Source organism: Paenibacillus sp. KACC 21273 (assembly GCF_028736095.1).
Lineage (GTDB): Bacteria > Bacillota > Bacilli > Paenibacillales > Paenibacillaceae > Saccharibacillus > Saccharibacillus kyungheensis.
Genome location: NZ_CP117876.1, coordinates 4,470,289 through 4,527,959 on the forward strand (window position 1 = coordinate 4,470,289; position 57,671 = coordinate 4,527,959).

Consider the following 57,671-nt stretch of genomic DNA (forward strand, 5'->3'; position numbering starts at 1 on the left):
CATTGTGTTCTTGTTCTGTACTCATTGTGTTCACCTCAGTCTCATCATAGCATAAGGGATGGTTCAACTCCACGAATACTTTATCTTTTGGTGCTGTCGAATCCTTCATTTATTGCCAGATCCGCTGCATACGAATCAACTGATATTCATCATCAAATACCAATTGATACACATCAGGATTAGACAAAGCTTGCCAGTGTTCAAATTGGATCTGCTCATCATAATATTTAAGCAATAGGGAGATCAAATTACCATGTGAGACCACTGCAATCTGCTTCGCATCAGTACGTATCGCTTTATCAAGTACAGCTATCCCTCGATCCATCGCTTGCCGGCTCGATTCCCCACCGGTATAACACAGATCCAGATCATCAAATGTTAATCTGAGCTTTTCTAACCAATCGGGTAGATTTTCTTGAGACAATACTCGTTCTTGCAGATCAGTATCTGTATGAATGCATAATGATCTTCTACTAGCAAGAGGTTCGATCGTGCGATAAGCTCGTTCATAAGGGCTAGATACAATATAATCGATCGAAAAATCGTTTAAAAAATCAGCTAGATACATCGACTGCCCTTGTCCGAGCGTAGTTAATTGCGCATCAGGTGCTTGCCCTTCTGCCTGACAATGACGAATAAGAAAAATAGACTTCATTGATCACAACTCCCTGATTTTGCTTAATCTTTGCTCTATACCAGTTGTAAATATATATGCATCAAAATCAAGCTGTACATTAGTCGATAGCAATCCCCAAACGTTTCACTAGATCACTCAAATCTTGACCTTTAAGAGCACCTTCAACCAGTGCAGGGAGTAGTGCTGGTGTACAAGCAAAGCTCGGCGTACCATCACGGGTAAATTTTTGTGCTAATTGCTTATCATAAAAAGGCTTACCTTCATCTGATAAAGCTAGCAGACATAATGTTTTGACCCCTGCTTCTTTCAGTTCACGCATACGGCGAATCAGACGTGCCTGACTACCACCTTCATATAGATCAGAGATCAAAATAAACAATGTCTTTTTGGGTTCTTCGATAAATTGTTCACAATAAGCCACAGACTTATCAATATTGGTTCCTCCACCTAGCTGTATCCCGAACAACATATCTACCGGATCATTGTTGCATTGTTCAGTGAGATCAACAACACTGGTATCAAAAGCGACTACTCTTGTATCCAGAGCAGGCATACTAGCAAAAATAGAAGCGGTTACTGAAGCCCAAATAATCGAATCTGCCATAGATCCACTCTGATCAATATCAATAATCACTTTCCATTCGTGACTACGACGTGCTCGATCAAAATAATAAAACTTTTCAGGAATAATCTGACGACGCTCCTGATTATAATGCTTGAGGTTACGTTGAATCGTTCGCTTCCAATCGATTCCGCTTAATGAAGGCAAAGGAGAATGTTGCCTGCGATTTAGCGCTCCTGTGACTGCACGACGCATATCTTGTTCCAATCGTTTGACCAAATCATCCACTACCGATTGAATAAGTAAACGTGCCGTTTCTTTGGTTTTCTCTGGAATTTTGCCTTTGAGTGCCATAAGAGTGCCGACAAGTGTAATATCAGGTTTGACCTGTGCTAACACTTCCGGTTCAAATAATAGCTGTTTCCACCCTTTGCGTTCCATCGCATCATTTTGAATAATAGATACAACATCTTCTGGAAAAAAAGTACGTACATCTCCCAGCCAGCGTGTTAATGTCGGTGAAGAGGGCCCTTTGCCTGCGCCTTTGCCACCATTTCGGTTGTTACCTGACTGCGCTTCCTGACCTGAAGTATCATCATAAATGGCTGCTAATGCTTGATCCATAATCTGTTCTTCTTCTGTCAGTGTTATTCCTTCGATTCCGCTAGAAGTCTGACGTTCTAACTGTTGCTCTGCTTCAGCTCCTAGAATCAATCGCCAACGGGACAATCTTTTCTGTTCATCATGAGTAGGAGTCATAGTCAAAAGTCCTCGAACTCAAAATCATTCAGGTCATCGATCATTTTGGCTTCTTCCTCCTTCAATTCTTCGGTCAGGATTTCAGCAGCTTGTTCGGCATTCACGCCCCATAATTCTCCTAATAACTCAGCAATCATATTTTTTTCTGACGGCGAAAAAGTACTGAAAGCACGTCTTAAAAAGACCAGTGCACGTATAAAATCATCATCTTCTAACGATTCGATATATTGATGTAACTGTTCCCATAAGCTTGCACGCGATAATAACATATAACGATTACGACTGGATAATCCTTCAAACCAACCTGCTCCCAGATCAGCAGGGACACCAGGAGATAATCGGCGTGAGACTTCAGCAGCTAATTGGGTAGAAGATACTTGATTACGCTCAATTAACAGAGAACAAGCAAATCCAGATAATTTAGCATTCAGATCGTCTCGTTCCATCACTTCTGTCAGTTGTTGTAACCACAGCTCATAATCCAATTGCTCGATATGATCAAGTCCAATCGTATGCAGTTCACTGATTGACTTCATCATTTCATGGGCTACATCATCATTACATTGACAACTACTCACCAGAAATAAAGAAGCACGCTTAAATAACTGTTCTAGCAATGGAATTAAAGGTGTTGTATCTATACGACGGATATCACCATACTGAATAATTTTGGATAAGCTTCTCGCCGCCAGCGTAATCTGTATCACATCTTGATTGTCAACAGCTAATTGTTGCAAGGTCTGACGACCATTTTCTAACTGCGAGACCATTCCACTCTCACAAGCAATTAAGATCAGGTCAGAGGCTTCGGCAATCGTAGAACAACGATCTAACTTTTGCTGTAAAACATAAGCCGCCGCAATCTCAACTGTTTCTCCAAGCAAAGTCGATTCTACTACTTGAATTTCTACTTCAGGCGACCATTGTATTACCCAGCGCTCTGCCCATGTAGCTTGATCCTGCCCGGTCTGTTGCTGATGTACAAACTGAATATTTAACAAACGCAAGCGGTGAAATAAAAAGGAACGATGCAGATCCAGAAAAGCCGCTTCTTTAGATTGAACACGTCGATTTTCACGCAAATCAAGCATCAAATCTTGAGCAATCGTTGTTTTGTATTTTGTTAACTTTAATTGATGTAACAAGCGATTAAGATCATCTTGAATCGGAGTCTGACTGACCCCTTCAGCCAATTGCCCGATCGTTGTCCCTACATTAATCTGTGCTAACGACTCGGCAATGACTGTTAGATCACCATGTCCGAGTAATGTCTGCGCTGCATCTTGCAGATCACGTAAGACTGGAATATGACCACCATGCAGAGCAGACAGAGATTGCGCCATCCGTACCGCTTCAATAACTTCCGCAGTCGAACGATGAGTACCTGACTGACGCAATAAGCGAGCCACAGAAGATAAATACAGATGAGGTAATTCTTCCAATGCTCCTCGGTTCATCTGTTGCCACATCATTTCATAATAATGAGGGGCATGGTTGCCAGCACCGTATCCAGACATAGACGACAACTTATAATAAGAATACGGCATCAACGTTAGCTTGGTTGAAGAGACCGGAAGACTCTGTAATTCTTGATCTGTCATCGTATCCGATAGATCACTTAATGCAGCTGCATGATACGCACCACAGACTACCATAATCTCGTGTGGTTGATATCCACTTTCTAGCGCTTGCTTGATCTGTCTGCGCATATACGCTTCACGAATAGCATTATAAGCATATTGATTGGTAAAAGAGTCTTTTTCTTCTGCTTCTGTTAATTGACGCATCTGCTCTGAAAACTGTAATATCGTTTGCCGATACGCATGTTCATTGAGATTATGTTCATAATTCCGTTCCCAATACATATCATAATCATCTTCACCAGCTAATTGCGCGATCCGATCATACAGCGATTCATGTACCGACTCTGGCAATACTTCTGCTTGAGGAACCGTCTGCTCTGGATCTGGTACAGATGGAGATTCTATCTGTTGCTGTCGTTCAAGTCGACGTATATCTTGCAGAGCGATCATGACTGACGAAGGCAAATCAATAAATAACGATTGTGCTTTGTGATCTGCTGCCCATTTCATCGCCTGATATTCAGGAGAATAGGAAGCTAGTGGCCATAGTGCTGTTCGTACAGGCAATTCTTCTGTAAAAGCAAGAATAGCGATCGGTGGCTTTGTTTTGCGCTGTGTAATATGCTGAATCTCTGATGTAGCATCAGAAGGCCCTTCAATCAAAATAATTTTGGGCTTGATCCGATTCAGATCGTCCAATAGATGCTTGGAGCCGCCCGGGGAAAGGTGACGCACTCCGAAAATATGCACACCGATACCAAGCTCAAGCTGGCTACTCACTCGTTCATCTCCTTACAAGCTTGATACAGACCACGCCACTGCTCTCCCCGCTTTTTCATTACATTATCCAGATACTCTTTCCAGACAATCCGATCTTTATCATCGTCTTTGACGATAGCGCCTTGCAATCCTGCGGCTAAATCTTCATCGGTCAATTCACCGCTACCAAAGCTTGCTGCTAAAGCCATACTATTCGTTAATAATGAGATCGCTTCTGCGGTAGAAATAATCCCTGCTGGCGATTTTAATTTATCTTTGCGATCCAGTGTCATTCCACTGCGTAATTCGCGGAATATGGTCACGACTTTGAGCAACGCTTCATCTGCCGGTACAGCGGCTTGAAGATCGTAAGCAGAAGCAATCTCGCCTACACGTTTGCGTACGATATCGATCTCGGTCTCCAGACTAGATGGAGCAGGTAACACAATAATATTAAAACGTCGCTTGAGAGCGGCTGACATTTCATTGACTCCACGATCTCGTGTATTCGCTGTTGCAATAATCGAGAACCCTTTGCGAGCATTCATTTCTTTGCCTAATTCGGGTACCGAGATTGTTTTTTCAGACAAAATCGATATCAATGCATCTTGCACTTCTGAAGCGCAACGCGATATTTCTTCAAATCGAGCTATACCACCCAGTTCCATCGCACGCATAATCGGACTTTGTACCAATGCTTCTGGTGTCGGGCCATTAGCAAGCAACATCGCGTAGTTCCAAGAATAACGTACATGTTCTTCACTGGTTCCAGCTGTTCCCTGTACAACCAGATTAGAATGACCATAGATAGCTGCCGCCAAATTTTCAGATAACCACGACTTGGCTGTTCCTGGTTCACCGATTAACAATAGCGCACGGTCAGTTACTAATGTAGCAATCGCCATTTCGACCAAGCGCCGATTACCGATATATTTAGGTGTAATTGTTACTTTGCCTGCTTTTCCACCTGTAATAAATGTCAGTACAGATTGCGGTGACATTTGCCAGCCTGCCGGAACTTTGCCACTATCATGTTGACGTAACGCTTCTAACTCGTGCGCATACAATAATTCTGCCGACTGTCTCATCGTATCTTGTAAAGATTCAGGTGTACTCATTATTTCATCCCTTTCAATGTGTGGACTACGAACTCTAATTGTTCTGCTGCATACCCTCTAAACTTGGGAATCGTTGCTTCTCGATTTTCTGGTAACAAAGCCTCTAATCGCTCTATATCTTCAACAGGAAATTCTAAAAAAGAATGAATAATATAAGGTTCAAACATATATGAATTGGAATTGCGACGATCGTCGATAGCTTGCCACATCAGTTGACGCTTATCTTCTTTGGAGATACCCAGACGTTCTTCAAGAGCACGTAAAATCAATGTAGCTGTACGATTACGAAACTCTGGATTGTCCTGCAATTTTTGGCGTAAAAATTCTTCTACTCCTGCAACACCAGGGCGAGCCAGAGCCGCTACCAGTTCAACATCATCTTGCTTCATCGCAAATTCCAACCACCGCTTGTCCCATTTTTGTTCTACTTCAGCTAATGGCAAAATCTTTTGCGTATACACATGTTGTTCTTGATACCCTAATGAGACACTTTCATATGCATTTTCGAGTAACATCGGTCTCATCGTCGCTATCACTTTGCCAAGACGTTTTTTGGCTTCTTTATTAATTTTGGCTTTCATTTGAGCTACCATACCGCCAATATAATGATCGTACACTTGTTTTGGAGACAACATCTGTAGCGATAGACGGAAAGCAGATGGCACAAAATCAGCATCTTTTTCAGACACTTCATATAATAATTCCAAATCTTTGGAAGTGCCTACATGTTCGATATAACGAGCCGCATCCCATAATAGATTACGCCAATCTGTAATCTGATGAGAAGCACTCAGATTGTACAAATACGTATAATGTTGCAACATATCCCGATAACTTTGATGAACCGTTTCATTTTGGCTATGCGTCCACATTTTACCGAATAATAGTAAGCGTTCTGCTATCTTTTCGATTGCTTTGTACTCTACAGATTCTTGATGTTCTGACTGAATAACTTGCTCTACATCGCTAGCAAAAACAGTCGCCAACTGTGCTTCCAAATCTGCTGATACCTCTTGATAACGAACAGCCTCTACAACATATTCCAAATCTTTACCTGCTGATGCTGTCAAAAGACAGGCTATCGCTTCGCTGGAGTCACTACCAGCAAGTGCATAATAAGCAGATGCACGCACTGTTTTCTTTTTCTCTTTGGTCCACGCTATACATTCCGGTACATACTGTTCATGCCCGGATAAAAAGCGAATCGCTGTTGCTCGAATATCATCCGATGCAGATCGAGATAGTTCTCCATACCAATCCAGTAGATCCAATTGGTGCTCTTGGGAAATAGTATGAATCGCTGTGAGCTTACGTACTTCTTTTTTGTCTCCTTGAGGATTGAAAATATCTCTCAAATACGGAAGAATCGCTAATCCATAAGAAGGAACTATCTTATAAGTCATCAGTTCTGCAATTTCTGAATACGCATCATATAATCCTTGTATAGCAAGTGGCATTAGTCGAATATCTTGAAATATTCCTTCTTTGAATGCATGATCAATCACTTCAAGACGTCCGCCACCTGTGGTAGACAACGCTTGTACGACAGGAGCTAATTTGCGATAAGAATAGGTTGTATATGAATTTAGACTTACATCTTGTGGATGATTCACTCCTAAAGGCTTCAGATCGCCTTCAACCGTTACACTGCCTTGAGTATGAAGCACAGACGATAACAACAAAGTAAGATTCTGCAAACGTTCAGCACTACTAACATCATTATTCTGATCCATTATACTTTCGATCTGATCTCCAAGACGCTTAAAAATAGGTGCTTTCTCGCCTAACTGTTGAAATCGAGGTAACAATTTGCGTAAGCGTATATCTTCTACAGCTAATTCACTGCCTGCAATATAGAGTCGTCTCGTTTCTTGATACAATTCTTGTAATAAAGCTGTACTCATACGTATACCCTCCTAACAATCTATAGGTGCTTTTACACTTTTTGCTACATGGGATGATAAACTTTACAGTTGTTGAATCATATATTTCAGTGGTTCTACTGCCAATCAACAATAGCCAAATAGATTTCCCGATACAATTCCTCTAGTAGCGATGTACTCCATATAACTTTCTTCTAACCATCTACTGGTTTATCAATATAACAAACGCATAATTCCATTCCCATTAATAATAGAAAGTGGTTGAGCGATTAATTGACCTGTATCCATCTGATGTTCAAATACCAACAGCACCGTCACATTTTGCAACGTTTCTTGTGGTAAGTAAGGAAGTAATCCTGTGCTGGTACCAATCGGTAGCGAAATATCGGTAAGTCCTATCGTTTGTCCTTCAGCATCTTGAATCACCAATCGTTGATCGTCACTTTGATAAAATTGACTAACTTGAAGCAAAAGTGCCGGGTACGGATCAGCCAGTGGATTTTTCAGTTGATTTTTGATCACTTTGATTCCTTCTGCAAATGAACGATAAGCTTGTGCATGAATAGACTGCACATCTTGCTCGGTCACCGCTCGGGTCGTTAGACTTTCCCAACGGACACGTGGATTAAGATCCCCTGGATATACATAAAGAGGCTTCGGACAAGCAATTTCGGTAAACGTATCTTCTTCCCGAATATGTTTGGCTGCTTTGTACGGACGATATTGCAACGTTCGGCGGATCTGTTGACTGCCTAATTCTAACCAGTATCCCAGATCAACAAATTCCATTCTTCCCGGATCATCATAGCTCGTAAATGCTAATTGAATTAATTCTGCGTTCTCTGTCATACGCTGATATTGTTCCAATTCGCTAAGTTGCCATGCATGCCCTAACCATTCTTCAATCGTAGACTCCGCATCCAAAGCCAACTCTGGGTCTTCCAGCTTCGACTGTAAATGAGTCCTGCCTTTACGAATCAACGCATGAATAAGCGTTAATTGTTCTACTGCATATGTATAGTTCGCTTCAGGATTGTTTTTCGGAGATAACAGTCCCGCCAGACGACGCAATTCGACTTGCGCACCGGTAAGGTAATAATTGCCCATTTGTTTGACATGTTCTTGAATGCGCTTAACGACTGTAGCATCGACTGTACTTAGACCGTTGCGGATCAATGATAAGGTGAACTTTTCTAAAATATCCAATCCCTCTAATTGAGTCTGGATTTTCTTTTTCAATGCATTTTTGTTGACTGTTTTCTTTTTTGGTGCCTTTTTCTGTGTAGGATCACTTTCTACAGCAGCAGCTTTTTCTTCCCGCTTTTCGATTTTGGCACGTTTATCTGCGATATCTTCCGGAATTGTAGCGGTTGTAAATGTCTGCCCTGAGACGTAAGCGTACATAAGCGCTAAAGCATGTTTGCATGGAAATTGGCGACTCGGACAACTACATCTGGAAGTTGGTTCTTTGTCTGTTTGTATAAAGTCTACAGAACATGCGTAATTGCTTTTGCCACTACCTGCGCACTCTCCAAACAGTAAAGTACCATCCTCTGTTTGATGAAGTTGTACTAATTTATTTTTTTGAATTAATCCTTTAGCATTTTTAATTGCCGCCGCATTAGGTGCAAGTGCATCTACATATCCTTCTGTCAGTTCAATAGCCATATAAATCCTCCTTTAAATAGTAAAAATATAAGATGTATACGTCTCTATAATATATTCAGTATATCCTGTTATCAGAATTATATATCTCATTATAGAACATTTGTTCCTATTTTTAAAGAGGCATCATTGTATATCGTCAAATCAATAAATCTGATATTGTAACAGGAGTTCTACCAATCGTTCCTTTGCTTCTTCCTCTGTATCATCATAGCAAAGCGCTACTTCATAACCATAAGCATAATTAAAGCGAGCATACCCTTGAATAGAGCGCCAGAATAACAAACAACTGTATGGAGATTCGATCTTCAAATCTGCTGGCAGCTGCGTATTAATCTGATCAGCAACCTGTGTTAACTGCTCTGCACTTGAACTGATCGAAAGCAAATTGTTACCTTCTTCAGATGGGTGAAATGTCAGCGAACGATGTTGTTGAGATAGAGTCCATGACTCATAATAACGATGTTGTTGTATCTTCTGAAAAGAATCCCCGTAAGACATCGTCAACCATTGATCCATCATCTCGATCCATGAAGCTTGAGAATCATACTGGCGTACTTCGATCTCAGTAGAATGCCTCGGTAACCATAATAGATCACTCACTTGAGGATGAAGAGCTAGAAAGTCTCCATCAATCGTTGTTCCAATCACGATACATTCAGCTAGCTGTTCATTCGTAATCGGGCTATGTTCATCATTTTCCCACAACTGATATTCTACAAATTCTTGTAACTGCTGAGCATCTGGACGTTCTATATTCAATACTCCACAATACGTACCTACTCCATATTGCTGTACAAATTCACAATAAGCTGCTGGCAATTGTATATGATGATCTTGCTGAAAACGAAGTAATGTTGCGCGTTCTACAGGTTGTACATGTTCGTTCACCAAATACATACCAATACCTACTTTCTAATCATATTATATTTTTATTGTACAGATAAATAACAGAGGAATAAACATTGGCAGCTAACTCGGAGCGAAAGATTAGATAGACATAACGAATGATCTTTTTTCCATATTCTTTTGAGATATAAAAAAAGTCCCTCTAATTATGCAGAGAGACTTTACAATATTCACTTATAAATTAGCATGTAACATATTCAAAATACTTCTCAATTCAGACACAGGTACTTGTCCGGGAGCAGATGATTTTTGGATAGCACCGAATGTAATAGCTGATCCGAATAATTCTCCTGTTAAGCGGCTAATCATGCCTTTGCCTGCCATCGACATTGTAATCATCGGGCGATCAGCATGTTGTTCTTTCATTGTATTGGTTGCATCCAGTAAAGTGATCACATCGCTACTGCTTTGAGGCATAACAGCGATTTTGGTCATATCTGCACCCAATTGTTGGGCACGACATAGACGTGAGATGATTTCTTCTTTAGGTGGTGTCTGATGAAAATCATGGTTGGAAATAATCACAAATGTATCATGTTGATGGGCTGTTGTAATCAATTGTTCAATATCTGTTGCTTCATTAAATAGTTCTACATCTATCAGATCCACTTCACCTGTTGAAGCTACCGCCTGATTCAATGCCACATAATCACTACTGCTTAATTCATATTGCCCGCCTTCTTTGGCACTACGAAATGTAAAAATAAGCGGAGTCGATGGAAGAATATCACGGATACGTTCCAGTGTATGAGTGACCATATCCAGTTGCTCTACTTGCTCAAAAAAATCGACACGCCATTCGACCATATCAATATCAGCTAATTTGAGGGCATGTGCTTCTTCTACTAATTGTTCAGTGGTACTTCCTGTTAAAGACACGCAAATCTTAGGCTTTCCTTCTCCGATTGTAAGGTGTTTGACTCGTACTGGTTTGAATGTATGAGAATTAGACATTTGATTTGAACTCCTTTGCCATACAAAATAAATGAAGATGTCTTGCGATACTGTATCATAATATCTACTATAGTATAGCCCAATTTGAAGCATGCTGACACCGCAGGCTATTGTAATGTACAGGCTTTTTATTAGAATTTATTGATTAGACGAGTATGGGTATCAGGATCACAAATAACAAATAATTTGGCTTCTGCTGGAATATGTTCAGTTAATTTACGATTAATCGTCATATCGTTGCGATCACTGATCAATGTAGCTCCTTGAGACAGCAGTGCTTGAAAAGCTTCACCATACGTATGCCAGCTTGCATCTGTTGGTATATGATAAATATCTTCGCCGTACTGACGATTGAGCAATTGAGCTAATACATCGTTATTGCCTTCATTGAGTGCAGAGCGAACAGCTAGTCGTGAAATCGCATCATGAGACAATACAAATTCATTAACATGTACATGATGGAAGTTTTTGATATGATTTTCTAACATAATTTCAACAGTAGTATGTACATGGGAAGCTAATCGTTCAATACTGGAAGCGACCAACAAAGATTTGCCATCGACCAAAGAAGCATCATCAATTCGGGAATCTGCAAAAATAATCGCCGCACGCGCAGTACTGATCTCGGCTTGTTGTAATGTCTCGTCTTTGGTTGGATCACCATTGACATAATGGACTTGTGGATGATCGTATGGATGCTTTTCCAATTGGTCGATAATTGCGATATCTATTTCTGGATTGCTGGCAAATAATTCATCGATTGCATAATGTGCTTTTTTGCTCCAATTGATAATAATGATATGATCTTGCCCTACATATTTCAATTTACCTGCTCCTCTTCTTCGGTTATATTCTCCCATCGAATCTACAATCTTACTAATGATTAAGCTTAGTAGACCAATACCGAAAATATACAAAAATACAGTAAATATTTTGCCACCTATACTTTTCATAAAATAATCGCCGTAACCCACAGTTGCCATTGTGGTCAATACCCAGTACAACGCGTTAAACCAGTGAGTAAATGTATCCGGTTCGATCATATACGCTATCGTGGCTGACAATAACACAAATAATAATGTAGTTGTCGCTAATACCGATTTGCGCATTCTTACCATTTTGCGAGAAAGACGAAGAATGATATGCATAATGCTCGGGTGTGCTCCTTTGTTAGAATAATAGCGATTGGTGAAAAATAACTTGAATGTTAAATAATTCGACAACTGTTTGTCATTCGCCTTTTTTGCTAATCTATCCGTTATAATAAAATGAAATGAATGGAAAGATATTTTGCGTTGCAAAAATCATGTTTGATTGAATGAGGTCGCGCTTTTAATGCCAAGCGCTTATTGTAAGATATTTTGCGTTGCAAAAATCACTTTTGATTGAATGAGGTCGCGCTTTTAGTGCCAAGCGCTTAACAGAAAGGATTTAGAGAGGTTATGGATATTTCGCAGTGGTTGTCTTATTTGACGGAAGAAAATTTGAAAAGTTGGATGAGTGAATATCGTTCATTGGGTCCGCTTGCTAGTATGTTATTGCCTTTTCTCAAATCCTTTATCCCTCCATTACCTACGATTGTTATTCTGGGTGTAAATGCGGCTGTTTACGGGTTATGGATCGGTTTTCTATATTCGTGGATTGGTATTACAGCAGGGTCACTGACCGCATTCTGGTTGGTGCGTAAGTTGTCAGAACATCGCTACCTGTCACGGATTGTACATAATCCCAAAGTCGTTACTACAAGACGTTGGATTCGAAATAATGGCTTTAATTATATTTTTTTACTGAGTCTTTTTCCTGTAGGTCCGTTTACATTGTTAAATGTGGCTGCTGGACTAAGCGGGATACGATTTCGTTCTTTTATGATAGCGATTATTTTTGGACGAGGGATTATGGTGTTCGCCGTATCATTTATCGGTGCCGATCTGTCTCGTTATCGTGAGAATCCGTGGAATCTGTTGTTGGTGTTGCTGTTTGTGATTATCTGCTTTATCTGTAGTCGTAGTATTGAAGCATGGTTCGGTCGTCGGGATGAGCTTGCTGAACAACAATAATATATTCCAGTGTAAAAAATAACATAAAGATCATAATAACCGAGAATTTATAGGCATGATTGGGTAAATAAAGATATAGAATCAATTGAACGAAAGGAACGTGGCTATGGATATTGCACAATTCATGTCTTATCTCCAAGAAGGTGATATCAATCATCTGATGGATCAATATCGTGCTCTCGGTCCATGGTTTAGTATATTGATCGCTTTTCTAATCTCTTTTATTCCTCTATTACCTATTATTGTTGTGATCGGGCTTAATGTGGCGGCTTTTGGATTATGGTGGAGTGTATTGTACTCTTGGATCGGTATAATGAGTGGGGCTATTCTGATGTTCTGGTTAGTGCGTAAGCTTTCCCATTACAAATATATCGATCGCTTTTCTCATAATAAAGCTGTCCAAAAAAGTATACGTTGGATGAAAAATAACGGATTTATGTATATTTTTATGTTTAGTTTGTTACCATTTGGTCCTTTTACATTGCTTCATGTGGCTGCTGGACTCAGTGGCATCAAATTCCGTTCTTTTGTAATTGCCGCAGGTCTGGGTCGGGGCATGATGATCTTTATCATTTCATTTATCGGAGCCGATTGGGCTAGCTATTTCCAGCAACCGTTGAAATTATTATTTGTAGCATTATTCGTTATTATCGGATTTATTTTTATCCGCAAAGTCGAAGCTTGGTTCGGTAAAAGAGAAGAATCGGAAATACTAGATATCGAACCCGAACCTCAAGTGTGTAAATAATATGCAAAAGCGCTTGATCTCCACTTGTTTCCTGTGGATCAAGCGCTTTTTTTAGATCGATGTAGATTTATTTCAGTTAGGATCTTGTTCTGCACTTTATAGAATAGTGGCTTTTGATCTCTATCGTATTACCAAGCCGCAATTGTACCATCGGTACGCCACTCTGTTCCACCGATCAATACACCTGTCTCGGGATCACGCAAAATAATCTGTCCACGTCCAAATCCACCAACACTATTAGCACGTACAATATGATGTCCTTTGCGAATCAGACTTTGAGCGAGATGTTCAGGGAAATTCGGTTCAATCTCGATCACTTTGCCTTCTACCCATTGCCAGCGTGGAGCGTCCAGTGCTGCTTGCGGATGAAGATGGAAATCGATCATATTCATTACCACCTGCACATGACCTTGAGGTTGCATAAATCCACCCATCACTCCAAAAGGACCAAGTGGCTGACCGTCTTTGGTCAAAAAGCCTGGAATAATCGTATGGTACGTCTTTTTCCCCGGTTCTAAGCGATTATCATGCGTAGGATCAAGTGAAAAAGAATGTCCGCGATTTTGTAGTCCAATCCCTGTACCGGGAATCACGATTCCTGAGCCAAATCCCATATAGTTGCTTTGGATATATGAGACCATATTGCCTTCATGATCTGCGGTGGCTAGATAAACCGTTCCACTTGATTTTGGCTTGCCTGCTTCAGGCTGTAATGCACGTTCGCCGATCAATGCTCGCCGTTCCTCTGCATAATGATCAGATAACAAATCTTCTAATTTGGTTGTCATTTTATCGTGTTGAGTAATGTATTTGAGTCCATCGCTAAAGGCTAACTTCATCGCTTCCATCTGCTTATGATGTGTATCTACTGTATCTCTGCCTGCAAATCCATATCCATTTAGCAGATTAAGAGCCATCAACGCAATCAATCCTTGACCAGATGGTGGAATCTCCCAGACTTCATAACCTTTGTAATGGACTCCGATCGGATCGACCCATTCAGGATAATATGCCGCTAGGTCTTCTTTACGCAAAAATCCACCATATTGACGAGAATAATTATCGATCTGCTCTGCCAGTTCACCACGATAAAACGATTCTGCGCCTGTCTCAGCAATACTTCGTAATGTCTTTGCATGATCTGGTGAACGCCATATTTCACCAATGCGTGGTGCTCTTCCTTTTGGAGCAAACGTTGTAAACCAGTTCTGATACTGCTCTTCTGTCAATATGTTAGCAAAACGTTCATACGCCAGATTCCAGTAATATCCTAACGTTGGGGATACCGGAAATCCTTGTTCTGCATAATCAATTGCGGGTTGAAGCACTTCGGTTAAAGGCAATTTGCCGAATTTTTGCGATAATGCTTGCCATGCGGATGGTGCTCCCGGCACTGTGACTGGAATCCAGCCATGGGTTGGGATTTTCTCATGCCCTGCTTGCTGAATCGCTTCAATAGAGATACTTTGCGGTGCAGGCCCATTAGCATTTAGCCCATGTAACTTGCCTTGCGTCCAGACGATTGCAAAAGCATCGCCTCCGATTCCGTTAGATGTTGGTTCAACAACAGTCAAGCAAGCGGCTGTCGCAATTGCCGCATCAATCGCATTGCCACCTTTTTTCAAAATATCTAATCCTGCTTGCGCTGCTAACGGTTGCGAAGTAGCGACCATGCCATTATTTGCATAGACCGGTTGTCGTTCTGAAGCATAAGGATGAGATAAAGGATCAAAAGGAATCATAAGTACCTCCATAGGATGAATAGTCAATCAATTATGTATTACTATAGTCTATTTGAAGTCATAATTACATTAGATCATCACTTACTAAGTAGAAAGAACGATTATACTTACAATAAAATTAATAATTCCTACGATCATAAGCATAAGGATAGGCGAATACGATTGTTTGGAGTTAGGATTCATGCGTGCATCAATACACATACAAAATAAATGAAGAGACAAAGAAAGTGATACCAGCCCTAATATAAATGATCGTGCAGGAAATATAAAACCGATGATTGCACAAACTATAGTAGATACAGCAAATAACCATTTTAATACCTTGATTGCAGACACTTTACTATTCAATTCATTCCACATTCCTTTCTTCAAATGTATAGTCTATTCTAGATAATGACTTCCAAAATTACAAACTCTTTACTTTAATGTAGAAGATAATGTTCTGCCTATACATAGAAAAAAACTCCAAGCATATGATCTACTTAGAGTTTTTCATTATAATCATTGAACCTATTTATTCTTTTCCAATATAAGATCAAGGCGAGTTATAATAAGCTGTAAATGACACATTTGCTGTCAAAATCGGACCTGATTTGCCAGGTGTATATGGTTGTTGGAAGCTAAATGAATCGACCGTAATTAAGCGTGGAAGCTTTTGCAATTGATTCATCCATTCCCGAATCTCGGTATATCCGCCTTCCAGTTCAGCATTCATTCGAATCTGCCCTACATTTACGCCTAGATTCTCAGCTGTTATGTCACCGCTGTTATTGTTATCTACATTTACAAATTCAATATCTGTAATACGAGCATAACTGGTCTGATCGACTTGCTGTAATTGAATTAATAACTTCTCACTTGCTACTGTAGCAGGAATAGCCGCTTGAATCGCCTGTTGTGCATCGGTAGGCTGACTACCTTTTAACTGAGCAATTTTGGTCTGGATCAGGTTGTATTCTTGTTGCATTTGATTAAGCTGAACATCATACTGTTCGGATTTCTGAGATAAAGGATAGAGCACCCACATGTAAAAAGCTAATAAAATCACAAATAACAAGATAATCCCTAATAAAATGACATTACGATATTTATTGAGCTGTTCCATTGGATACTCCTCCTTCCTCTGATGATCCAGCAGTAGATGATGGCGCATACGTATCGTTAGTTACACTTGGTTGTTGGAGATCTATAGTGTAGATCACTAGATACAAGGAAGCTTGTCCTTTGGTTGGTCGTACTGCTGAATCGACCGAGTTATCTTTGGTCGCTTTGTTGACTGAAGCCGCTTGAACAAAAGGCATACTCCGTAGCTTCACCAAATAATTAGCCGCATCGTTAAAGTTACGCATACTTGCTGTCACTAATAGATTTGAACTACGATTATAAGAAATATCGCGAATCATCCCACTTTTCGGTAATTGTTTGGTCAATGAATCCAATATACTAACCACATCTATACGATAATTCATCACAGCATCGACTACAGACTGATTAGCAGCACCTGATGATCCATTGCCGTTCCATTTAGACAATTCCAACTGTGCCATTGCATTGCGATCACTCCATTGTTGTATCGCACGTTCTTGTTCGGTAATCGTTCCATTTTGACTAATCATATAAAAAATAGATCCGCACATAGCAAGTATCCATAGGGCTATTAAACCTATAGTCGAATATGAAAATTGCTGTTTTTCTCTTTTTTCTTGAGGCAGTAAATTGATAGGTTTGGTATCTTCTCTACGAAGAGCGGCACCTACAGCTACCCGATAGCTATTCAAATCAGGATCAGTCTGAAATGCATGCTGCGTCGTTTCCAGTTCAACCGCTTCGACTTGAATATCAGATAACGATTGACTCAGTTCATGTGCCAGCAGTTCTCGTTCTTGTGGTAATCCTGTTACAAAAATCTCTTCGATCTTCACAGAGCCGTCATGGAGACTGTATTGATAAAAGTTCAACATACGCGAGATTTCAGGAATAATATCATCAATCTGTTGACGGGATAATGAAGTGTTCAGATCATCCAGAACAGACATATCCTCTAGCCCACGAGAAGACTCGATACTACGCATAAACACAGGTTGTCCACTGCGGAACATATAAATATCTAGCAGATGATCTGTAAGATGAATCAACATCGTATTGGAAAAAGAGCGTCCATGCTCGGTCACAATCGTTCTAGCTAATGCTGTAGCCGATAATTCTACAGCTGCTACTTTGATCCCAACATCGCCCAAAAGACTAATATAGTCTTTAATTAACTGACTTGGCGCAGCAAATACAAGCAAGTGTGTATGTTCTTCATCAATCGATGTCACAATATAATCGTAGACTGGATTTTCGAAAGGTAAATGCAATCCGGTCTCGACTTCAAGTTCTACCAATTGACTGACTTGCTTACTATTGGTACTCGGAATACTCATCGCACGAACCAGAATACGAGAAGGCGGAATCGAAAGTGTTACCGATTCTCCTTTTAACCCTTCCTCGGTCACCCATTTGCGCAATAAATGATTCATACTTTCTGTATCTACGATCTGATTTTCAACAATAATACCTGAAGGGATCGGCAAAAACTTTTTCTTTTCCAATTCCCATTGTTTTTTCTTTTTTAACGATACATAGCGAATCTCTGTCTGTTCCAGCGATAAGCCGACATGAGGTAAATTTCGTTGAAACATAGGAACTACTCTCCTCCTAACCAATAAGCGAAAGATATGCATCAATGATCTGTGATCCGTATACAAAAGAAATTAATGTCCCGGCGGCTAAAAAAGGCCCGAATGGAATCGGTTGTTGCTTGTCTACTTTACCAAGTAGTCTTAATCCAATCCCGATCAGTGTGCCAAGTAAACACGCTATAAAAAGAGCAAGACACACATTAGCCAATCCGATAACCCATCCATACAAAGCAAAAAGCTTTACATCGCCCATCCCCATGCCACCGCGACTGATAAAAGCAATCAGCAATAATATACCTCCGCCTGCTATTGCTCCACCTAGATGGGAACCTAGACTAATCGCATCTGGTAACCATGCAATAAGGATTAGAAAAATAGGGGCAAAAAACAGTAACACTTTATTCGGAATCTTCATCACTTGCAGATCAGACAATGTAATAATGACCGACAAGCTAACCAATAACCAACCGACTACTGTATCACTTGTCCAGCCAAAATGCAGAAATATCCATAAAAATAATAGGCCGGTTATCGCTTCACCAATAGGATATTGAATCGATATACGTGTTGCACAATGCCGGCATCGTCCTCTTGTACCGATATAACTGAGCACAGGAATCATATCGAGTGCTGTTAAGCGATGCTGGCAATGCGAGCAACTGGATGGAGGATGGATAATCGACTGCCCTTCGGGTACACGCCAGGCGACCACATGAAAAAAGGAGCCTAATACCATTCCTAGTACAACAATATAGATATTAATCCATAACATGATGTCCATCGTGATCTAATCTACTTTCTTGTTCATGATTTCAAAAAGACCGGAAACATGGTTCCGATCTTTTGTAGGTTTTTGATAGATTTTATAATTTAATGCTTCATTTGATTAGTAGCCAAATCTTATTTAATTAGTTGCAGGAGTTGCGGGAGTCGCACTAAGAACTTGAGCTGCTGTATATGTTCCATTGTTTGATCCTTGTCCTACAGGTGCAAGCGTAACACTGGTAAGTTCACCCTTGTCTGTAAATATTACAGTAGCTGCTGTTAATTTTGCTTTTGAACTTGGTAAACTTGTATCAGCATTTAAATAACCGCCATCTACCATATTAGCCAATGTTACTGTTCTGTTCGCAGCAGTAGTGAAATCACCATTTTTTTCACCAATCACATATAGACGAGCTGCATTGTATACTTGTGAAGCTGTCGCTAGATCACCATTTGCTTTGGATTTATTAATAACATTACCAATCATTGGAATCGCGATAACTGCGATAATAGCCATAATTACGATAACTGCTAGTAACTCGATCAATGTAAACCCTTTTTCCTCTTTACCCATACGTTTCATCACTTTGCTCATCATTTTGAATTCCTCCAGTTAATTAAATGTAGTGTTATTCCTTGATGCCATTTCTTACAAATTGTTATATAGACTAAACATCGGCAACATAATTGCAGCGACAATAATACCAACAATAGCGGATAAAAAAGTAATCAATAACGGCTCAAGCAATGACTTTAACCGATCTACCGTATTATCGACATCCATCTCATAAAAATCGGCTACTTTACCAAGCATCTGATCCAGAGCACCTGTTTCTTCCCCGATTGCGATCATTTGTGTAACCATTGGTGGAAATACCCATGCTTTTTTGAGCGGTTCAGACAATGGATTTCCTTTGCGTAACGAGTCCCCTGCCTGACGTAAATACCCTTCGATCACTTTGTTACCAGCTACTTCTTCTACAATCGAAAGGGCTTGTAGAATAGGTACAGAACTTGCATATAATGAAGAAAACGTACGGGCAAATTGAGCAATCGACCCTTTTTGATTCAACTTTCCGAAAATAGGCACTTTGAGCTTGGCATAATCGATCCAATACGCTCCTCGCTCCGAACGCTGAACAATAATATATGAAATGATCATAAGCAGAAGTACCAGTACCCAGATATACCACTGCTTTTGCAAACTATTACTTAATGACAACACAATCACCGTAATCGCAGGTAACTGTGCATTCATCGACGCAAACATATTGACAAACTGTGGAATAATAGCGGCTAGCAGATACACCGTTACCGCAACAGCAAGCAACCCTACTGTTACTGGATACGTTAATGCTGATTTGATCTTTTCTCGTGTACCATGACGCTTTTCAAAATAAACTGCTAAGCGATCTAATGTACCTTCCAGATCACCGGATTCTTCGCCAGCTCGTAACATGCTGATAAAGAGTGCCGGAAATACTTTGCGATGTTCCTGCATCGCTTGTGATAAGGCAATGCCTCGCATCAGGCTAGCATATACATCTTGCAATGTTTTGCGTAACACTTTACTTTCGGTCTGTTCGGCTAGTATTCGAGTAGCATCTAGAATCGTAACTCCTGCACGAATCAAGGTGGAGAACTGCCGACAGAAAATAATAAAATGAATCGTTTTGACCGGACTACCAATATAGATTTCTTTGGAAAACAGCGTCATACGCTGTTCATTAAGCGAGAATACCGTTAAGCCACGCTTACGTAATTCTTCCATCGCCGCTGTTTTGTCAGTAGCATTTAAAGTGCCTTTAAGCTGCTTACCACTATTGGTTCGTACTTGATATTCAAATTGAGCCATTATGCATTCACCTCGGAAAGATATGGCTTACCAACCGCTGGCAAAATTTGTCCACGTTGCAACAGTTCACGAATATTCATATCCAGTGTGTGCATGCCTAACATTCGCCCTGTCTGCATCAGACTTTTGATCTGATGTGTTTTTTCGGTTCGGATTAGATTGGCGATCGCAGGCGTCTGGATTAGAATCTCAGTCGCACATACTCGCCCTTGCCCATCAGCTAAAGGTAATAATCGTTGTGAAATGATCGCTGTTAACACAGAAGCTAACTGGATTCGTATCTGTCCTTGCTGGTGAGCAGGAAAGACATCAATAATCCGATCAACGGTCTGTGGTGCATCACTGGTATGCAAAGTTGCGAATACAAGATGCCCTGTTTCAGCCGCGGTTACAGCAGCAGAGATTGTATCCAAATCTCGCATTTCCCCTACCAGTAATACATCAGGATCTTGTCGTAAAGCTGCCCGAATTCCGTTGGCAAAACTTGCTGTATCATGACCCACTTCCCGTTGATTTACCAGTGAATATCCATGTTCATGCAAATACTCAATAGGATCTTCTAACGTGACAATATGCTTGCGCTGATGTGTATTGATATATCCAATCATTGCCGCCAGTGTAGAAGATTTACCACTACCTGTAGGGCCTGTGACTAATACTAATCCTTGTGGCTTTTCGGTTAATCCTTTGAGCATCGTAGGTAATCCTAGCGATTCTAATGTAGGAATACGATCAGAGATCGCTCTTGCGGCAATACTGATATGACCTTTTTGCCGAAATACATTGATCCGATAACGTGATCCATTTTCTAGCATATAAGCAAAATCCAACTCGCCTGCTTGATGAAAAATAGCCCATTGATCGTCTCGCAATAACATTCGAGCCATTTCTTCTGTATCACTAGCAGTAAGAAGTGCTCCTTTGCCTGTATGCAACATACCGTGAACCCGCATAATAGGCGCTGATCCGGTCGATACATGCAGATCAGAAGCTTCTGCATCTCGCATGTTACCAAGTAACTCCTTGATATTCAGACCGATATGAGCCATTCATTTCTTCCCCCCTCTGACTGGAATATGATGTTGTGATGTATTGGGATTGGCTAATTAATAAGCAACCGTTTCACGCATAACTTCTTGAACAGTCGTTATACCTTCTATAACTTTGTGCAATCCATCATTCATAAGAGTTACCATCTCTTGATCTTTAGCCGCATTTCTAATTTCTTCGATAGCTGCTCCTTCTGTAATGATACGGCGCAACGTTTTATCAATTTTGAGAACTTCTTGAATCGCTACACGTCCGCGATAACCGGTGTTATTACAGTTACCACAACCTTTGCCACGATGTAGAACCTGTACATCTAATCCATGACTTTCTAGCACAATCTTTTCTTGATCTGTCGGTGGATATGATTCTTTGCAATCCGAACAGATACGACGTACTAAGCGCTGAGCGACAATCCCGATCAGTGAAGAAGCGATCAGATACGGTTCAATGCCCATATCACGTAGACGCATCACTGTGCTTACTGCATCATTCGTATGAATCGTTGATAACACCAGATGACCTGTTAAAGAAGCACGTACAGCAATTTCAGCAGTCTCATCATCACGTATTTCTCCGACCATAACGATATTAGGATCTTGTCTCAAAATCGAACGTAATCCTGATGCAAACGTTAAGCCGATTCCCGGATTGACCTGTACTTGATTGACACCTTCTAATTGATATTCCACCGGATCTTCGATCGTGATGACATTGGCACTTTCGGTATTCAATAGATTAAGCGCCGAGTACAGTGTCGTTGTTTTTCCGCTACCTGTAGGGCCTGTGATTAACAAGATACCGTAAGGCTGTTCAATCATTTCGCGGAACCAGACTGCATTTTTACGATCAAATCCTAATTGTTCTACAGGCTTTACACCTGTACTTAAATCCAACAGACGAAGAACTATTTTCTCTCCATGCATCGTTGGTAATGAAGATACCCTAATATCGACCATCTTCAGATCAAACTGTAGCTTTATTCGTCCATCTTGTGGCAGACGACGTTCAGCAATATTTAATTTCGCCATAATTTTCAGACGAGCGGTTATAAATCCTTGCATTTGTTTCGGTAAATGACGCTCTGTGCGTAACACTCCATCGATACGGTAACGAATGACTACATCATTTTCACCAGGGTCTACATGAATATCTGAAGCTTTCAAATGAACAGCTTGCTGAATCATCTGATTGACCAGACGTACAATAGGCGAAGCTTCATCGGTAATTTCGGTTTCTTCGATCTCATCTTGACTGGGCAACTCGCCCATCATCAGACTCATCGAATCACGCAACCCATAATAATGAGCAATCGCGCGCTGTAATTCATCCCGACTAGAAATAGCTGGTTCAATCCGAAATCCAGTCGTCATCCGCAAATCTTCGATTGCAAAGTAATCCAGTGGATCAACCATTGCTACTGTTAATTTACTGCCATCTTTCATAAATGGAAGTACCTGATAACGCTTGGCCATACTTTCCGGAATAATCTGTGTGATTGCCGGATCGATCTGATATTTAAAAAGACTCACATGAGGAATACCTAATTGAAGTTCTAACACTTCAATTAATTGTTGCTCTGTGATAAATCCTTGCGCTATTAGTACATCCCCAAGCTTGCGTTTGGATTTATTTTGTTCTGTTAGGGCTTGTTGCAATTGTTCTTGCGAAATTAGACCACTTTCAAATAAAAGATCGCCTAATTTTTTTTTCAGCATTTTCATTCATTTCAACTCCATAGCCATGATGATGACGTACTGATGAGTCTCTATATACCTGTTTGTAAAATAGATGCGATTAGGAACAACAAATTGAGTGAAATGCCTTTGTGAATTAACATCATCAACCGATATAGATATCAGTTACTTCACTTTTATCGGACACTTTTACAAAATTTGTTATATAGCGAAACAAAAATATTAAGGAGAAATTATATATGAAGATGAGAAAGCGCTGGATTCCTTTAGTTATCGTACTTTTATGCCTGATGATTATACCGATCACCCATATGATTGTAGGCGCAGCGGCTGCATATCCTGTGCGAATTTTAGAAATCAGTGATGATGGCACGTCGACTTTAAAAAGCCAGTTGGCTAACGTTTCTAATTTCACAGTGCGCTCGATTCGTATGAAAGAGTTCGTGGCTCAACGCGAAGAGTTAGATGGTAGATATGATGCAATCTATATTGGTAAAGGAATATACAGTACAACAGGCGTTCAAGGAAATAATCACAATACCACTCCTGTGATGAACGATATTACACATCTCAAAGCAGATGATATTGTCAATAGTTATATCAACAAAGGATTACCGGTTATTTTGCATACGTCTATTTTGAGTCAGACAGCCAATACTTCCAAAGCAACAGCTGATCAACGGATTTTGTATGATACATTTGCCAAATACAATCAGGCGGCTTCCAAAGTAAGCAATGTGTTTTTTGTCGATGATAACGGCTTAACAGCACTGGTAACACAGATGAAAAATTCAAGTTCTACTATTAGTAGCTTACTGATGCAGCGTCCTCAGTTTACGGTTACAGCTGCTCCGATAGATTATTCTGTGAATAAGACTAATGTATACAAACAAGGGGATACGATTAGTTTTGCATTTAACGTTGATCGTATATCTGATTTTAGTAGTGGTGGAGTTGAAGCGAATCTGTATCTAGGAATCGATAAAGTGATTACGATGGGTAGAGATCAACTGGTAGCGACCACTTCGCTTACTCAATCGAATGGAACATTACAATACAAGTTACCCAAAGCATATTCAGGTCTACTATACTGGAAGCTTGAAATTGTAGATCGCCAAAGTAGCGGACAACTGAAAAACTATACAACAGGCATTATTCGCTATCAGGATGAAAAAACAGTGGTACGTGTATTACAAATCCTGCCGTCTGATGGCACTGCTAGTAGTTTGTTAAATACAGCGAATATGACGCAAAGTTATCTGATGGGAAATGATTACAACCTGAATATTACCGTCAAATCTTTCAGTGATTTTAATACTCCGGCTGTATATAGCACGCTCAACGGAACGTACGATATGCTTGTGTTTGGTTTTCGTGATGAATACAATCAATTCGCTCCGTTAACCGATGCATCTGCTACAGCGGTACAGAAATTTATCGCTTCCGGTCAGGGCGTAATGTTCACGCATGATACGATTTATGATAAAAGTAATACCAATTCTAATCGATGGTTAAGCTACTTCCAGCCTAGCTCCGGTCAGATTGCTCCAAAAACGAATATTGGCTTGAACGCAGTCTCTGCTTCTTCCAGTACAGCCGTTGTTAATGATGGGTTATTGACTCAATTTCCTTTCGATCTGAGTCAAGCTCCGACGAATACCGGTGGATATGTAGGGCAAATCAATCTTACCCATGATCAGTACTATACGCTGAATTTGGAAGATCCAGATGTGGTGTCATGGTACAACATTATTGGTAGTAGTCGTGATGCCGCGGATAGCTGGAATCATTACTATACGTATTCCAAAGGAAATGTAACTTATTCAGGTACAGGACATACCAATAGTAAATTCCCGCAATGGGAGCAGAAATTATTTGTAAATACGTTATACCGAGCATTTATCGGTTCTAACCATGCTCCTTATATTACAATCAATGCACCAACCGATCAGAGCACCAAGCCTTCTTATCTAAAAGACCTTGTACTGAGTTATATTCCAAATGATCTGGATCTGAAAGATCGTAATTTATATGCCAGTGTCAAATTCAAATCAGGCGGTGTGTACTTGCCTGACCTTGAAATTCCCGAAAAAACAGTCTTATCCGGTCAAAATGTTACCGAAACGTTTAACAATCCTTTGCCACAAGGCGGTACACTACAGATCGAAGTGACCGTTCGGGATAAACAAGGGGCTGTGTCTACGCAGACCACTACTTTGAATATTGAACAAGCTCGTGCCAATCTATTAACCGATCGCAAAATTGTGTCTGGTGTACAAAATGGAACCATTCAGCGCAACACTCCGCTGACGTTACAGTATTCGGTCACTCCACAACCGATCGATTTCAAAACAGTGAATACACAAGAACAAGGATTCAGTAAGCTTCTTATTTCTAATATTCAATATACAGAGAAGCTTCCACCTAACCTTGAGATTGTCGGTAATCTACCAGAAGGAATCACCAAAGAAGGCACAGTAGCAACAGGTTATACTTTGAAAAAGACATTAACAGACATTCCATACAGTCTGACAACCAAAAATAATGTTCAATCGTATACACCGGATAATCCAGATCCGCTTACATTCTCTATAGCACTGACTCCGGTTAGTCAGGGAACGTATAATCTGGTTAATGCAAAGCTCGAGTATGCAGATATTCATAATGCTTTTGAAAATATCGGCGATCTTGGAACAGCTGGAGATTATAATATCTTTATGCTTGGCGATATCAATATGAATGCTTCTGGATTTTCAACAGAAGGTCGTGTTGCTGGCGCCGGTACAGTTACACTCTCTAGTGGCTTCAATATCGGAACCAAGCTTACTTCGGCGGCTGCTGGAACAGGCGTATTGGTAGCAGGTAAAAATTTAAACTTGGGTCTAGTAGGTGGAACGATCAATTATGGTAATGCTGTCTATGGAGGAACTGTAATCAGTCCTTTCTATATCAAAACAGTAAAAGGTACTCCGATTGACTTCGATGCCGCTAGTGCACAATTACTCAAAAAAACAGATCGGCTAGCTACTGTGACTGCTAATGGCACAACCAAAGTAGAAACGTCAGGGGCAATTACTTTAACAGGTACAGATCCTACCACCAATGTATTCAATGTCTCTGGTGCAGCAGTAAGCAAAGCCAGTTCATTTAATATCAATGTGCCTGCAGGTTCAACTGTACTGGTCAATATTGATGGAACGGTTGTAAGTATGACTGGAGGATTAACATTGAGCAGTGGCGTTAATCCGAAGCAAGTATTATTGAACTTTAGTGGCGCGACTGCTCTTAATCTAGGAAATAGTAGTGTCCAGGGTACCGTACTTGCTCCACGAGCAGCAGTTACATTCAGTGGAGATATTAAAGGAACACTGATCGGAGGATCATTAACAGGTTCAGCGCGTAGTGCTTCCCTGTATCCATTTGCAGGCGATATTCAAGTGCCTACTCCTCCACCGACAGAACGAGTTACTATTGTGTTTCCAGATATTATTTTCTCGTCTGTTGCCCGTATTACCAGCTTGCAATTGCCTAATGACACATTATGGGTAGGCGATCAGAAGACATTAATTCCTATCGTTTTACCTGCTGATGCTAACAATAAAATATTACAATGGAAATCGGACAATCCTGCTGTTCTAACCGTAACACCTACAGGTGAAAATGGAACCATTACAGCCGTTTCACCAGGAACTGCTCATATTACGATTACAGCAACAGATGGTAGCAATGTATCAACAACAGCGACAGTAGTCGTTACCAATCCCGGCGTGTCGATTGTCGGAGCAGATCAGCTCAAAGTAGGCGATAACACTACATTGCAAGCGATTCTCGTCCCTGCTAATCCTAAAGCAACCGTGACATGGTCATTTAAAAATGCAACTGATAAAGACAAAGCTACACTGACACCTACACTACTCGATCCTTGGAAAGTAGTCGTTCGCGGATATGATTCGGGTACCGTCACTCTTGTTGCTACAGTGACGACTAACGGTGCACCAAGTCGTACCTATACTAGCGAACATCCTATTCTAATCACCAGACCGGTCGAGAAAGTAACGATTCAAGGGCCTGATACGGTAGCTGTAGGTTCTACAATCAATTTACAAGCGATTATTTCTCCAGCGAATGCAGATACACCGAAGTATAGCTGGTCATTTGAAAGTCCAACCAGTTCTACTCTGGCTGGTATCACATCAGGCACAGGAGATACTGCTGTTATTACAGGTAAGCAAAAAGGAACAGTGACTGTTGTCGTCAATGCTGGTGGTATTGAAGTAAAAAAACAAATACAAGTCGTACAACCAGTACAAGGGCTATCTATTATCGGAGCGAACAAAGTTAATATTAGTGAAAGTATTAAATTACAAGCGATATTAACACCAGCAGATGCAGATATACCTGATTTCAAATGGTCATTCGCTGATCCTATTCAAAGCAGTTATGCTACGATTGTAGGAACAGGCAGTACAGCAGTTGTTACAGGGATACAAAAAGGAACAGTGACGGTCGTAGTTAGCGGAGGCGGGAAACAAGCGCAATTAAATGTAGACGTCATACCTGTGCTAACCGGTTTACGACTGCCAAGTGAAATTCAGATTTGGGAAGGCGATTCGATGAATCTGAATTCGGTCTTGTTCTTCACCCCTGCGAATGTCGACTTAACGAATGCTCTGCAAAATGCACTGCAATGGAGTACAACCAATACAGACAATATCACTGTAACCAAAGATGGTATTGTGAAAGGAATTCGTAAAGGAACCGCTGAAGCAACTGTGATCTATACCGATCAAGCATCTATTCGAGCAACGGTGACGATTAAAGTACTCGCCAAAAATACCAATGGTGACCGCTACTAATTCATTTCTACATGTGATAATCATATAACGATACGAAAAAGGCACTTACGATCTGATATCAGATCATAAGTGCCTTTTGTTGTATTAATCATATCTTATCTTTGGAGAGCTAGAGACTGATTTAACATAACGATATTTATTTCAGTTCTAACTTGCCTACACGTACATTCACCTGCTGAATGCGTGGTAAGCCTGCTTGTTGATCTGCATAGACACTTTCGTTATACGTGACCCGGAAGCGACTACCTACATTCGAAGAAGGATTAACTTCAATATCACTAGCGCCTCCTACAGCATCACCAACGACTGCATTGACTGTCAGATCGCCTTTAGCAAAAAAGCCACCGTCTAACCAGAATACCGAGCCTACACCGTACAAATCGGCTGCCGCTTCGGTATAAAAGAATCCTTTTATCGTTGTCGGTGTACTGCTGAATGCTTCAATACGATTGAGCAAAATACCACCTTTTGATAATAAAACGACCTCTTTCCCATTCAGACCTTTGATCGTGGCATCTTGCAATACCGTTGTGTAGTCTGTCGCAGTGCTTGGTGTTTTCATCACATAGATCGTTGCATCCAAATCAGCTTCTCCATGTATCGTCACATTGCCTGCGGTAAGCATATTAGCACGTATATTGATCGAACTTTGCTGGTAATTATCAATCGTCAAACTTCCATTAAGCAAAAACCATTTACCTGCTTTTTGTGCATAATTCAATTGGTTAAATGTAACACCATCCAGTTCCAGATCACCGTTGAACACCACAGATTGATCAAGAGTAGCGAGTGTAACTTTGAGCTTTGCCATCTGTTCTTCATAAGACTGCATAGCGGCAACAGCCGCATTGTATTGATCCCACTCGGTAGATGGAGCACCCACTGCCGGACGAACAGGAGTAGCTGGCTTCGTAGGCAAGGTCAATTGCTTGATCCCGTAGCGTTTGGCGACATCTGTCATCAGTTGAGCCGGATTCTGATTGGAACTGTTATACATCGTCTGAATATCATTACGATTCACCGAGACTGCTTCAGCTATTTTATCTATAAATGTCTGATCCATATTGACCTGTACAAATTTCTTTTTGTTTTTGATATTCACTTGTTCTAGTGAAATACCCAGTACTCGTCCTAGACTATCGTTGGCAAGTGTAGCATCCATATTGATAGGTGTGTACTGATTCATGACTTTTTCCTCTTGAATCGCATCTAATGATTGTACATAAGCATCACCGTTCAGATGAGGATATTGAGTAGATTGCGTATGATTAGCTGCTTTGTACGTGTAGCGAGCGGTACGACTGGTAAGCAAACTATTTCCTGCATAGATATTACCGATAACATTGGGCGCTCCATTCAGAATCAGATTATGTTCTGATCCTAGCGCATAACTTAGAAATTCTGGGAACGTATCAATATTCACTTCTTGCACCAGTGTGCGAATGACTCCATTCACATTAGCTTGAGCTGTTAAAGTCAGTGCATAGCGTGTAAGCTGTGAAGTGGTTCCTTTCTCCGGGCCTTTGTATACAATAGACATCAGTCTGGCTTGTGACGGGCCTGCTCCTGATGCTTGTAGATCAGTACTTGTCTTAATATCGGTATTGATCTGATTCTGAACCTGTTGTGTAATATTCAAAATATCGGCATCCAGACTAACCGGATCAATATTTCGCTTTTGATCCAATTGAGCTGTAATATAAGCAACCGTCTCATCCAGTGACTTCTGCGCCAGATGCAGACTTTGTACATCATTTTCACGTGTTTCTGTACGTTTGGCTCCTCCTACTGTTGCACTTAGTACAGCCAGTCCTAACACCGTTAATATCAGTACAACAAACATCACCATTACCAGTGCTGATCCTTGTTCCTGTTTAACAGAATGGCATACCCTGTTGCGATCGGGATGGGTTAGCAGTAACTGAATGTTGCGTTTCCATTTTTGCAATATAGACATGGATAACCTCCTTTTCCAATATCCAAATTAAACATCTGAATATCTATCATCAAAATCCAAAATTGCTTTCAAGCACCAGACTTTTATTTTGACCTTGTACTTTCTGAGAAAGTGCTAACTTGATCTGAATAATGCCGCTCGTATAGACTGTTCGTCCATCCGATTGAATCTGAATCGATGAACTATTCTCCAATTGAGACTGTATCGCTCTTACCTGATCTTTGGGCTGCACAATCGAAGTAACGGTTGATGAACTACTTACGCTCTGCAAGGCACCGATATATAGCGAACCTGCCTGCATATAAATATTTAATACTTCGATCGTTCCTGTTGAGCCACTGGCTATCGCTGGATCACGTTCTAAGCGAATCCCTATATTTTTGCCATTGACTGTTAATTGACGAACACGATCTGGTGAAAAAGTATACAGTTCGGTAATAATCGAAGACATCAATATATCGCCTTCATCCCGCAACGAATTTTCGACTTTGATCTGGTTATAACTACGCATTCCAAAATGAGCCACTCCATAGACCATACTCATGACCATAGCTAACAAAAGCAATGTAGGCAGCATTTCGACTAACGTAAATCCATCTTGCCGACGTAAGCGATCAACGAATTTTTTCATCAGTGATATACCCCTCCACAATCGTTCCCACCTGCCCTGACTTTTCTTCTATTCCATGTATGCTAATCTGAATCGGAAGCAGATAGGGAGACTCTTGCCCTTTGATCGTTGCAGTCGTGCCCGTAGAGGATTGCAGTAAATCTTTCTGATATTTAATCGCTACCCGATACTGCACTCCATTCACAACAGGATTCAATACAGCCGCCAGGACAGCAGGTTGTTCTACCAGTGAAGCATAGATACTACAATTGCTGATTGATTCGCACTTTTGGCTATCAATACTAGCATTGGATTGAAAATACGTTTTCCATGTATCAAAATCTTGCTTCTCTGCATATACCAGTGCATTACGAGCAAGATTCACCATTACTGTTTTATTGGCATTGCTTTTGGCGTACGATAAGGAATCACTAAAATAAGACATTAACACCAACGAAACAATCGCCAAAATTACAATAGCCGCCATCACTTCAATCAAGGTAAAGCCTTCTTCATGTTTGTTATACTTTCTCATCGGTAGGCTCCTTTTTCTTTAGCTATATTTATATATGTAGCATCCGATCATTGTAGATAGTCCCTTATCTACTTCTTCGACTAATTATGCTCTGAACTTTATACATCCTTTTCCAATTTCATACATCTACTTTGTAAACGTGACAAAAAATGGGATTATATTTATAGAGGAATCTGATCTATAGGGCAGATGATACGAATAAATTTGCACCAAAAAAAGACAAATAAAAAAGTGCCCGCAAAGGCACTTTTTGATTGATCTATTATCAGTGGTTGATAGTAATGATAGATAGTAATACAGTTGTATTAGTACTTAATACGCTTTTTCCAATAAAGCATCACACTGCTGGATAATCTCTTGTTGAGAAGATTTGCCAGACATTTCGTTGATTAACAGTTCTTCCGATAACCGTTGCACTTCTCGTGCTCTTGGATATCTTCGATCATAATAAGCAGATAGAGCTTCTGATAAAGAGTGATGTTGAGCAATCTCTTCTGCTAATACAATCGCGTCTTCTATCGCCATCGCTGCACCTTGTGCCAGATTCGGAGCACTCGCATGAGCAGCATCGCCACCGATGACAACACGCTGGCTATACCATTTTTCTTTCAGCACAATCTGACGAATCATATTAAATAGAATAGGACTGTCAGGTTGGAAACAACTGTTCAGGAAATCTTTTTTCCATTGAAAAGGTTCCAACATATGGCGCACAGTGTGATAACGCTGTTCTTTTGGATCACGATAGTCTTCGTGAACAGGCTTCAGGATAAACATATAACCACTGGTAGCTGTCAGCGGAAAAATACCTACTTTATTGTCTTCATTTAGTAACATATAACTCGTTGTCGTCAATGTACCGGCAGGAAATTCAATCGGCACACGCCATGAACCCATCCCTAGATAAGACGACTGAACCTCACGTTGAAGCATAATATTACGCACTTTCGAACGAATCCCGTCAAAGCCTACAAGTAGATCCGCTTCTAAAATCGTATCATCTTCAAAATAAACAGTGACTCCATGTTCGTGTTCTTCATATGTTTTCAGCTTTTTATCCCATTTCATCGTAACTCCAAGTGCTAGCGCTTTGGATAACAAAATCTGATTTAATGTAGAACGCCAGATCGAGTTACGTCCAGGTAAATCTTCATTTAGAAACTTTTGATTTACTTCTAGCAGGACATGTCCTTCTTTGTTCAAAATCTGCATACTTTCTAATTGTATGCCTTGCTCCAGACATTCTTCATATACACCTAGATCCTTCAATACTTTAAACGTATTCTGAGGTTGTGTAATCCCTGTACCCGCAGGTGCATCATGAGCATTGCCTTCGCATAAAGTAACCTGAAGCCCTATTTTCTGTAACGAAATCGCAGCCGATAATCCTCCGATGCCTGCTCCGATAATAATTACATGTTCTATTGTGTTCGACATAATGCAGCTCCTTCTGTGTAATAAAACAACTTGATGATTGAACAGCATTTTCAACTGCATCTAGAAGAATAGTTAAAAATAAGCTATATCCCATATTTTACATGTAAAATTTATAATATGTAAGATTGTTATTTTTGCAAAAGTATGGACAAAGAAACATATTAATCACTATTTTCAGAATAAAGGAATGTACAAAATAGATCATAAAGGTAATATTTATTGTATTGAGTTCGTCTAACTAGAGGAGGTGTTCTTATGAATAAACCAAATCAAAGTCTAGCTATAGCTTCTATCTTATTTCTTACACTTACAATGACGGCCTGTCAAAAGCAAACAAACGCTCCAGCAGCTACAGATTCACAAGCAACGCCAGCAATATCTAGCACTACAGAAAATCAACAGGTGGATGATAATACAGTAACAGACAGTGCAGCATCTTCAGATGACGAAGCAACAGCTTCTGTAGTAGAACGTGAACCTACGAAGTCTTTCGATATGGGAATGGGTGATACACGAAAAGCTACACTTACAAAGAGTAAAGATTATTCATTATACGTGTTTGATGGATATACATTAGACACAGCAACCCATCGTCTTCAATCGACGAACAATCCGAAATACTATGCCGAAATCGAAAAAGTATCTTCTGGTTCCAACTTAGATGAGTTGCGTAATCAAGGAATCAAAGAACTAACAGAATATGGCGAAGTCAAAGAGTATAAAGGCGACCAGTTAGCAGAAGGCCCAATGTTCAATGCAAATTTACTTTTACAAGTTTCTGATGAAAAAGGAGTGCATGATTATATCGTCTGGGAAGATCAGCAGAGCAAAGATACTTACATTTTCCGTGCACATGCTCCAGAAGGAAAAGAATCGGACACTTTCTTAACACCCGCACTTACATCGTTATCCAGCATTATGTCTTCCGGGGATCATTTATCAGAAAATTAAATAACAGATTCATGTACAATAGAGATGTAAGTGACATTCTGTATAGGAGGCATCTCTAGTATGATTCAATCTATTGTTCATATTGCATTAGTTGTCAAAGATTATGATGAAGCTATCGCATTTTATACCCAGAAACTTCATTTCCATGTGGTCGAAGATATTTACCAACCTGAACAGGATAAACGTTGGGTTGTGATCTCTCCACCAGGTTCAGCAGGAACGACTATTCTGCTCGCTAGAGCATCTAAGCCTGAACAAGAATCTTTTATCGGGAATCAAACAGGGAACCGAGTATTCCTTTTTCTCAATACAGATGATTTTTGGAGAGACTATCATGATATGATCGCCAATGGAATCGAATTTGTGAGAGAACCCAAAGAACAAGACTATGGCATGGTGGCTGTTTTCAAAGATTTGTACGGCAACTTATGGGACTTATTACAGTTAAATAAAGATCATCCTATTGCAAAGCGTGCACAATAATTGGCTTATTGTGATCTGTAATTCGATTCAACAGATAGATTAGGTATCAAAAAAAGACTCTCGTGATGAGAGTCTTTTATCTTTTGTAGATCAATTTGATCAATATTTACTACGCTTGCTCCACTTGACTCAAGTTTTTACTACGAGACAACTGAATCGCTTTACCCACTTCATGCAAAATAAAATCAACCGAAGCTGGATCATGCACATCGTATTGATCGATATTCAGACGCAATACCGGGCATCCAGTAAATTCATTAATCCATGTCGAATACCGTCCATGCATTTGTTCCCAATACGAACGTTCTGTCTCGATTTCCATCTGACGACCACGAAGTTCGATCCGGTTAAGAATCGAAGGTAGACTGCCTTCCAAGTAAACCAATACATCTGGATGCGGGAAATAAGGAGTCATCACCATCGCATCAAAAAGACTGGTATACGTCTCATAATCAGTAACAGACATGGTGCCTTTATCTGCGTGCATTTTCGCAAAAATACCAGTATCTTCATAGATCGAGCGATCTTGAACATAACCGCCACCTGCTTCAAAAATCGCTTTCTGCTCTTTAAACCGTTCTGCTAGAAAATAAATTTGCAAATGAAAGCTCCACCGTTCAAAATCATGGTAAAACTTTTCAAGGTACGGGTTATGATCTACTTTTTCTAAAGACGTTTTGAAATTCAAACGTTCAGCTAACACAGAGGTCAATGTCGATTTGCCGACACCTACTGTACCAGCGACTGTAATTAATGCATTATCAGGTATGTTGTATTCGTTCATGTATAAGCTCCTTTAGATCAGAAGCAATCTGTGCGAAATGCTCCTTATTTTCCACAAAATCAATCAAGTTGCCATCAATCGTAATAATCTGTGTTGATGGTTCGTTGATTGCAATCGACGCCATCGCTTCTTCATAATCTAGAATTAATTGCTCCAAATAAGCAGTGTCCATCGATTGTTCGAATACACGCTCTCGCTTTTTGATGCGATACAACAATGTTTCTAGATCAGCACGAATATACAGAATAATATCAGGCTTTGGCAGATCATCCGTTAACAAATGGTAGATTTGACGGTATTTGTCCCGCTGTACACCTTTCAGTGTACGTTCCGAAAAAATCAGATTTTTATAAATATGATAATCCGAAATCACAGGTTTGTGATTGGCAATGTACTGAAGTCCGGTGTCTTCCAATTGCTTGTAACGATTGCAGAGAAAAAACATCTCCAACTGAAAACTCCATTCATCGATATTCTCATAAAACTTACCGAGAAACGGATTTTCTTCTACAATTTCTTTGATGAGTGGGATATTCATTTCTTGTGCTAGCATCGTCGCAAGTGTTGTTTTACCAGCACCGATAGCACCCTCTACAGCAATAAACGGGGTTTGTTTCATAGATGTGGATGTCCTTCCTGTTCACAATAATCTTAAAATAGACTTATGTATTGTATCACAAGAAGAACGATTATAGATGCCTATGTTAAGAAGTTTTTTGTTCAATATAAGCTTCTAATAATTTGGAGAACCTTCCGATATGGATAGGCTTTGTAATATATTGTTCAAATCCAGCGTCTTTGCCTTTTCGAATATCTTCTTCCAGTACAAAAGCACTGATTGCCCAGACCGGAATCATAGATGTACGAGGATCTGCTTTTAATTGAGTAATTCCTTCAAAGCCGTTCATTCCCAAAAAATGAATATCAGACAATATCAAAAAAGGTTGTACCTTGATCGCCAGACCAATTCCTTCTTGAATCGTGGAAGCTTCTAATAATTCTACCGAGGGTAACTTCTTTTTAAATAAGTGACGCATCAGTAACATATTCACTCCATCATCTTCAATATACAGAATTTTGATGTTCTTGTATTCCATAGGATCCTTCCTTTCCGAAAAAAGAAAAAGCCGAAAAAAAGGTAGCTCTACCTTTTTTTCGGCTTAATCTCAGCGCATATATAATGTCTGTATTATGACCGTATACTTATATAGTGGAGAATGGTTATTCTTCAAACACATACACAACCATACTCTGATCACGTTCAAAATTCCAATCAGCATACAAATCCACTAATTTTTTTTGAAGAATTTCTTCTAGATCCACATGCTGTTCCAACAGCCGTTTTTCTAATTTACGTTTTGTCGATTTCAATATATTCTCATAACCCAAATCTATTAATTCTTTTTCAAGGAGTATGGTTATACCCTTTCGAAAGATGATTAACAATCTTGGATGAACCCACCAGGAGTCGATAAAAGCAGGCGTTTTTTGAACTTCAGCGGTGACCTTCATCACTTGACGATGAATCTCATTTTTTCCTTCATAATCTTCTGTCTCCATCCAGCTAGAACCGAATAAGCCAGCGATTACGCCGGAAGAATTGTGTCTACCCCAATCATAGTACATATCGGTTACCTCTAAATTCAGGTGTTCATTTAAAAACACTCTCAATTCAGGTAACATCGATTTCATAATCAATTCGCGAGTATAACGAAAAGCTTGTTCTTCTTCCTGGCTTAATAGAAATTCTTCTACAGGACTCAAAAAATTCCGCAGATGAATCAAAATGCACCGATCGGATAGAACAATATGTACCGATTCCGGGCCTTTACCAAAACGCTTTCTTAGCATTTTATTAACAAAACTGGTTGCTTGACTCACTGATTCATTGTACTGCATAACTCTGCCTCCATACGAATATACTCCATTTTGCTTTATTATTCACATGGAGCGTAAAGATTACAATACAATAAACTCAAATGTGCATATTCTGTAATGATTATATTTTTATTTCATTTATATAGTTATAACGATACCAAATAAAATCGTAAAAAAAAGATTAACAATGACCTCGCTAGGGTATTATATCATTTTACGTTCTTAACAACTACCTTATTTCGTTATTCTTCGAAAGTGTACATAATCATACTATGATCGTTCTCAAAACTCCAATCTACATAAAGATCAGCGATCTTTTTGTTGAAAAGGGGTTCCAGATTCGTTTCTTGTTCCAAAAGCGCTTTTTCGATCTTTCCTTTGGTCATTCGTAACATGTGTTCATACCCCATACTGATCAATTCTTTCTCAAGCAGAATTGTTGTCCCTTTACGAAGAATAAATAACGTTTTAGAATTGATCCACCAGGAGTCGATCCATGTAGGTGGTTTTTGCAATTCGGTAGTGGCTTTCATAATATACTCATGTAACTGCTCTTTCCCTTTATAATCTTCGGAATGGCTATAAAGGTCATAATCGAGTAATCCTACGATCACACCTGAAGCATTATACATCCCCCAATCATAATAAAGGTCAACCACTTTCAAATCTAATTGTTGCGTGAGAAAATTTCTAAGTTCAGGCAACATCGATTTCATAATTAGTTCACGTGTATATCGAAAAGCTTGTTCTTTTTCTTGACTGAGTAAAAATTTCTCGACTGGACTCAAAAAATTTTTGAGATGTAGAACAATACATTGTTCACATAAATAAATCGATACCGCTTCAGGTCCCTTACCAAAGCGATTTCTTAATAATTTTGTAGTATAACTCGTTGCTTGGTTAATTATTTTTTTACGATTCAATGACTACACTCCCAGTATAATATCCCAATCTATTCACTAGATTCGGTACATTGATGCTTCGTTTATATCGTTTTTCAAAGCTATAACACATCATGGACGTTCAATATAAAAGACATCATTTTAACCATACAATCTTTGTTTATACATGCAATTAACCTAAATAAAAATAGACCGAAGAAAAGGTATCTCTACCCGTTCTTCGGCCTAATTACAGCGCATTATCATGTCTGAATCATTACCGATCATTCTTATTTATATCTAGTCATACTCAGTAAATATAAGTAAACGATGATCAAGACTCACATTCTAATCGACACTAATATCTATAACCAGCTTATTGAACCATTGATCTTAGATGCGTATTTTCGGAGTCAGTTGTTCATCATTTAATGTGCTTGTTTGTGTATTATTTTTATCATATCTCACTATTTTTCTCAAGCAATACGGTTATACCCTTTCGAAAAATAGAGTTACTCTGGATATATATATCATCAACAGATGCTCAGCATACTATTTAAATAGCAGGCATCACATTTCCCCCGGTTACTGGAATATACGCTCCTGTAATATAACTAGCAAGATTAGAAGCCAAAAAAGCGACTACATTAGCAATTTCTTGATCTGTTCCTCTGCGTTGCAAAGGGACATGCTGAATATAGGCACTATCTTGTCGATCAGAACTGTCTACTCCTAGATCACGCTCACTTAATGTCCAACCAGGTGCAACTTGATTTACTGTAATCTGGTGTTCCCCTATTTCTTTTGCCAGAATACGATAAATTCCATCCATTCCACGTTTACCAGCGACATAAGCGGATTGTGTAGGTTCATTTTGCATCGCACATTCGGTATTAATTCCTATCATTCTTCCATATTGTTGCTGGATCATATGAGGAACAAATACTTTGGATAGATGAACAGCCTGAAGAACAGTAGTCTGAAATTGATCTACATAATCCTGCATATTCTGTTCCAATATGGATGTCCACTCATATTGAGAAACAGCATTACCTACAACAATATCAGGCATCTTGAAATTTGTCGATAATGTATCACGCATTTCTATCACATCTGCTAATTGCCCTATATCTGCCTGAATAATAAACACAGAACGTCCTAATTGCTCTAGTTCTTGTTGCAATACAAGAGCTTGTTCCTGATTACGAAAATAGTGAAGTATCACATCAGCACCACTCTGAGCCAGTGTACGCGCCATTACTCTTCCTAGCTGACCTGTAGCTCCTGTGACTAATGCTGTTTTACCATTCAAATCAATAGCAATCATAAGATGCCTCCATCTATTGTTGTGTCGATCGATATAGATAATAGAGAGTAAGAATATTCAAATATGATATAGATTTGACAAAATTATAGTATAAAAATAGTAACAAGTCCAAATGCAATCTGTAATGTAGCAAAAAATATAGTATATAATTACTTTATTTGGTAAAATAACTAAAGTTATAAAGATACTGAATATAAGGTAATGAGGTGAATACAGGTTACGCGTAGATTGGAATCATTTGTATACATAGCGATATATACTAGGAGGAATATAGTTGAAAACGATCGTCAAACTAACTTTATGTAGTACTTTGTTGATGGGTAGTCTGGTTACACCTGCTTTATCTTGGACATCTTCAGTTGCTCAAGCTGCTACCAGTGGTGGAGTGAGTATTATGTTAGATGGATATGCTTTGCCTTTTCCAGTTCAACCTGTAGCTATTAAAGGAACAACGATGGTTCCGTTCCGTGCTATCTCTGAAGCACTTGGTATTGATGTTCAATGGAACCAAACTTCCAAAACGATTACAGCTACTAAAAAAAAAGCTTCAACTACCAAAAAAGTAATTTTAACTATGGGAAGTACCCAAGCAACAGTTGATAGCAAAAACGTTACATTGGCTCTGGCACCACAGACGATTAGCAACAATACGATGATTCCGCTTAGCTTTTTCAGTCAGCAATTTGGAGCAGGCGTGAAATGGGATCAAGCTTCCAAAACAGTCTCGATCACTTCACCACAAGAAGATTTGTATACAATGGGATTTTACGCTTTATCTTCGTATGATGAGCGTGCAATGATTCCTGATTTTGATACGATGGCATTTGGTTGGAGTCGAATTGATCTAAATGGCAAATTCACGATTGCCGATACAGGCAAAGAATACCGCTGGCCTCAATCTGCAGGAGCCGATACACCGGAATCGATTATTCAGAATACCGCTACACAAGGCACTTCTCCTTATCTCATGGTCTATGCTGTTGATGGACATGGAGAATTAACCAAGAATTTGGAAAATCCAACATTACAACAACAAACGATCAAAGGTATTGTCGATACAGCTAGTCAAAAAGGATTTAAAGGAATAGTACTTGATTTTGAAGGATTAGGATTAACCGGAGACAAGCTTCAAGCGCAAAAAGACTATAATGCATTTATCCAAAATATAGCCACTCAAGCTCATCAAAAAAATCTTAAATTAACTGTAGTGCTCCACCCGCTTAATAGCTCGTATCAAGGCTACGATTATCGCACATTAGGCATGCTAGCAGACGATATTATTATTATGGCGTATGCGTATGATAAAGAGAAAAGCCCTGAACCGCTTGCCAAAGTCGATGAAGCAATCACATTAGCATTAAAACAGATCAATAAAAATAAACTTATTCTAGGTATCTCATTAGGTAGTGAAAATGCAGATTCAGTCAATTCCAAAATCGGTCTAGCGAAGCGCTACGATCTAAAAGGCATCTCAATCTGGAGACTCGGTATTGTAGGTCAAGCCGCATGGAATAGTATGCACGAGTCTGTTGAATTTAAATAAGCTGACAAGTAAATATAATGTAAAAAAGCTCTTTCCTATTAATGTAGGAGAGAGCTTTTTATAGTTGTATCAGGAATGCGAATAGATACAATATTCTATTCATTTTCTGTTTACTTTATGCTATATTGACAACTAAATTATGTTCAGATGAAAAAAGGAGAGATTATACAATGAAAAGTATAGCTATATTTTGCGGTTCAAGTGATGGAGCTTTGCCTAGCTATCGAGAACATGCAATAGCTTTAGGTCATGAACTAGCTAAGCGTAAGATTACACTTGTCTATGGCGGCGCTACTGTCGGATTGATGGGTGCAGTAGCTGATGCTGTTTTAGAAAAAGGCGGTACAGTTATTGGTGTATTACCTCATTTTCTTCAAAATCGCGAAATTGCCCATAACCATTTAACTGAATTGATTATTGTAGACTCTATGCATGAACGCAAAGCCAAAATGGCAGAAATGTCTGATGGATTTATCGTTTTACCTGGTGGTGCTGGTACAATGGAAGAATATTTTGAAATCTTTACATGGGCACAACTGGGATTACATAAAAAGCCTTGTGGTCTAATGAATATAGAGCATTATTATGATCCTTTGATCGCTTTATTTGACCAAATGACAAGTCAACAATTTATGCAACAAAAATATCGCGAAATGGTGATTGTTGACACCACTCCTGAAGGAATACTTGAACAATTTGCTCATTATAAGCATCCTTCGGTTAAAACGTATCTAACCGAAGATCGTACATAAATTATTGTTCATCTACAAATTAAAAGAAGCAGATCGATCCATAAGGAAACGATACTGCTTCTTTAGTTTATCTTGTTATTGTTTTCTCCATCTAGCGATACTCCAGACTACAAGTGATAATAGCATAAAGACTCCACCGGATAGACTCACAGCACTCCAACCGCCGATTTTCCACATATAACTACTCACCGAAGAACCGATCGCTCCACCTACAAATGTACTGACCATCAGTACCGTATTCAGGCGACTGCGAGCACTATCATTGAGCGCATAGATTCGAGCCTGATTGGAGACTTGGGCTCCTTGTACGCCTAGATCGAGTAATACGATTCCGATCATCAGACCGATCAATGTACCCCCTAACCAGCCGAAAAAGGCAAATGAAATCAATGTCACCACAATCATCGCGCCGATAATCCATTTGGGTTGTATCCGATCCGCAATGCGTCCAACAATAGGAGCACCTAATGCACCGACGACACCAACCAATCCGAACAGCCCTGCAATCTGGCTACTATAATGATAAGGTTCTCCTTCTAGATAGAAGCTAAGCGATGTCCAGAATACACTAAAGGAAGCAAAATTGAGCGCTCCAATCAATGCCCCTTCACGCAACACCGCATACTGCCGGATCAATCCACCAATAGATATTAACAATTCAGAGTATGTTGATTTCATCAACGGTTCTACATGTGGTAATTTGCGTCGCAACACTAGAAATAGGACAAACATCATTATCGCCGCAATCCCATACATCCAGCGCCAACCCCATGTCCCGCCGATCAATCCTGAGATCGTTCGAGCGAGCAAAATACCGAATAACAATCCACTCATGACTGTCCCGATCACTTTGCCCCGCTGTTCCGGTGTAGCCAATTGCGCTGAAAAAGGAACTAAAATCTGTGGAACTACCGTTGTCAGTCCTATCGCAAAACTGGCAATATACATCCAAACAATATGAGTGGAAGCCGCCGCACCTAATAGCGAGATCGTAACCAAAATAAGCAGTGTTGAGATCAGCTTACGTCGCTCTCTAATATCTCCCAATGGGACAAATAACAACATGCCAAGTGCATATCCGATCTGTGTAAAAGTAGAGATATACCCTGCTTTATCACGACTAATTCCGAAGGAAGTCGCCATATCTGCAAGCAATGGCTGATTATAATATAAGTTAGCAACAGCTAACCCTGAAGCAATCGCCATGATCCACAGTAGACTCTGGCGTAGAACAAATGGCTGTGACTGTTCTGTATTCATACACGACTCCTTTATATTCATTTGGGCTTTATGATTATACACTACAATTCAAATTATGATATTCAAAATTTGGTATATACCTGCAAATAAAAAAACTATATTCAGATCACTTTATCGACAAAGTGATCTAAATATAGTTCTGACCTATCTATATATGATGAAGCTATTCAAGTTATTGCTGAATTAGATTGTGGTTACAGGAACATTTACTTTTTCACCTGCGCGATTAGCAGATAATATTTCCGCTTCCACCAGTTGTACCGATATCAGTGTACTTTCAGGTGTAGCTTGTGACATCGGTTGACCATCTAGCAATCGTTCTACAAAATAACGTAACTGACGATAATATCCCATATCTGATGACAATTGAGCGGTGTATCCTTCGCTATCATTAGGATTCACCTGTACACTCCCCTTCTCAAATACAAGATTACCGTGTTCCAAATTCACACGATACGTCATCGCAAATCCATAATCCCCTTGTAGTGTCCAATCTGCTTGAGCATTAATCACTTTGCCATCTGGATATATATAATTGGTCGATACAATATCATACCCACTACCCGGTACAACATTACGTGCTAACGAAGACACCGCTTCGGGTACACCGAATATCCATTGAATAATATCGACATCATGAATATGCATATCAAGCATCGCTCCACCACTGCGCTCTTTTTGGACAAACCAACCTTTAGGCGTCTCTCCACCGCGAAAAAAAGAACCGCTGATCACCTGACCCAATGTCTGATTCATCACTATTTCTCGCAAATATTCATATGCTGGCCAGAAGCGTAGACATTGCCCGATCATTAACTGCTTTTGGTGAGCTTGTGCCGCTTCCACCATCTGTTGCCCGGCAGATGCGCTTATAGCCATCGGCTTTTCACAAAACACATTATATCCACGAGATAGCAGATCACAAGCGATAGGAGCATGTAAGTATGTTGGTAATGTAAGATCGATAACGTCTAACTGCTCGTGCAACAGCATCGTTTCCAGATTGTCGTACAAATGATACGCAGATAGATCGATCTCGGTAGTATCTGTATCTGTCGCTATATTTCCGGTTACTCTTGTATGCTGTAACTCTTCAATTCGCACATCACAGATCGCTACTAATTGCACATCTAATCCTTCTTTTGCCAGACGAATATAATTTTCTAAATGCATATGCCCCATAAATCCAAATCCCACTAATCCTACTTTTACCATTGTAGATGCCTCCTTTATCCCAAAATACTATCCATAGCATGCGACGTGTTATAAATTAACTGGTTCGAATAGTATTTGTACGCTGGAATCATCTCCGCAGTGACATAGTTGGTATAGCCAATCTCGCGCAGAGCATTAACAACAGCCGGATAATTCACATCACCTGCTAACAAATCTACAAAGCCTGCTAGCCCACCTACCTCACGGCGATAATCTTTAAAATGTACTTTTTTGATTCGCTCTCCTAAAATACGAATCCAATGCTCGGGATAACCGGAGTAGACTACATTACCCACGTCAAAATAAGCACCGACATACGCTGAATGAATATCATCCAAAAAAGATTTCATTTCAAGCGGTGACAGTAAAAACTTATTCCATACATTTTCGATTCCGATATGCACACCAACTGATTGCGCTTCTGTAGATAATTGGCTTATCGCTTCTAATGCGCGTTCATATGCAAGATCATAAGCAACAACAGGATAATCAGGGATAAAATCGACCCCTACACCTCCGGGAATCACTAGAATCGCATCCACTTCCAGTGCGGCGGCTACTTCTAACTGTTTACGGCAGATATCGATCGCATGCTGACGGATCTTCTGATCGTCACTGGTCATCGAATATTCCCAGTATAGCCCTGTAGCTAATCCACTAATCTCTAATCCTTGATCGATAACAGTGTTGCGAATTGCAATCAGCTCTGATTCAGAACTGTCTAATGCCAGCTCACCTTCGGCTTGTAACGATAATTCGATTCCAGTAAACCCGGCATCACTTGCGATACTGGCACATTCTGCGATACTATAGTTGTCTGCAAATGACCAGATATTAATTCCTTTTTTCACAAAACCGCCTCCTATAGATATAGATTCCGTATAACATTTTAAAGTGATAAATAGATTGATCTATCGCTTAATTAACGTTATTCTATCAGCAATAAAATGAAATAGATTTAGGAAAAGGAGAGGTTTTTTTGGACAATTCCGGTTTATTTTCTCTAGAAAAGTATCGCAAACAACGTCTTGCTCCTATAGAACAATGGTCTCCTAATATTCATTACGCACAGTATCAGAAGTTACCTACAGGTACATTGAACAAACGAATGATTTATGACTTTGAACTGTTATATGTACGCAAAGGAGAAGCTGTGACTCATGTAGCAGAGCAACGTATTGTGATTCCGACAGGGCATTTATTGTTTATTCCAGCAGGGGTATATCACCGCAATGAAGTCACTTCTACCCCTAGTGCACAATTTATCGGGATTCACTTTGACTTTTTCCATGAGCTGCATATTGTGCGTGAAGAAGATTTAATCGTACATCCACACAAAATTACCGAAAGTAAATTTGCTACTGAAGCGATAGCAGAAGGATTTGCTCCTTTATCTACCCGTTGGTTATATATCCCTACTCCATCATGTGTGCAATTAATTGAACAACTGGTGCATGAATTTACGATGCGTTCTCCAGGTTATTTACTTATCTGCAAAGCGATCTTGTTACAGATTCTAGGTCTACTGCTACGCTCTCAAAAATCGTACCATCACACCAACCAACCTGTGCATGGAGATCGTATTTTGGAAATGATGAATACGATCGAACAGCATCCCGAGAATCATTGGAATAATCGTCTATTAGCTGAAGAACTCAATATGAATGAAGATCATATGATCAAAGTATTTAAAAAAATGGCAGGTATGCCTCCGGGCGAATATATTCAAATGCTCCGTCATCGTGAAGCAAGGCGATTATTACAAGAGACAGACGCATCGATTGAAGAAATTGGACGACAAGTAGGTTATGCCGATATCCATTATTTCAGCCGTATTTTCCGTAAAAGCGAAGGCATTCCTCCGCGTGCTTATCGTAAGCTATCGCGTATCTTGTAATGCGCAATCCTATAATGCTTATTCGTATCTTATGCTATATACAGTTGGATTGGTTAATATACTCTAGTTGCCTTCTCCCAAATAGAAGCAAATAAAAAAACGACTATCTACTAAGATAGTCGTTGTCTTACATCATACTTATACCTAATTATAAGAACGGCATCGTTATACTGCTTCTATACAATAGTGTATCTATGAGGTTATATCTGTAATGATCTATATCAATAACCAACCTTAATGCTATCATTCTCTACAGCTATTCCTTGAGATACAGTCAGCGATAGGCGTTGCTCTTCTGAGAAACCTATTGTCTCGCCCTGTTCTAATGAGACATTATAACTAATAACATAGTCGACCACCATCATCGTAAATTCAAATACCTCACTTAACGAATGTTCGGAATGGATCACTTCGATCTCGTATTTGCCAAAACGTTCAAGCCCTCTTGTATAAGAACAACGACCTTGTTCATTTTGATACAATCCGATAAATACCCATAATTGTACAGGTAGTTCTCCTTCTTTGAGCATTTGCGCACTTTCTACATAACTTTCAGCAGATACGACCATCGGAGCCATATAAAAAGCTAATGCTTCGTTGAGCTGCATCATGCTACTGACTACTTGTGTAAATAACAAATGCGCTGCAATTGGATTAGGTGCACCGGATACACTGACAATAACATGAGAACGATGAGTAGCTACCACTTGCTCTGCTTCTGGCCACAACAAATTATATTTACAGCATTCTTCCACTTCACGATTAGGTATCGGTGCAGGCATATGAGCGACCACCACCTGCATTCCTTCAACTTCAAATACAATATTTTCTTCATTGGGTTGATTTTCAATCGTAATTTCAGCATCTTTATGTAGATTATCAATAAATGATGACCAATCACAGGTCTCACTGCTTAGTAATGCAAACCCAAGTACCATCGGTACTTCTTGTTGATCAGGTATGGCTGTTGGCATAGGAACAATATGATCGTATGCTGACGTTGAAGTGGATTCTTCTTTAGGTTTACGAAATTTATCAAAAATCCCCATGATATCATTCTCCTTCATTGATCGTATAATTATAATGATTTGTAAAAATAAACCTGTGCATATTGTAGCAGGAATATGAGCAACATTCACTTGTATTCCTTAATTTGATATTCGCTGACGGTCTGTAATATAAAAAAAAGAAGAGCACTTTGCTCTTCTTTTCGGGTAACACTTCAATCCACTTTATAAGCTACAATTATTCAGCGTTCTCAAAAGCTGCTTCTACTTGTGGAATAATATCATCCCAGCTTGCATCAGGTAATTTACTTATCGTTACAAAATCACGCATCCCAAAAATATTATCAACACCGTCGATACTGATCAATGCGCTTGCTAATGGATGGTCTGTGCTATCTCCTGCTTTGAGTGAAGTACTAGCTGGACCTTCAAAAATATGTTGATTGGCATTGATTTTGACCGCGTTCGGGTTAGGTGTGTTCTGGATACTCATTTCGATAGCCATAGGGTAATTCCTCCTGATAGTTGGATTAGGGAGTAGATGTTAGTACTAATCGGATGATCTTACTTGGTGTCGTAAGATTCCCATTTTGCTTTTAACCAGTTGTCGAACTCTTCGCCTTTTTCGCCTTCATACGTGTTATAGATATCCGCACGCATTTTGTGCAATTTCACTTTGAAATCTTCAAAGCTATGGTCTTTCGGCAAGCTCTTTTTGATACGAATTAATGTTTTAGTTAATCCTTTGAACAATTCAGGCTTGGTTTTGGATGGTTGTTGCACATCTTGTCCCAGACCTCGCAATTGCTTGTAGGCTGCATCTTGAACAGCGTATACTGGATCATTATTCATCATATGCGTAAGCAGATCAATAATCGGCTGATGGTTGTATTGTCCTAATTCATTGACAGCGTTTAGACGCTCCTGCCAATTGGATTTGCGGTGAGCCGCTTTTTTTAATTCTTCATAATTTTCTGGTAATTCAAATGACGTACTTTCGAACTGTGATTCTTCTGTCAAAACATTCAATCCCCTTCTATTTTCAAATCCCGTTACTCTTTATTATAATTCAGCTTCTATAGCGATTGAAAGACATTTCGCTGAAAATAACAGTTAATCTGTACTTTTAGTGGTAGGTGTAGACTTGGAATTGCCTTTTTTGTCTTTGTCTGCTCTGGTTGCATAAGGTTTAGGTGCACTTTTGGTTTTTTTAGCGCTAGCTTGCCAGCGATTCCAACCTTTTTTCCCCGTCCCGCGACCTGTTCCACCTTTGCTTTTTGCATTAGCCAAAATATCACTCCGTTAGATGTAATACATAAATCTGCCTGTGCATACAGACATCCCTATGCTTCTTTAGTCTATTGTAACAAACCCTGACACATATCACCAACTGGAAAAACAATAGTTACTTATGTTAAATTGGATATTGATATGTTAAGGTCGATATTACAGGCTACGGATAGGAGATATAAAGTAATGCGAAAAATAGGTTTGTTGATTTATTTAATTCCTTTAGTCGTGATCAGCATTATTGCGTGGAATGATTATGCGGGTGGAATAGAAGAAGCACGAAACAATCCGGCTGCTGTACATAACGTCTTTTATTTGGATAAAGGTCAAAAATTAATCAGTATTGCGGATGGCGAACAAGGTCTGCAAGGAATGATCTACAATACCAGCAATCATCAACTGGAAAATGATATTCCTCTTGCCTCCAATATATTCAAAGACATCGCTGCCGCTTATCAGAATAAGCAATTGATTGTTGCAACAAAAGATAATAATGATAGGTTATCTGTCCATGCGATCGATGCAATAGGCAATAGTAAAGAACTCAGCAATCATTCGATTATTATCGATGATTATTTGAGAAACAGTACATATATGTGGCGCAACCGTCTTATATTGGTCAATGATGGTTGGACAAAGCAGAGTAAAGCAGGGCTCTCAGAAATACAGAATGGACAACTGCACTCGATAGACCTAAGTGACAGTTCTGTCTTACCTGCTAGACCGACGAATATAGATAACACTCATAATAGCTTTGAAAGTGATGTAGCGATTCCTATGCTGGTGGCTACGCTGAAAGATGGGCGTTCTGCTTATATCAGTGGCATTTTGGATAAGCAACATCGTCCTGCTGTATATGTTCCTCAGGCTGATTTAGTTGGCTATGAAGCAGAAGAACAAGCTGAGCAACAATTTGTACAACATTTCCAAGCAGACCCTACCCGTTTGTTACAAGTAGAAAGCGATTATCCAAAGCAAGTACGGTTCTACAATCAAACGACAGATCAAGTAGGCGCATTACTTCCTACTCCTCAACCTGTCTATCAAGCCCAGATATTGTTGCTTAATGATGAGGAAGCACTGGTAACCGGTTCGACAACCAAAGATGAAGCAGATGGCAAATTAATCGGTTATATTTATAATGAAAAAACCAAACAATTTACAGATATCTCTCCACTGCTTACGAACAAAACATACGATCAGGTAACGAATGATAATTTCACCTTTTATAAAGAAAATACAACTACACCACTGTATTATTCAGAGACCGATAATTCCGCAGGTTGGTTCAATCCACAAGATGGTTCTATCTCTCAGATTACCAACGCTGAAGTGGAGCAATGGCAAGCAAGTGATCCTGCTAAGCAAAAGTCATGGCAAGGATTTCTAGCGTATCTTTTGGAAGGCGGGCCGATTGTATTCAATTTAATTATCTGGTTGATTATCCCTTTTCTTTTGTTAGTCATTCCGTTCGTGATTCACTTCATGTTGCGTAGACGCAAAACCAAACAGCTCCAAAAAGGAGTAGTGACTCAAGCGACTATTATAGCTCGTGCTGAAACGGGAACATTTATTAATGAACAGCCTCAAGTGCGATTTACAGTGCAATTTGAAGATGAAGGTGTATTACGCAAAGTAAATATCAAAAAAGTCGTTTCTTATTTACAGATGCCTTCTATAGGTGACTCAGCGATGATTAGCTATGATCGTCGTAAGCAGACTGCTATTTTTTTAACAACTGAAGATGTTCCGGCGCAACCTCAATCTCACATATTGTATAATGCCGTCCTGCAAAAAATAGATACGTATGAGCAAGTCAATCGTGGACAAGCCTTACTGTTACATTTTGAGTTGGATGGTCAGACTTACTCTGTTCCGGTAGTACAACCAAATGGATTCCAATACCGTCTATGGGACAAAGCCAATCTGATCCAAATTGCAGGTATGACACGTCTACTCAGTTATGGCGTATTGACTGACCTCAACAAAAAAGACGAACTCACTTTACAAGGTGAAATTATATCGATTCAACCTTTTGCTGTACAAATTCATCAGCGTCAATTGATGCTCATGGAAGTACTGGTATCCCAAAACAATCAACGCATTCAGAAAGTGAGCAGTCAATTTGTACCATCACAATTAGCGTTGTCTGTCGGTAACCAACTTCCTGTTACTGTAAAACAACATGAATTCCAGCGTGATCTCCGCCTGATACAAGGCAAGCAAGGGAGCGCCAAAGTCATCGCTGTCGAATTCAACGGCACTACCGGAGAGCGTCCACTTGCACGCATTACTGTTCAGCGTGGTGATGCAGAGTATGTATTGGAACAATCGATCGAGCCTGTATACGGTGTCGAAGTAGATGATGAATTATGGATTGCTTATGATGAACAGACACGCGAAGCGATGATTGTAAAGTATGCTTCGATGTAGATCAAATGTAGCTAGAGTTGAGCTAAATAGAGCATACACAACAAAAAACCTTCTTATCTGCATCGGCAGAGTGGGAAGGTTTTTTGTTTTTATATAATTTTAACTAAACGTAGCAAAATAAGCTCTGGACAAAAGCAATAATAAGAACATTATAATACTCCCTGCAATATAACCGGATAGCCCAGAAGCACCTTCTTTTTTGAGAAAGATTCCGCCTACACTCATTATCAACAACCCAAGTGAAGGAATCCCTACAATAAAAGCTAAAATAACTCCATCAAGAAAAAGTATATGTTGAAAATGATCTGTATGTATTAAAATCATAGCCACAAAACATACTATATTTATAATAGCAACGACTGCCCATATTCCTTTAAACCATTTCATCATAGTATATTTCTCCATTCTTTATTTACAAATTCATTCCATTTTAAAATATGTAAATCACTCATAATTGATTTCTTTCTCTTGTGCTATTAGGATCGAAGTGGCTTGAGCTGTATCTATTAAAAAAGTATCTTTCGGAATGCTAAACACATCATTTATCGTCATAATATATCGATGTGGTTGATCTGTTGATTCCATATTGACCCATCTCTTATCACTTGATTGAATGATATAAGCATCGCCCAAATCAATAGCAAGATTAATTTTTGATTCTTTGCCTGTATGTATATGTTTGAGATACAATCTCACTTTTTCATTACTCTGGAATGTATTGACCAATTCTAATCGGTACTGATATTGCTGATCTGATGTTGTGACCAGTTCATGCGTTTCGATTCGTTCCGTTAGCCAACCGGCAGGTTCAATAGCTTTAAATTGACTTACACTCAAAGCTAATAAAACCACTGTGCACGAAATAAATACCGTATTACTAACCAGACCTTTGGAAAGAGTATTACTCACCAAAAAAATGATCGTAAACAATAATGTCATTATCGAAATAGTGCCATACATGACGACCACTACAGTCCCTATCAAATCCAGAACTCTTTGAAAATTAGCTGTTGCGGTGAGCACCAACCAAATGTATGAAGCAATATTACCTAATATCGCTATGATTACAATTCTTTTCAGCCAATCGTTTATACCCATTTCACTGGATGGTATATCTCGCTCATCTTTCTGAAATAAATAGCGTATCTTCATTTGAAAGGTTCCACCTTCTCGATACCGACTTGCTCCACAATCTCGTTAATTCGCTTCATATATTCTGTACTTTCTTGCTCTACTTTCTCATCTGTATAAGGAGGTTGAGCGCCTAATTCTTTGATTTTGAAAAGCTTCATCACATACAATATCCGTTGCTCACATTCCATAGAGGTATCATTTTTCTTGATAGCTGCATCTATCGTTTGGGTACTTAGCGTTTCTCCTTTGACGAACCGGGCTTGCACATTATGCTTAACTTTCACTACTGCTTCTTCGCCAGTATTGAGCGCATCTTCTATCAATTGCATCGATTGATCATATACCTCTTGATGTTCTTCTTCACGAGCGATACGGGCTTGGAGAACCAGTGCATGCTCTACCCATGTCCAGTAATCATAATTGTCTTCAAAAGGAATCTGTGATAGCTCCTCCAGTAACTCTTTGATCTGTGGCTTCTGATCGCTTTGAGTGATATATAAGAGATAACTTAATTTTACCAATGCCGCCAGATACGCTTTTTGGGTCTTTTTATATTTGGCTGGAATCTGTTCTATGTATGAATGTAGTTCTGCTTTCTTTTCGATACGGGTAAATACTTCTTTTAATTGCATCTTAATCTCCTCCATCTGAAATATCACTTTATTATATTCTAGTTGCTTCCACTTCTTCATGATCTTAACATAAAGCCACAACCTTTTCTCGAAACAATGTGAGAAGGTCGTGGCTCTATTGGTTGTTATATTTGCTAATTATCGTTGTGCGATATAAAGATAGTATACCTGATCTAGTCGAAAATTATACTTTGCAGAAAGCGATCAATTGTTGTAATTCTTCTGCTAACTGTGATAGATGACGAGCAGATGAAGCTACATCTTCCATCGTAGATAACTGTTCTTCACTAGCAGCATTCATTTCATCAATACCCGCAGAACCTTGCTGTGATAATGCACTTAAATGTTCCATTGCTTCAGCCACTTTTTGAGTCTCTTGAGTGGCATTATTGATTAACGTATTTGTTGAATTGGTCTGTTGGACAGTCGTGTTAATAGATTGCTGAATCGCTTCAAATGCAACTGTGACCCGTTGTCCTCCATCAATACTAGCTTGAACACTGTGTACAGAACCTCTTGCTTTGTCGACAGCACTTTGACTTTCTTGTTGTACATCTTTGATCAAGCTAGTAATTGTAGTGGAAGAGCTCGCTGAACTTTCAGCCAGTTTACGGATTTCATCAGCAACTACGGCAAATCCTCGTCCAGCATCACCTGCACGCGCGGCTTCGATAGAAGCGTTAAGTGCTAATAGATTGGTTTGTTGAGCGATCTGCTGAATAGCGGAAGAAGCAAATCCAATCTGCTCTGATTTCGCATTTAGATTCGTAAGCACATTTAATGTAGAATGAATATCGCTTGATAATTGTTCAATACGATTAGTAATATCTCGTACTTCATCAATTCCTTTTTCAGCAGTTTGTTGCATGTTTTCGGTCATTTCGCCCACTTGTTGGCTCGTATGAGAGATTTGATCCATCTGACGTGCCATTCCATTTACCGAATCTGTCACTTGAATAACTGTTTGTGTCTGGGAGGTAAAGCCAGTTGCTAATTCGCCAGAAGACGTAGCAATATGAGAAGAAGCCTGTGCTGTTTGCTCTGCACTAGCGGTTAACTCTTCCGAAGATGCAGACAGAGTCATTGCACTTTCATCTACACTTTTAATAATTTTACGCATACTTGCTATAAGCGTATTAAAAGCAGTAGCCACCTGACCAATCTCATCTTTTGCCTGGTAATCTGCTGCTGCTGTAAGATCCCCTTGAGCCGCTTGATTCATCAATTGTTGAACTTTACGTAATGGACGAGAAATAAGTAATGCAATCCATAAGCCGACCAACAAAGACACGAGCAATCCAATAATAATAAAAGTAACCATAACTATAGTAGACCGACTATACGTATTATCAGCTGTAACTTTACTTTGATTGGCTTCATTTACCATACTGGTACGCAAAGTATCTAAATATTTATTCAAAGTAATACGTGTATTTTCTAAATCAGTGTAATTTGACTGAGCAGTCGTAAGATCACCTGCACCTACCGCATCTAAAATATTCTGCCGAGCGTCTGAAAATGCTATATTTGTTTCTGTAAGATTAGCTAAATTTTGCTGATTTTCAGGACTAAGAGTCGTTTGTTTAAGCAATGCGTATTGTTTGCCTGTATCCGAAGCTGTTGTAGCCACTTCTTTTATCAATGTTTCTCTTTCGGTCATATCTGTTGTACGCGTAAGTATTAATAGGCGTTTGGCATTGTTACTATAATTAATAATAATCTGATCCATAGCCATCACAGGTTTCATATTTTTCTCGTACATATCTGTTGCAATATTAGACATTTGTTTTGTTGAAGTCGTACCGTTAAAACCTAAAGCAAGCAATAATAGTAGATTAATAATAATTAAAATTACAATTTTGGTACGAACACTTAGATTTTTCATATTCAATAAACCCCTCTGAAAGTTTTTTAGTTTTTATTAGTAGTAATGCCTGATTGTGTATTACTTCATATCACCAACTTCTATCTATGATGTTTATCTAATTAGGATTTTGAGGTATATCGTTATTCAGACTAATGGCTTACCGACTTAAGTTTTGATCAATTAAGACTTTAGTAGTGTATTAGTTTTAATTTTAACTATAATTATATGTCGGTAGTACTAATTTAAATATGTATAGCAAATCCTCCATTTGTTGTAAAAAATATTATTTTGTCGTTTATTGGCGAATAAAAGCACAAAAAAACTCCTTAATCATAAGGAGTTTTTTTGTATTTTATAGATTAACTATTGAATTTAAACCATCACTTTACAAATATCGTTCGTAAATTCTACTGGATCTTGTACCGGCAGACCTTCGATTAACAAGGCTTGATTGTATAACAAGTTTGTATACAGGTTCAGCTTATCTTTATCATTTTCCAGTGCATTTTTAAGTGATTGGAAAACATCATGATTAACGTTAATTTCCAGTACTTTATCTGCTTTTACGCCGCCACCATCTGGCATCGCTTGAAGGATTTTTTCCATTTCAATCGATAGTTCGCCTTCTGTAGACAAGCAGACAGGATGCGATCTTAGACGTTTGGATGCTTTAACATTGGATACTTTACCTGCCAAAGTTGCTTTCATCGCTTCAAACAAATCTTTATTTTCGTTTTCTTCTGCTTCTGTCGTTTGATCTTTTTCGTCTGGCTCAATACCTAGATCGCCACTAGAAACAGATTTGAATGCTTTGTCTTTGTACGTATTGATCATTTTGATAGCAAATTCATCGATATCATCGGTAAAGTATAGAATTTCATATCCTTTATCAGATACCATTTCTGTTTGCGGTAATTTCTCTATACGTTCGATCGATTCACCTGCTGCATAGTAGATGAACTTCTGATCTTCTGGCATTCTGGATACATATTCATCGAGTGTCACTAATTTCTTCTCATGTGAAGAAGCGAACAACAAAATATCTTGTAGGTCTTCTTTGTGCATACCATATTCGTTGTACACGCCGAATTTTAATTGTCTGCCAAATGATTGGTAGAACTTCTCATAGTTCTCACGCTCATCTTTAAGCATCGACTGTAATTGACCTTTGATTTTGTTTTTAATATTTTTAGCGATTAATTTCAATTGACGATCATGCTGTAGCATTTCGCGTGAAATATTCAGAGACAGGTCTTCAGAATCAACCATCCCTTTCACAAAGCTAAAGTAATCTGGTAAGAGATCGCTACATTTATCCATAATCAATACGCCATTAGAGTACAATTCTAGACCTTTTTCATACTCTTTCGTGTAATAATCAAACGGTGTATTTTCAGGAATAAATAGAATCGCATTATAGACCACTGCACCATCTGCGCTAATATGCACATGTTTTAGCGGTTTATCGAAGCCATACCGTTTTTCATTATAAAAGTTCTCATAATCAGCATCGGTTAATTCGCTTTTGTTTTTGCGCCAGATTGGAATCATGCTATTTACTGTTTGCTCTTCAGTATATTCTACATATTCTGGCTCTGCATTTTCGTCTGCGTTGTCATTTTCAACAGGACGACTGCCACTGATATCCATTTTGATTGGATAACGGATAAAGTCAGAATACTTTTTGATGATCGCTTTCAAACGATATTCTTCCAAATACTCATCGTATTGATCATCTTCTGTATTTTCTTTGATTTTGAGTGTAATGATTGTACCTACTGTATCTTTCTCTGTTGGAGTAATAGAATAGCCCTCTGTACCTTCAGAATGCCATTGGAACGCTTGATCGCTTCCTAGTGCCTTACTGATGACAGTCACTTCATCTGCCACCATAAATGCCGCATAGAAGCCTACACCGAATTGACCGATAATATTGTGACCATCTTTTGCTTCATTTTCTTTTTTGAAAGCAAGCGAGCCACTTTTTGCAATAATACCTAGATTATTTTCAAGGTCTTCTTCAGTCATACCAATCCCTGTATCTGCAATCGTTAACGTTCTAGCCGCTTTGTCCGCAGAGACTTTGATATAATAATCTTCTTTGTGGAATGTTAACGAATCATCTGTTAATGCTTTATAGTAAATTTTATCAATCGCATCACTTGCATTGGAGATTAATTCGCGCAAAAAGATTTCCTTTTGCGTATAGATCGAGTTAATCATCATTTCTAATAATCGTTTGGATTCCGCTTTAAATTGCTTGGTAGTCATGAAAAGTAAGTCTCCCTTCGATTCTGCTTTTTTTAGCACTCAGGCAATACGAGTGCTAATCACTACCTTTTATATACCATATACTGATTTTGAATGTCAATTCTTATTGGTTAATTTGTGTCTTATATCTGGCAGTAGTATGATAGACAACATACATAAGCTATTTTTACTCTACCTATATGAAGATAAGGAGCGAACGATATATGCCTCCCTTTTCCAACTTGCTTGATTTGAAACCGTTATCTGGATTTGATTGGTCTTGTTTTAACGGAAATATCGCTACCGCTGTGTCTTATTTTGGTGATGATTATTTACAAGCTTTTGCCCATTCATGGACTTTTTCTCAATTTGGAACAGATCCATTTTCGTATGATTTACTTGGTCATGAATCCTATACGTATGAAGATATTTTGAAATATGCTAATACTGATTATACATTACATCGCGAGATTTCTTTACCTGATGCACTGAACACTATTTATCAGGAACTGGAAGCTGGCAGACCGGTATTGGTCAAATGTGACTCATTCGCCTGTCCCTGGTTCCCTGACAATTATCATGCTCTGCATAACACACACTTTTTTATTATCGTAAACTATGATCCACAAACCGATATGTTCGCTTGCACAGACGTTTCTTATATGACGCACAACTATACTCAAAGTGTAGCTGACTTTAGTCAGGGATTCATGAATGAGATTATGACATTCTCTCCTCGTACTTCTACGTTAGATTTAGAAGATACAGATATAGATCTTGTATTACTGAATATCGCCAAAACAAATCTAGGGCTCCAACCGCAAACGTACTCTATTTTTGAAGCTATGCGCGTATTTGCAGATCAATTTGAGCAATGGTATCAACTCGCTGTGATGGAAATGAATCAATTCAATCCCGGTGCTGCGAACAAATTACACCTTGAATTGCTGTATATTATTCAGTCACGCATGCAATTTTTGAAATTTGTAGAATATCGAGCAGATCTAGAACATGCCAATATGCAATGTATTCGTGCTGCATTTACCCAGTCTATTAAAAGCTGGTCTGTTATTCGCATGATGTACCTCAAATTATATGAACCCAAAGCGAATAAAGAACACATTTTCAATACGCTACCTGAAAAAATCAAAGCAGTAGCAGCGATGGAAGAAGATATAGCGTATACCATTTTGCATATGGAACAGATGCGTCTATTAAATGACCAGCTATCTCCTCGTCACCGTCACAACTTTTCCACTCTCTAATAGGCA

General features: G+C 39.3%; 50 protein-coding genes (1 of these 50 running past the window's edge). 10 read left to right on the forward strand and 40 right to left on the reverse strand.

Annotation, left to right across the window (positions count from 1 at the left end; translation table 11 throughout):
* From PQ460_RS19565 to PQ460_RS19610, 10 genes are all read right to left on the reverse strand, one after another.
* A protein-coding gene (locus tag PQ460_RS19565; RefSeq protein WP_273615007.1) for a hypothetical protein crosses the window boundary here: on the reverse strand, positions 1 to 25 show its 5' end (the start). It extends 191 nt beyond the left edge of the window; only the first 25 of its 216 coding nucleotides appear in the window; the start codon lies at positions 23 to 25; the stop codon falls past the left edge of the window.
* Between the two features lie 84 nt (positions 26 to 109).
* Positions 110 to 655, reverse strand: a complete 546-nt coding sequence (locus PQ460_RS19570; protein ID WP_274170859.1) for a histidine phosphatase family protein — start codon at positions 653 to 655, stop codon at positions 110 to 112.
* Positions 656 to 734: 79 nt separating this feature from the next.
* Positions 735 to 1,958 carry a VWA domain-containing protein gene (locus tag PQ460_RS19575; RefSeq protein ID WP_274170860.1) on the reverse strand — a complete coding sequence of 408 codons (1,224 nt, stop codon included), beginning with the start codon at positions 1,956 to 1,958 and terminating at the stop codon, positions 735 to 737.
* A gap of 2 nt (positions 1,959 to 1,960) precedes the next feature.
* Positions 1,961 to 4,321 (reverse strand): DUF5682 family protein, encoded by a 2,361-nt coding sequence (locus tag PQ460_RS19580; RefSeq protein ID WP_274170861.1) that lies wholly within the window; start codon positions 4,319 to 4,321, stop codon positions 1,961 to 1,963.
* Positions 4,318 to 5,418, reverse strand: coding sequence for an AAA family ATPase (locus PQ460_RS19585; RefSeq protein ID WP_274170862.1), 1,101 nt, complete (start codon positions 5,416 to 5,418; stop codon positions 4,318 to 4,320). Before PQ460_RS19585 ends, PQ460_RS19580 begins: the two co-directional genes overlap by 4 nt.
* Complete coding sequence (locus PQ460_RS19590) at positions 5,418 to 7,322, reverse strand: HEAT repeat domain-containing protein (protein WP_274170863.1); 1,905 nt, start codon at positions 7,320 to 7,322, stop codon at positions 5,418 to 5,420. Before PQ460_RS19590 ends, PQ460_RS19585 begins: the two co-directional genes overlap by 1 nt.
* Before the next feature lie 192 nt (positions 7,323 to 7,514).
* Positions 7,515 to 8,969 (reverse strand): SWIM zinc finger family protein, encoded by a 1,455-nt coding sequence (locus PQ460_RS19595; protein WP_274170864.1) that lies wholly within the window; start codon positions 8,967 to 8,969, stop codon positions 7,515 to 7,517.
* Positions 8,970 to 9,110: 141 nt separating this feature from the next.
* Complete coding sequence (locus PQ460_RS19600) at positions 9,111 to 9,866, reverse strand: SMI1/KNR4 family protein (protein ID WP_274170865.1); 756 nt, start codon at positions 9,864 to 9,866, stop codon at positions 9,111 to 9,113.
* Positions 9,867 to 10,049: 183 nt separating this feature from the next.
* Complete coding sequence (gene aroD / locus PQ460_RS19605) at positions 10,050 to 10,829, reverse strand: type I 3-dehydroquinate dehydratase (protein ID WP_274170866.1); 780 nt, start codon at positions 10,827 to 10,829, stop codon at positions 10,050 to 10,052.
* A 131-nt stretch (positions 10,830 to 10,960) separates the two neighbouring features.
* The gene (locus PQ460_RS19610; protein WP_274170867.1) at positions 10,961 to 11,977 is read right to left on the reverse strand and encodes a potassium channel family protein; all 1,017 of its coding nucleotides are present in this window, start codon (positions 11,975 to 11,977) and stop codon (positions 10,961 to 10,963) included.
* 294 nt (positions 11,978 to 12,271) lie between these two features.
* On the opposite strand from PQ460_RS19610, the gene PQ460_RS19615 reads away from it, so the two are divergent.
* Positions 12,272 to 12,886, forward strand: a complete 615-nt coding sequence (locus PQ460_RS19615; protein ID WP_274170868.1) for a TVP38/TMEM64 family protein — start codon at positions 12,272 to 12,274, stop codon at positions 12,884 to 12,886.
* Positions 12,887 to 12,992: 106 nt separating this feature from the next.
* On the forward strand, positions 12,993 to 13,634 hold the full coding sequence (locus tag PQ460_RS19620) for a TVP38/TMEM64 family protein (RefSeq protein ID WP_274170869.1): 642 nt from the start codon (positions 12,993 to 12,995) through the stop codon (positions 13,632 to 13,634).
* Between the two features lie 128 nt (positions 13,635 to 13,762).
* Here the strand turns inward: PQ460_RS19620 and PQ460_RS19625 are convergent, their stop codons facing one another.
* The 8 genes from PQ460_RS19625 to PQ460_RS19660 all read right to left on the reverse strand — a co-directional run bounded on the left by PQ460_RS19625 (position 13,763) and on the right by PQ460_RS19660 (position 23,448).
* A complete protein-coding gene (locus tag PQ460_RS19625; RefSeq protein ID WP_274170870.1) occupies positions 13,763 to 15,376 on the reverse strand; it encodes a gamma-glutamyltransferase family protein in 1,614 nt (537 codons plus the stop codon).
* A gap of 535 nt (positions 15,377 to 15,911) precedes the next feature.
* Positions 15,912 to 16,481 (reverse strand): type II secretion system protein GspM, encoded by a 570-nt coding sequence (gene gspM / locus PQ460_RS19630; RefSeq protein WP_274170871.1) that lies wholly within the window; start codon positions 16,479 to 16,481, stop codon positions 15,912 to 15,914.
* Positions 16,465 to 18,057: a pilus assembly protein PilM gene (gene pilM, locus PQ460_RS19635; RefSeq protein WP_274170872.1), complete on the reverse strand. Its 1,593-nt coding sequence runs from the start codon at positions 18,055 to 18,057 to the stop codon at positions 16,465 to 16,467. Before pilM ends, gspM begins: the two co-directional genes overlap by 17 nt.
* A 16-nt stretch (positions 18,058 to 18,073) precedes the next feature.
* Positions 18,074 to 18,829, reverse strand: a complete 756-nt coding sequence (locus PQ460_RS19640) for a prepilin peptidase (protein ID WP_274170873.1) — start codon at positions 18,827 to 18,829, stop codon at positions 18,074 to 18,076.
* 132 nt (positions 18,830 to 18,961) lie between these two features.
* Positions 18,962 to 19,420 carry a prepilin-type N-terminal cleavage/methylation domain-containing protein gene (locus PQ460_RS19645; protein ID WP_274170874.1) on the reverse strand — a complete coding sequence of 153 codons (459 nt, stop codon included), beginning with the start codon at positions 19,418 to 19,420 and terminating at the stop codon, positions 18,962 to 18,964.
* A gap of 51 nt (positions 19,421 to 19,471) precedes the next feature.
* Positions 19,472 to 20,677, reverse strand: a complete 1,206-nt coding sequence (locus PQ460_RS19650) for a type II secretion system F family protein (RefSeq protein WP_274170875.1) — start codon at positions 20,675 to 20,677, stop codon at positions 19,472 to 19,474.
* Entirely contained in the window at positions 20,677 to 21,726 is a 1,050-nt protein-coding gene (locus PQ460_RS19655) for a type IV pilus twitching motility protein PilT (RefSeq protein ID WP_274170876.1), read from the reverse strand. The genes PQ460_RS19650 and PQ460_RS19655 overlap by 1 nt, the downstream gene beginning before the upstream one ends.
* A 57-nt stretch (positions 21,727 to 21,783) precedes the next feature.
* Positions 21,784 to 23,448 carry a GspE/PulE family protein gene (locus PQ460_RS19660; RefSeq protein WP_274170877.1) on the reverse strand — a complete coding sequence of 555 codons (1,665 nt, stop codon included), beginning with the start codon at positions 23,446 to 23,448 and terminating at the stop codon, positions 21,784 to 21,786.
* 212 nt (positions 23,449 to 23,660) lie between these two features.
* On the opposite strand from PQ460_RS19660, the gene PQ460_RS19665 reads away from it, so the two are divergent.
* Positions 23,661 to 28,277 (forward strand): DUF5057 domain-containing protein, encoded by a 4,617-nt coding sequence (locus tag PQ460_RS19665; protein ID WP_274170878.1) that lies wholly within the window; start codon positions 23,661 to 23,663, stop codon positions 28,275 to 28,277.
* Positions 28,278 to 28,413: 136 nt separating this feature from the next.
* Here PQ460_RS19665 and PQ460_RS19670 read toward each other — a convergent pair whose 3' ends face one another.
* The 4 genes from PQ460_RS19670 to PQ460_RS19685 all read right to left on the reverse strand — a co-directional run bounded on the left by PQ460_RS19670 (position 28,414) and on the right by PQ460_RS19685 (position 32,816).
* Positions 28,414 to 30,234 (reverse strand): hypothetical protein, encoded by a 1,821-nt coding sequence (locus PQ460_RS19670; RefSeq protein WP_274170879.1) that lies wholly within the window; start codon positions 30,232 to 30,234, stop codon positions 28,414 to 28,416.
* Positions 30,235 to 30,283: 49 nt separating this feature from the next.
* Positions 30,284 to 30,865 (reverse strand): PulJ/GspJ family protein, encoded by a 582-nt coding sequence (locus tag PQ460_RS19675; protein ID WP_274170880.1) that lies wholly within the window; start codon positions 30,863 to 30,865, stop codon positions 30,284 to 30,286.
* Complete coding sequence (locus tag PQ460_RS19680; RefSeq protein ID WP_274170881.1) at positions 30,849 to 31,379, reverse strand: type IV pilus modification PilV family protein; 531 nt, start codon at positions 31,377 to 31,379, stop codon at positions 30,849 to 30,851. Before PQ460_RS19680 ends, PQ460_RS19675 begins: the two co-directional genes overlap by 17 nt.
* A 312-nt stretch (positions 31,380 to 31,691) precedes the next feature.
* Positions 31,692 to 32,816, reverse strand: coding sequence for an FAD-dependent monooxygenase (locus PQ460_RS19685; RefSeq protein ID WP_274170882.1), 1,125 nt, complete (start codon positions 32,814 to 32,816; stop codon positions 31,692 to 31,694).
* A 255-nt stretch (positions 32,817 to 33,071) separates the two neighbouring features.
* On the opposite strand from PQ460_RS19685, the gene PQ460_RS19690 reads away from it, so the two are divergent.
* Together PQ460_RS19690 and PQ460_RS19695 are read left to right on the forward strand one after the other, a co-directional pair.
* Positions 33,072 to 33,767 carry a hypothetical protein gene (locus tag PQ460_RS19690; RefSeq protein WP_274170883.1) on the forward strand — a complete coding sequence of 232 codons (696 nt, stop codon included), beginning with the start codon at positions 33,072 to 33,074 and terminating at the stop codon, positions 33,765 to 33,767.
* Positions 33,768 to 33,827: 60 nt separating this feature from the next.
* Positions 33,828 to 34,250, forward strand: a complete 423-nt coding sequence (locus tag PQ460_RS19695) for a VOC family protein (protein ID WP_274170884.1) — start codon at positions 33,828 to 33,830, stop codon at positions 34,248 to 34,250.
* Between the two features lie 109 nt (positions 34,251 to 34,359).
* Here the strand turns inward: PQ460_RS19695 and PQ460_RS19700 are convergent, their stop codons facing one another.
* The 6 genes from PQ460_RS19700 to PQ460_RS19725 all read right to left on the reverse strand — a co-directional run bounded on the left by PQ460_RS19700 (position 34,360) and on the right by PQ460_RS19725 (position 39,120).
* Positions 34,360 to 35,034 carry a deoxynucleoside kinase gene (locus PQ460_RS19700; RefSeq protein ID WP_274170885.1) on the reverse strand — a complete coding sequence of 225 codons (675 nt, stop codon included), beginning with the start codon at positions 35,032 to 35,034 and terminating at the stop codon, positions 34,360 to 34,362.
* Positions 35,012 to 35,653, reverse strand: a complete 642-nt coding sequence (locus PQ460_RS19705) for a deoxynucleoside kinase (protein WP_274170886.1) — start codon at positions 35,651 to 35,653, stop codon at positions 35,012 to 35,014. The genes PQ460_RS19700 and PQ460_RS19705 overlap by 23 nt, the downstream gene beginning before the upstream one ends.
* 85 nt (positions 35,654 to 35,738) lie before the next feature.
* Positions 35,739 to 36,131, reverse strand: coding sequence for a response regulator (locus tag PQ460_RS19710; protein ID WP_274170887.1), 393 nt, complete (start codon positions 36,129 to 36,131; stop codon positions 35,739 to 35,741).
* Between the two features lie 124 nt (positions 36,132 to 36,255).
* Positions 36,256 to 36,933, reverse strand: coding sequence for a Na-translocating system protein MpsC family protein (locus PQ460_RS19715; protein WP_273614978.1), 678 nt, complete (start codon positions 36,931 to 36,933; stop codon positions 36,256 to 36,258).
* 221 nt (positions 36,934 to 37,154) lie between these two features.
* Positions 37,155 to 37,835 (reverse strand): Na-translocating system protein MpsC family protein, encoded by a 681-nt coding sequence (locus PQ460_RS19720; RefSeq protein WP_274170888.1) that lies wholly within the window; start codon positions 37,833 to 37,835, stop codon positions 37,155 to 37,157.
* A 514-nt stretch (positions 37,836 to 38,349) separates the two neighbouring features.
* Positions 38,350 to 39,120: an SDR family NAD(P)-dependent oxidoreductase gene (locus PQ460_RS19725; protein ID WP_274170889.1), complete on the reverse strand. Its 771-nt coding sequence runs from the start codon at positions 39,118 to 39,120 to the stop codon at positions 38,350 to 38,352.
* A 274-nt stretch (positions 39,121 to 39,394) separates the two neighbouring features.
* On the opposite strand from PQ460_RS19725, the gene PQ460_RS19730 reads away from it, so the two are divergent.
* Both PQ460_RS19730 and PQ460_RS19735 read left to right on the forward strand, forming a co-directional pair.
* Entirely contained in the window at positions 39,395 to 40,663 is a 1,269-nt protein-coding gene (locus PQ460_RS19730) for a stalk domain-containing protein (protein ID WP_443147171.1), read from the forward strand.
* 170 nt (positions 40,664 to 40,833) lie between these two features.
* A complete protein-coding gene (locus PQ460_RS19735) occupies positions 40,834 to 41,415 on the forward strand; it encodes an LOG family protein (protein WP_274170890.1) in 582 nt (193 codons plus the stop codon).
* A 75-nt stretch (positions 41,416 to 41,490) separates the two neighbouring features.
* Here the strand turns inward: PQ460_RS19735 and PQ460_RS19740 are convergent, their stop codons facing one another.
* The 3 genes from PQ460_RS19740 to PQ460_RS19750 all read right to left on the reverse strand — a co-directional run bounded on the left by PQ460_RS19740 (position 41,491) and on the right by PQ460_RS19750 (position 44,741).
* Positions 41,491 to 42,675: an MFS transporter gene (locus PQ460_RS19740; protein WP_274170891.1), complete on the reverse strand. Its 1,185-nt coding sequence runs from the start codon at positions 42,673 to 42,675 to the stop codon at positions 41,491 to 41,493.
* Positions 42,676 to 42,858: 183 nt separating this feature from the next.
* Positions 42,859 to 43,890 (reverse strand): Gfo/Idh/MocA family protein, encoded by a 1,032-nt coding sequence (locus PQ460_RS19745; RefSeq protein WP_274170892.1) that lies wholly within the window; start codon positions 43,888 to 43,890, stop codon positions 42,859 to 42,861.
* 14 nt (positions 43,891 to 43,904) lie between these two features.
* On the reverse strand, positions 43,905 to 44,741 hold the full coding sequence (locus PQ460_RS19750; RefSeq protein ID WP_274170893.1) for a sugar phosphate isomerase/epimerase family protein: 837 nt from the start codon (positions 44,739 to 44,741) through the stop codon (positions 43,905 to 43,907).
* A 128-nt stretch (positions 44,742 to 44,869) separates the two neighbouring features.
* Between PQ460_RS19750 and PQ460_RS19755 the strand changes: the two genes are divergently transcribed.
* Entirely contained in the window at positions 44,870 to 45,787 is a 918-nt protein-coding gene (locus PQ460_RS19755) for an AraC family transcriptional regulator (protein ID WP_274170894.1), read from the forward strand.
* A gap of 221 nt (positions 45,788 to 46,008) precedes the next feature.
* On the opposite strand, the gene PQ460_RS19760 is transcribed toward PQ460_RS19755, so the two are convergent.
* The 4 genes from PQ460_RS19760 to PQ460_RS19775 all read right to left on the reverse strand — a co-directional run bounded on the left by PQ460_RS19760 (position 46,009) and on the right by PQ460_RS19775 (position 48,084).
* Positions 46,009 to 46,836: a DUF4261 domain-containing protein gene (locus PQ460_RS19760; protein WP_274170895.1), complete on the reverse strand. Its 828-nt coding sequence runs from the start codon at positions 46,834 to 46,836 to the stop codon at positions 46,009 to 46,011.
* A gap of 196 nt (positions 46,837 to 47,032) precedes the next feature.
* Positions 47,033 to 47,299, reverse strand: a complete 267-nt coding sequence (locus PQ460_RS19765; RefSeq protein WP_069326812.1) for a NifU N-terminal domain-containing protein — start codon at positions 47,297 to 47,299, stop codon at positions 47,033 to 47,035.
* A gap of 59 nt (positions 47,300 to 47,358) precedes the next feature.
* Entirely contained in the window at positions 47,359 to 47,814 is a 456-nt protein-coding gene (locus PQ460_RS19770; RefSeq protein ID WP_273614969.1) for a HEAT repeat domain-containing protein, read from the reverse strand.
* A 93-nt stretch (positions 47,815 to 47,907) separates the two neighbouring features.
* Positions 47,908 to 48,084: a DUF3934 family protein gene (locus PQ460_RS19775; RefSeq protein ID WP_069326814.1), complete on the reverse strand. Its 177-nt coding sequence runs from the start codon at positions 48,082 to 48,084 to the stop codon at positions 47,908 to 47,910.
* 186 nt (positions 48,085 to 48,270) lie between these two features.
* Here PQ460_RS19775 and PQ460_RS19780 point away from each other — a divergent pair, with 186 nt between their 5' ends.
* Positions 48,271 to 50,517: a hypothetical protein gene (locus tag PQ460_RS19780; RefSeq protein WP_274170896.1), complete on the forward strand. Its 2,247-nt coding sequence runs from the start codon at positions 48,271 to 48,273 to the stop codon at positions 50,515 to 50,517.
* A 99-nt stretch (positions 50,518 to 50,616) separates the two neighbouring features.
* On the opposite strand, the gene PQ460_RS19785 is transcribed toward PQ460_RS19780, so the two are convergent.
* The 5 genes from PQ460_RS19785 to htpG all read right to left on the reverse strand — a co-directional run bounded on the left by PQ460_RS19785 (position 50,617) and on the right by htpG (position 56,421).
* The gene (locus tag PQ460_RS19785; protein ID WP_274170897.1) at positions 50,617 to 50,904 is read right to left on the reverse strand and encodes a hypothetical protein; all 288 of its coding nucleotides are present in this window, start codon (positions 50,902 to 50,904) and stop codon (positions 50,617 to 50,619) included.
* Between the two features lie 57 nt (positions 50,905 to 50,961).
* The gene (locus tag PQ460_RS19790; RefSeq protein ID WP_274170898.1) at positions 50,962 to 51,669 is read right to left on the reverse strand and encodes a hypothetical protein; all 708 of its coding nucleotides are present in this window, start codon (positions 51,667 to 51,669) and stop codon (positions 50,962 to 50,964) included.
* The gene (locus PQ460_RS19795) at positions 51,666 to 52,283 is read right to left on the reverse strand and encodes a DUF6707 family protein (protein ID WP_274170899.1); all 618 of its coding nucleotides are present in this window, start codon (positions 52,281 to 52,283) and stop codon (positions 51,666 to 51,668) included. The genes PQ460_RS19790 and PQ460_RS19795 overlap by 4 nt, the downstream gene beginning before the upstream one ends.
* Before the next feature lie 184 nt (positions 52,284 to 52,467).
* A complete protein-coding gene (locus PQ460_RS19800; protein WP_274170900.1) occupies positions 52,468 to 54,168 on the reverse strand; it encodes a methyl-accepting chemotaxis protein in 1,701 nt (566 codons plus the stop codon).
* A gap of 354 nt (positions 54,169 to 54,522) precedes the next feature.
* Positions 54,523 to 56,421 carry a molecular chaperone HtpG gene (gene htpG / locus PQ460_RS19805; protein WP_273614961.1) on the reverse strand — a complete coding sequence of 633 codons (1,899 nt, stop codon included), beginning with the start codon at positions 56,419 to 56,421 and terminating at the stop codon, positions 54,523 to 54,525.
* 203 nt (positions 56,422 to 56,624) lie between these two features.
* On the opposite strand from htpG, the gene PQ460_RS19810 reads away from it, so the two are divergent.
* A complete protein-coding gene (locus PQ460_RS19810) occupies positions 56,625 to 57,665 on the forward strand; it encodes a BtrH N-terminal domain-containing protein (RefSeq protein WP_274170901.1) in 1,041 nt (346 codons plus the stop codon).
* Positions 57,666 to 57,671: the final 6 nt, after the last annotated feature.

Coding starts and splice junctions, on each gene's coding strand:
- PQ460_RS19725 (WP_274170889.1), bottom strand. CDS start 39,120: ATGATTGCTATTGATTTGAATGGTAAAACAGCATTAGTCACAGGAGCT.
- PQ460_RS19665 (WP_274170878.1), top strand. CDS start 23,661: ATGAAGATGAGAAAGCGCTGGATTCCTTTAGTTATCGTACTTTTATGC.
- aroD (WP_274170866.1), bottom strand. CDS start 10,829: ATGTCTAATTCTCATACATTCAAACCAGTACGAGTCAAACACCTTACA.
- PQ460_RS19670 (WP_274170879.1), bottom strand. CDS start 30,234: ATGTCTATATTGCAAAAATGGAAACGCAACATTCAGTTACTGCTAACC.
- PQ460_RS19760 (WP_274170895.1), bottom strand. CDS start 46,836: ATGGGGATTTTTGATAAATTTCGTAAACCTAAAGAAGAATCCACTTCA.
- PQ460_RS19690 (WP_274170883.1), top strand. CDS start 33,072: ATGAATAAACCAAATCAAAGTCTAGCTATAGCTTCTATCTTATTTCTT.
- PQ460_RS19705 (WP_274170886.1), bottom strand. CDS start 35,653: ATGAAACAAACCCCGTTTATTGCTGTAGAGGGTGCTATCGGTGCTGGT.
- PQ460_RS19655 (WP_274170876.1), bottom strand. CDS start 21,726: ATGGCTCATATCGGTCTGAATATCAAGGAGTTACTTGGTAACATGCGA.
- PQ460_RS19740 (WP_274170891.1), bottom strand. CDS start 42,675: ATGAATACAGAACAGTCACAGCCATTTGTTCTACGCCAGAGTCTACTG.
- PQ460_RS19650 (WP_274170875.1), bottom strand. CDS start 20,677: ATGGCTCAATTTGAATATCAAGTACGAACCAATAGTGGTAAGCAGCTT.
- PQ460_RS19610 (WP_274170867.1), bottom strand. CDS start 11,977: ATGCATATCATTCTTCGTCTTTCTCGCAAAATGGTAAGAATGCGCAAA.
- PQ460_RS19765 (WP_069326812.1), bottom strand. CDS start 47,299: ATGGCTATCGAAATGAGTATCCAGAACACACCTAACCCGAACGCGGTC.
- PQ460_RS19620 (WP_274170869.1), top strand. CDS start 12,993: ATGGATATTGCACAATTCATGTCTTATCTCCAAGAAGGTGATATCAAT.
- PQ460_RS19810 (WP_274170901.1), top strand. CDS start 56,625: ATGCCTCCCTTTTCCAACTTGCTTGATTTGAAACCGTTATCTGGATTT.
- PQ460_RS19695 (WP_274170884.1), top strand. CDS start 33,828: ATGATTCAATCTATTGTTCATATTGCATTAGTTGTCAAAGATTATGAT.
- PQ460_RS19595 (WP_274170864.1), bottom strand. CDS start 8,969: ATGGCTATTGAACTGACAGAAGGATATGTAGATGCACTTGCACCTAAT.
- PQ460_RS19585 (WP_274170862.1), bottom strand. CDS start 5,418: ATGAGTACACCTGAATCTTTACAAGATACGATGAGACAGTCGGCAGAA.
- PQ460_RS19790 (WP_274170898.1), bottom strand. CDS start 51,669: ATGAAGATACGCTATTTATTTCAGAAAGATGAGCGAGATATACCATCC.
- PQ460_RS19645 (WP_274170874.1), bottom strand. CDS start 19,420: ATGATGAGCAAAGTGATGAAACGTATGGGTAAAGAGGAAAAAGGGTTT.
- PQ460_RS19800 (WP_274170900.1), bottom strand. CDS start 54,168: ATGAAAAATCTAAGTGTTCGTACCAAAATTGTAATTTTAATTATTATT.
- PQ460_RS19780 (WP_274170896.1), top strand. CDS start 48,271: ATGCGAAAAATAGGTTTGTTGATTTATTTAATTCCTTTAGTCGTGATC.
- PQ460_RS19675 (WP_274170880.1), bottom strand. CDS start 30,865: ATGAAAAAATTCGTTGATCGCTTACGTCGGCAAGATGGATTTACGTTA.
- pilM (WP_274170872.1), bottom strand. CDS start 18,057: ATGTTTCAACGAAATTTACCTCATGTCGGCTTATCGCTGGAACAGACA.
- PQ460_RS19710 (WP_274170887.1), bottom strand. CDS start 36,131: ATGGAATACAAGAACATCAAAATTCTGTATATTGAAGATGATGGAGTG.
- PQ460_RS19735 (WP_274170890.1), top strand. CDS start 40,834: ATGAAAAGTATAGCTATATTTTGCGGTTCAAGTGATGGAGCTTTGCCT.
- PQ460_RS19785 (WP_274170897.1), bottom strand. CDS start 50,904: ATGAAATGGTTTAAAGGAATATGGGCAGTCGTTGCTATTATAAATATA.
- PQ460_RS19685 (WP_274170882.1), bottom strand. CDS start 32,816: ATGTCGAACACAATAGAACATGTAATTATTATCGGAGCAGGCATCGGA.
- PQ460_RS19795 (WP_274170899.1), bottom strand. CDS start 52,283: ATGCAATTAAAAGAAGTATTTACCCGTATCGAAAAGAAAGCAGAACTA.
- PQ460_RS19615 (WP_274170868.1), top strand. CDS start 12,272: ATGGATATTTCGCAGTGGTTGTCTTATTTGACGGAAGAAAATTTGAAA.
- PQ460_RS19640 (WP_274170873.1), bottom strand. CDS start 18,829: ATGTTATGGATTAATATCTATATTGTTGTACTAGGAATGGTATTAGGC.
- PQ460_RS19700 (WP_274170885.1), bottom strand. CDS start 35,034: ATGAACGAATACAACATACCTGATAATGCATTAATTACAGTCGCTGGT.
- PQ460_RS19570 (WP_274170859.1), bottom strand. CDS start 655: ATGAAGTCTATTTTTCTTATTCGTCATTGTCAGGCAGAAGGGCAAGCA.
- PQ460_RS19745 (WP_274170892.1), bottom strand. CDS start 43,890: ATGGTAAAAGTAGGATTAGTGGGATTTGGATTTATGGGGCATATGCAT.
- PQ460_RS19600 (WP_274170865.1), bottom strand. CDS start 9,866: ATGTATTTGGTGAACGAACATGTACAACCTGTAGAACGCGCAACATTA.
- gspM (WP_274170871.1), bottom strand. CDS start 16,481: ATGGAACAGCTCAATAAATATCGTAATGTCATTTTATTAGGGATTATC.
- PQ460_RS19590 (WP_274170863.1), bottom strand. CDS start 7,322: ATGAGTACAGCTTTATTACAAGAATTGTATCAAGAAACGAGACGACTC.
- PQ460_RS19660 (WP_274170877.1), bottom strand. CDS start 23,448: ATGAAAATGCTGAAAAAAAAATTAGGCGATCTTTTATTTGAAAGTGGT.
- PQ460_RS19625 (WP_274170870.1), bottom strand. CDS start 15,376: ATGATTCCTTTTGATCCTTTATCTCATCCTTATGCTTCAGAACGACAA.
- PQ460_RS19715 (WP_273614978.1), bottom strand. CDS start 36,933: ATGCAGTACAATGAATCAGTGAGTCAAGCAACCAGTTTTGTTAATAAA.
- PQ460_RS19680 (WP_274170881.1), bottom strand. CDS start 31,379: ATGAGAAAGTATAACAAACATGAAGAAGGCTTTACCTTGATTGAAGTG.
- PQ460_RS19575 (WP_274170860.1), bottom strand. CDS start 1,958: ATGACTCCTACTCATGATGAACAGAAAAGATTGTCCCGTTGGCGATTG.
- htpG (WP_273614961.1), bottom strand. CDS start 56,421: ATGACTACCAAGCAATTTAAAGCGGAATCCAAACGATTATTAGAAATG.